The 57,671-nt window shown below is 43.1% G+C and carries 44 protein-coding genes and 1 pseudogene (2 of these 45 running past the window's edge); 4 read left to right on the top strand and 41 right to left on the bottom strand.

Features of this window, described 5'->3' with window-relative positions:
- Window positions 1-23, bottom strand: the 5' portion of a protein-coding gene (locus tag B1L02_RS08200) for an NAD-dependent succinate-semialdehyde dehydrogenase (RefSeq protein ID WP_088530636.1). The gene continues 1,360 nt to the left of window position 1, outside the view; 23 of the gene's 1,383 nt are visible here — the first part of the coding sequence; its start codon is at window positions 21-23; its stop codon lies off the left edge, out of view.
- Window positions 24-330: 307 nt separating this feature from the next.
- Window positions 331-1,314, bottom strand: a complete 984-nt coding sequence (locus B1L02_RS08195) for a rhodanese-related sulfurtransferase (RefSeq protein WP_088530635.1) — start codon at window positions 1,312-1,314, stop codon at window positions 331-333.
- Between the two features lie 208 nt (window positions 1,315-1,522).
- Between B1L02_RS08195 and B1L02_RS08190 the strand changes: the two genes are divergently transcribed.
- The gene (locus tag B1L02_RS08190) at window positions 1,523-2,854 is read left to right on the top strand and encodes a DEAD/DEAH box helicase (RefSeq protein ID WP_088530634.1); all 1,332 of its coding nucleotides are present in this window, start codon (window positions 1,523-1,525) and stop codon (window positions 2,852-2,854) included.
- A 2-nt stretch (window positions 2,855-2,856) separates the two neighbouring features.
- Window positions 2,857-3,687, top strand: coding sequence for a S1 RNA-binding domain-containing protein (locus tag B1L02_RS08185; RefSeq protein ID WP_010379092.1), 831 nt, complete (start codon window positions 2,857-2,859; stop codon window positions 3,685-3,687).
- A 42-nt stretch (window positions 3,688-3,729) separates the two neighbouring features.
- Here the strand turns inward: B1L02_RS08185 and B1L02_RS08180 are convergent, their stop codons facing one another.
- The 31 genes and pseudogenes from B1L02_RS08180 to tssJ form a co-directional block, all read right to left on the bottom strand.
- Window positions 3,730-4,611, bottom strand: coding sequence for a patatin-like phospholipase family protein (locus B1L02_RS08180; RefSeq protein ID WP_088530633.1), 882 nt, complete (start codon window positions 4,609-4,611; stop codon window positions 3,730-3,732).
- 160 nt (window positions 4,612-4,771) lie between these two features.
- Window positions 4,772-7,887 (bottom strand): annotated as a pseudogene (locus B1L02_RS08175) (efflux RND transporter permease subunit).
- A 9-nt stretch (window positions 7,888-7,896) separates the two neighbouring features.
- Entirely contained in the window at window positions 7,897-8,937 is a 1,041-nt protein-coding gene (locus B1L02_RS08170; RefSeq protein ID WP_088530632.1) for an efflux RND transporter periplasmic adaptor subunit, read from the bottom strand.
- Between the two features lie 278 nt (window positions 8,938-9,215).
- A complete protein-coding gene (locus B1L02_RS08165) occupies window positions 9,216-11,384 on the bottom strand; it encodes a DUF6359 domain-containing protein (protein ID WP_088530631.1) in 2,169 nt (722 codons plus the stop codon).
- Window positions 11,385-11,454: 70 nt separating this feature from the next.
- Window positions 11,455-13,494 carry a bifunctional 2',3'-cyclic-nucleotide 2'-phosphodiesterase/3'-nucleotidase gene (locus tag B1L02_RS08160; protein WP_088530630.1) on the bottom strand — a complete coding sequence of 680 codons (2,040 nt, stop codon included), beginning with the start codon at window positions 13,492-13,494 and terminating at the stop codon, window positions 11,455-11,457.
- A gap of 319 nt (window positions 13,495-13,813) precedes the next feature.
- A complete protein-coding gene (locus B1L02_RS08155; protein ID WP_088530629.1) occupies window positions 13,814-16,324 on the bottom strand; it encodes a DUF5666 domain-containing protein in 2,511 nt (836 codons plus the stop codon).
- Between the two features lie 223 nt (window positions 16,325-16,547).
- Window positions 16,548-17,504, bottom strand: coding sequence for a hypothetical protein (locus B1L02_RS08150; protein ID WP_088530628.1), 957 nt, complete (start codon window positions 17,502-17,504; stop codon window positions 16,548-16,550).
- A gap of 51 nt (window positions 17,505-17,555) precedes the next feature.
- On the bottom strand, window positions 17,556-18,512 hold the full coding sequence (locus B1L02_RS08145) for a hypothetical protein (protein ID WP_088530627.1): 957 nt from the start codon (window positions 18,510-18,512) through the stop codon (window positions 17,556-17,558).
- A 13-nt stretch (window positions 18,513-18,525) separates the two neighbouring features.
- Window positions 18,526-22,335 (bottom strand): toxin VasX, encoded by a 3,810-nt coding sequence (locus B1L02_RS08140; protein WP_088530626.1) that lies wholly within the window; start codon window positions 22,333-22,335, stop codon window positions 18,526-18,528.
- Window positions 22,332-23,354 (bottom strand): DUF4150 domain-containing protein, encoded by a 1,023-nt coding sequence (locus B1L02_RS08135; protein ID WP_088530625.1) that lies wholly within the window; start codon window positions 23,352-23,354, stop codon window positions 22,332-22,334. The genes B1L02_RS08140 and B1L02_RS08135 overlap by 4 nt, the downstream gene beginning before the upstream one ends.
- Window positions 23,351-24,253, bottom strand: a complete 903-nt coding sequence (locus B1L02_RS08130) for a hypothetical protein (protein ID WP_088530624.1) — start codon at window positions 24,251-24,253, stop codon at window positions 23,351-23,353. Before B1L02_RS08130 ends, B1L02_RS08135 begins: the two co-directional genes overlap by 4 nt.
- Window positions 24,243-25,283 carry a DUF2169 family type VI secretion system accessory protein gene (locus B1L02_RS08125; RefSeq protein ID WP_223191879.1) on the bottom strand — a complete coding sequence of 347 codons (1,041 nt, stop codon included), beginning with the start codon at window positions 25,281-25,283 and terminating at the stop codon, window positions 24,243-24,245. The genes B1L02_RS08130 and B1L02_RS08125 overlap by 11 nt, the downstream gene beginning before the upstream one ends.
- The gene (locus B1L02_RS08120) at window positions 25,270-26,421 is read right to left on the bottom strand and encodes a hypothetical protein (RefSeq protein WP_088530622.1); all 1,152 of its coding nucleotides are present in this window, start codon (window positions 26,419-26,421) and stop codon (window positions 25,270-25,272) included. The genes B1L02_RS08125 and B1L02_RS08120 overlap by 14 nt, the downstream gene beginning before the upstream one ends.
- Window positions 26,422-26,438: 17 nt before the next feature.
- Entirely contained in the window at window positions 26,439-26,861 is a 423-nt protein-coding gene (locus B1L02_RS08115; RefSeq protein WP_088530621.1) for a hypothetical protein, read from the bottom strand.
- A gap of 16 nt (window positions 26,862-26,877) precedes the next feature.
- A complete protein-coding gene (locus tag B1L02_RS08110) occupies window positions 26,878-28,917 on the bottom strand; it encodes a type VI secretion system Vgr family protein (protein ID WP_088530620.1) in 2,040 nt (679 codons plus the stop codon).
- Window positions 28,918-28,943: 26 nt separating this feature from the next.
- Window positions 28,944-31,631 (bottom strand): type VI secretion system ATPase TssH, encoded by a 2,688-nt coding sequence (gene tssH / locus B1L02_RS08105; RefSeq protein WP_088530619.1) that lies wholly within the window; start codon window positions 31,629-31,631, stop codon window positions 28,944-28,946.
- A gap of 28 nt (window positions 31,632-31,659) precedes the next feature.
- Complete coding sequence (gene tssG, locus B1L02_RS08100; protein ID WP_223191882.1) at window positions 31,660-32,625, bottom strand: type VI secretion system baseplate subunit TssG; 966 nt, start codon at window positions 32,623-32,625, stop codon at window positions 31,660-31,662.
- Window positions 32,626-34,350 (bottom strand): type VI secretion system baseplate subunit TssF, encoded by a 1,725-nt coding sequence (gene tssF / locus B1L02_RS08095; protein ID WP_088530617.1) that lies wholly within the window; start codon window positions 34,348-34,350, stop codon window positions 32,626-32,628.
- Window positions 34,350-34,751 carry a type VI secretion system baseplate subunit TssE gene (gene tssE / locus B1L02_RS08090; protein WP_039495807.1) on the bottom strand — a complete coding sequence of 134 codons (402 nt, stop codon included), beginning with the start codon at window positions 34,749-34,751 and terminating at the stop codon, window positions 34,350-34,352. Before tssE ends, tssF begins: the two co-directional genes overlap by 1 nt.
- Before the next feature lie 78 nt (window positions 34,752-34,829).
- Window positions 34,830-35,315, bottom strand: coding sequence for an Hcp family type VI secretion system effector (locus B1L02_RS08085; RefSeq protein WP_010377064.1), 486 nt, complete (start codon window positions 35,313-35,315; stop codon window positions 34,830-34,832).
- A gap of 165 nt (window positions 35,316-35,480) precedes the next feature.
- Window positions 35,481-35,969, bottom strand: a complete 489-nt coding sequence (locus B1L02_RS08080; RefSeq protein ID WP_223191883.1) for a hypothetical protein — start codon at window positions 35,967-35,969, stop codon at window positions 35,481-35,483.
- A gap of 46 nt (window positions 35,970-36,015) precedes the next feature.
- Window positions 36,016-36,378: a hypothetical protein gene (locus B1L02_RS08075; protein ID WP_223191884.1), complete on the bottom strand. Its 363-nt coding sequence runs from the start codon at window positions 36,376-36,378 to the stop codon at window positions 36,016-36,018.
- An 895-nt stretch (window positions 36,379-37,273) separates the two neighbouring features.
- Entirely contained in the window at window positions 37,274-38,800 is a 1,527-nt protein-coding gene (tssC, locus tag B1L02_RS08065; protein WP_010377056.1) for a type VI secretion system contractile sheath large subunit, read from the bottom strand.
- An 11-nt stretch (window positions 38,801-38,811) separates the two neighbouring features.
- The gene (tssB, locus tag B1L02_RS08060; RefSeq protein WP_088530616.1) at window positions 38,812-39,330 is read right to left on the bottom strand and encodes a type VI secretion system contractile sheath small subunit; all 519 of its coding nucleotides are present in this window, start codon (window positions 39,328-39,330) and stop codon (window positions 38,812-38,814) included.
- 58 nt (window positions 39,331-39,388) lie between these two features.
- On the bottom strand, window positions 39,389-40,159 hold the full coding sequence (locus B1L02_RS24355) for a type VI secretion system domain-containing protein (RefSeq protein WP_232003164.1): 771 nt from the start codon (window positions 40,157-40,159) through the stop codon (window positions 39,389-39,391).
- Window positions 40,120-40,971, bottom strand: a complete 852-nt coding sequence (locus B1L02_RS24350; protein ID WP_223191885.1) for a type VI secretion system ImpA family N-terminal domain-containing protein — start codon at window positions 40,969-40,971, stop codon at window positions 40,120-40,122. Before B1L02_RS24350 ends, B1L02_RS24355 begins: the two co-directional genes overlap by 40 nt.
- On the bottom strand, window positions 40,968-41,960 hold the full coding sequence (gene tagF / locus B1L02_RS08050) for a type VI secretion system-associated protein TagF (RefSeq protein WP_088530615.1): 993 nt from the start codon (window positions 41,958-41,960) through the stop codon (window positions 40,968-40,970). The genes B1L02_RS24350 and tagF overlap by 4 nt, the downstream gene beginning before the upstream one ends.
- Before the next feature lie 7 nt (window positions 41,961-41,967).
- On the bottom strand, window positions 41,968-45,678 hold the full coding sequence (gene tssM / locus B1L02_RS08045) for a type VI secretion system membrane subunit TssM (RefSeq protein ID WP_088530614.1): 3,711 nt from the start codon (window positions 45,676-45,678) through the stop codon (window positions 41,968-41,970).
- Between the two features lie 4 nt (window positions 45,679-45,682).
- Complete coding sequence (gene icmH, locus B1L02_RS08040; protein WP_088530613.1) at window positions 45,683-46,405, bottom strand: type IVB secretion system protein IcmH/DotU; 723 nt, start codon at window positions 46,403-46,405, stop codon at window positions 45,683-45,685.
- A 16-nt stretch (window positions 46,406-46,421) separates the two neighbouring features.
- Complete coding sequence (tssK, locus tag B1L02_RS08035; protein ID WP_088530612.1) at window positions 46,422-47,762, bottom strand: type VI secretion system baseplate subunit TssK; 1,341 nt, start codon at window positions 47,760-47,762, stop codon at window positions 46,422-46,424.
- Entirely contained in the window at window positions 47,762-48,193 is a 432-nt protein-coding gene (tssJ, locus tag B1L02_RS08030) for a type VI secretion system lipoprotein TssJ (protein WP_010377046.1), read from the bottom strand. Before tssJ ends, tssK begins: the two co-directional genes overlap by 1 nt.
- A 605-nt stretch (window positions 48,194-48,798) precedes the next feature.
- Between tssJ and B1L02_RS08025 the strand changes: the two genes are divergently transcribed.
- Both B1L02_RS08025 and B1L02_RS08015 read left to right on the top strand, forming a co-directional pair.
- Window positions 48,799-49,605 carry a contractile injection system protein, VgrG/Pvc8 family gene (locus B1L02_RS08025; RefSeq protein WP_088530611.1) on the top strand — a complete coding sequence of 269 codons (807 nt, stop codon included), beginning with the start codon at window positions 48,799-48,801 and terminating at the stop codon, window positions 49,603-49,605.
- A gap of 836 nt (window positions 49,606-50,441) precedes the next feature.
- Window positions 50,442-50,762 (top strand): hypothetical protein, encoded by a 321-nt coding sequence (locus B1L02_RS08015; protein ID WP_088530609.1) that lies wholly within the window; start codon window positions 50,442-50,444, stop codon window positions 50,760-50,762.
- A 75-nt stretch (window positions 50,763-50,837) separates the two neighbouring features.
- Here the strand turns inward: B1L02_RS08015 and pyrF are convergent, their stop codons facing one another.
- The 8 genes from pyrF to serC form a co-directional block, all read right to left on the bottom strand.
- Entirely contained in the window at window positions 50,838-51,548 is a 711-nt protein-coding gene (gene pyrF, locus B1L02_RS08010) for an orotidine-5'-phosphate decarboxylase (RefSeq protein ID WP_088530608.1), read from the bottom strand.
- Window positions 51,549-51,576: 28 nt separating this feature from the next.
- Complete coding sequence (locus B1L02_RS08005) at window positions 51,577-52,713, bottom strand: lipopolysaccharide assembly protein LapB (RefSeq protein ID WP_088530607.1); 1,137 nt, start codon at window positions 52,711-52,713, stop codon at window positions 51,577-51,579.
- 2 nt (window positions 52,714-52,715) lie between these two features.
- On the bottom strand, window positions 52,716-52,979 hold the full coding sequence (locus tag B1L02_RS08000) for a lipopolysaccharide assembly protein LapA domain-containing protein (protein WP_010377035.1): 264 nt from the start codon (window positions 52,977-52,979) through the stop codon (window positions 52,716-52,718).
- 17 nt (window positions 52,980-52,996) lie between these two features.
- Window positions 52,997-53,287 carry an integration host factor subunit beta gene (gene ihfB, locus B1L02_RS07995; RefSeq protein ID WP_010377033.1) on the bottom strand — a complete coding sequence of 97 codons (291 nt, stop codon included), beginning with the start codon at window positions 53,285-53,287 and terminating at the stop codon, window positions 52,997-52,999.
- A gap of 61 nt (window positions 53,288-53,348) precedes the next feature.
- Window positions 53,349-55,016 (bottom strand): 30S ribosomal protein S1, encoded by a 1,668-nt coding sequence (gene rpsA, locus B1L02_RS07990; protein ID WP_017217321.1) that lies wholly within the window; start codon window positions 55,014-55,016, stop codon window positions 53,349-53,351.
- Window positions 55,017-55,114: 98 nt separating this feature from the next.
- The gene (cmk, locus tag B1L02_RS07985) at window positions 55,115-55,831 is read right to left on the bottom strand and encodes a (d)CMP kinase (protein ID WP_017217320.1); all 717 of its coding nucleotides are present in this window, start codon (window positions 55,829-55,831) and stop codon (window positions 55,115-55,117) included.
- A gap of 252 nt (window positions 55,832-56,083) precedes the next feature.
- On the bottom strand, window positions 56,084-57,364 hold the full coding sequence (aroA, locus tag B1L02_RS07980) for a 3-phosphoshikimate 1-carboxyvinyltransferase (protein WP_088530606.1): 1,281 nt from the start codon (window positions 57,362-57,364) through the stop codon (window positions 56,084-56,086).
- On the bottom strand, window positions 57,364-57,671 hold the 3' end of the coding sequence (gene serC / locus B1L02_RS07975; protein WP_088530605.1) for a 3-phosphoserine/phosphohydroxythreonine transaminase. The gene runs 775 nt beyond the window's last position; the window shows 308 of its 1,083 coding nt (coding positions 776-1,083); its start codon lies off the right edge, out of view; its stop codon occupies window positions 57,364-57,366. The genes aroA and serC overlap by 1 nt, the downstream gene beginning before the upstream one ends.

The raw sequence follows: 57,671 nt of genomic DNA, 5'->3' as shown, positions 1-57,671 counted from the left end.
ATTGTAGTTACTGTGTTTGACATCATAAAGCTCCTTCAAGAAATTTAACGGCGTAAATCAAACTTTTAGATTTACAGCGATAACCTTTGAATAAGCAAGGAAGACACCAATCTGAAATCATTTCATATCTAATTGATTAATATGATTTAATTTTAATTTCGTACTAAAGAACAACTCATTTGAAGACGAGAATTAGAAAAGGCTACACACCCAATATGAAAAGTTTGCAAAGCGAAAGACGCGCGTGCATTAATATCTATTAGTAAAAGGTTTAGCAACAAAAAGGGACCATCTGGTCCCTTTGTCATGTATTTTTAGTTTAGTACGTCTTTAGCGCTTTTGACGTTGCGCTTCTTTTTGCGCTAACTTTTCTTCTTTACGCTTACGAATAGCATCCTGTGCTTCGTGACCGATATGACCTTCGCCGCGAAGCTTTGCCAGCTCAATTTGCTTTTGACGCTCAGCAAATCGTGCCACTTGCTCTGGTGTTAAGTCTTTATGGCAATGGTGACAAGACACCCCTTCCATATACTCTTCGAGTTGTTTTTCTTCTTCCGTGATAGGCATACGACAAGCATGACATTGGTCGTAGGACCCTTTATTTAAGTCGTGATCGACTGCAACACGGTTATCAAAGACAAAGCACTCGCCTTCCCACATGGTTTCTTCTTTTGGCACTTCTTCTAAATACTTTAGAATACCGCCTTCTAGGTGATACACCTCTTCGAAGCCTTGCTCTTTCATGTATGCGGTTGATTTTTCACAGCGGATCCCACCCGTACAGAACATAGCCACTTTTTTGTGCTGCTCTGGGTTAAGGTTATTTTGCGCCCATTCTGGAAATTCACGGAAAGTCTTTGTTTTAGGGTCGATGGCATTTTTAAACGTACCGATCTCAATTTCATAGTCGTTGCGAGTATCAACGAGCACAACATCAGGGTCTGAAATCAATGCATTCCAATCTTGCGGTTTTACATACGTACCAACCACTTCTTTAGGGTCGATACCTTGTACACCCATGGTCACGATTTCTTTCTTTAGCTTTACTTTAGTGCGGTAGAAAGGACAAGTTTCGTCGAACGACTCTTTAAAAACGATGTTATCAAGGCCCGGTTGTTTGTCTAACCAAGCAAGCAAAGCATCAATGCCTTCACGCTTACCAGCAACCGTACCGTTAATGCCCTCTTCGGCCAGTAATAGCGTGCCGCGAACTTCATTCGCTTCCATCACATCGTGAAGTGGCTGCCTGATCTCTTGATAGTTAGGTAAAGAGACAAATTTGTACATAGCACAAACAACGTATTGTTCTGACATTGTATTTTCCTAGATTTAAGCTTTGATTAGCTTACACATTAAGCATGACGATGTGTAAAGCACGAAAACCGAGTCGCAAACCCGGCGCTGAGGCGCGTATTTTACGGATTTTTGATTAAAATGCAAAAAACACAAATTCTATATCCGATAGCGTCTATGCTTTGGTATAATCTCGTGTTTTTAAAATTCAAGACTTGGAGAAATTGACTTGAGATTCACTGAACTTGGGATAGATACGCGCCTAGAACAACAACTGGCTCACCAAGGGATCACGGAACCTACCGAGATCCAAGCGCATGCCATCCCAACGGCTCTAGCTGGCCACGATGTTTTTGCGCAGTCTAAAACAGGCTCTGGCAAAACCCTTGCCTTCTTGCTGCCTGCCGTACAGCGTGTAATGAAACAAAAAGCGCTGAGCAAACGCGATCCGCGCGTGGTTATCGTTGCCCCAACTCGTGAACTCGCGACTCAAGTGTTCTCTGAGTGTCGTGCATTGTGTGCTGGCACTAATATTCAAGTCTGTAAGATTTTGGGTGGTGAAAACTACAATGATCAGGTAAAAGCGTTACGCCGCGACCCGCATTTTGTGGTGGGTACTCCTGGTCGTATTGCCGATCACGTTGAAAATCGTTCATTATTTTTAGGCGGTCTTGAACTGCTTATTTTTGATGAAGCAGATCGTATGTTTGACCTTGGCTTTGAAAAACAGTTAGACGTCATTAATGACTCTGCGGATCACCGCCAAAGACAAACGCTGCTATTTTCAGCCACGCTAGACCATACTCAAGTAGAAGCATCGTCACGTCAATTACTTAAATCGCCAAAGCGCATTATGTTAAGCAATGCCCACCAGCAGCATGAAGACATTAAGCAAGCACTCTACTTTGCCGATCATTTAGACCATAAAGAAGCGTTGCTTAAACATTTCATCACACAAGATGACGTAGGCCAGTGCATTATCTTTACCGCAACCCGTGGCGACACAGACCGATTAAGCAAACTACTAAATGAGATGTCGATTAAAGCGGTATCGCTGTCGGGCGATATGCCACAAAGTAAGCGCTTAGACATCATGGAAAGCTTCAGCCGTGGTATCTATAAAGTGCTCGTGACAACAGACGTTGCCTCTCGCGGCCTCGATTTGCTCTCTGTTACTCATGTTATGAATTTTGACTTGCCTAAGCAGGCAGAAGAATATGTCCACCGTATTGGTCGTACAGGACGTGCTGGGTTTAAAGGCACTGCGATTTCATTTGTTGGTCCTAAAGATTGGGATAGCTATGTGGCAATCAAAAACTATCTTGATGAACCACTACGTTTTGAAGAAGTCCCAGGTCTTGTTGGTAAATTCAAAGGACTTAAGCAAAAACCACAGCAGAGTAAAAATCGCCCTGCAGAGTCTACACCGAAGCAAACAAGTAAACCTAAGAAAAAGCCGGTTAAGAAATCACAACCGAGAAAAGTGGTCCCGCCACCGATTGATATTGACGGCTCTATGCCGATGCGTCGTAAACCAAAACCACAAACTGACGAGGAATAATCATGTTAGGTCAAATCAAAATGTTAACCATTGAAGAGCTTACCGCTGAAGGCGCTTATTTAAACGGTGGTGAGCTTGGTGATGTGTTTCTTCCTCGAGCAGAAGTGCCAAAACACACCGAAGAAGGTGACTCTGTTGAAGTGTTTATCTATTTGGATAACTTGGGACACGCAACGGCAACAACCAAAAAGCCACTTGCACAAGTCGGTGAATTTGCCCTGCTTCGCGTAAAAGAGATCAATAAAGTTGGTGCTTTTATGGATTTGGGTATCGAAAAAGACGTGTTAGCGCCTTTCAATGAACAAAAACCAAAAATGCGCGACGGCTATAGCTATTTGGTTAGGCTTTACCTAGACAACGCCAGTAAGCGTATTTGTGCGTCTAGTGCGTTGGGTAAGTTTTTAAGTAAATCAAAAGCCGAGTACGAAAAATTCGAAGAAGTAGACCTAATCGTCGCGGCAAAAACCGATCTTGGCTATAAAGTGATAGTCAATGAAAAACACTTTGGATTGGTCTTTTTCAATGATGTATTTAAGCGCATGTATATTGGTCAGCGCATGAAGGGCTTTGTAAAAGCAGTTCATGACGAAGATAAGATTGATATCGTGTTAGAAAAGCCGGGTATTGGTAAGGTTAAAGACCTTGCGGAAATCATTTATAGCAAGCTCGAAGAAAGTGGGGGCTATTTACCGCTAGGCGATAAGTCAGATCCTGACGCAATCAAGCGTACTTTCTCTACCTCTAAAGCTAACTTTAAAAAAGCCATCGGTGGTTTGTTTAAAGACGGCCGAATTGATATTGAAGCGACTTCTATTTCAATTCGTAAGTCTTAAACGCACACAATACTTAGCAAGTCTCAAACTGAGACTTGCTTGTCACATTACACTTACTTCAAGCATATCTCGCCATTTATCTACCGCTTTTAATCCAAGTTCAAATCCCAATTTATAATCTGACTTTAAGGTCTCTGGGCTTGAGCCTAAAATCATGGATTCCAGTGGTCTATTGGGCGCTATTTGAATGACGTTAACATCTTCGGGTGGTGAATTCATAAAGTTAACCGCATCGGCATAGCGACTTTGATAGTGATGATACATTTCAAACATTCGAGGAGATTGATTAACGCGTCGCATGATTGGCTTTAAGCGCTCAAGCACAGGCATTTTGCCATCGTCATGTGCCTCAATGGTTCTGATCACCCAAATAGTCTTTGCCCCTTGACTGTGTGCCCAGCGTACGGGTAAAGGATCGGCTACACCACCATCCATCATGCCGTGACCCGCAACTTTAACGCCTGGACGATATAAAAAAGGGATTGCACTAGAAGCCTTTAAATGGGTAAACATGTTATCGTGCCAGGTATGCAAATAATGTGGCTCAAGCGAGTCTAAGTGACTTGCAACCGCATAAAAGTTACTTTCCGGCGTGAGGTGATTAGGCTCAGTTGGAAACCGTACTTTGCCGCTGTGCTCTACTTGTTGAAAATACCAATCCAAGTCAATGACATTACCACCGGTAAAAAATCGCGCGGGACGGAAAAACTGCTGCTCCGTCGTCAGAGATTCGATAGCGGTTTGCGCATATTGACTTGCGCGAGCACAATAAGCCGCGAGGTTTTGTGCGCCCGCGGAGACACCCACTTTTAAATCAAAAGGCGTAAACTTTTTCTCAAGAAAAGCATCCAGCACGCCCGCTGTAAAAATACCTTTTTGGCCTCCGCCCTCGGCGATAATTGCAGAGCGTATGTTATCTGTCATGTTGTGCTCTTTTTTGTATAAGCCTATGCGCATGCTATTTTAGTGTGGGCAAAAACCTCGAAATTCAAGCTTCCATACCACTTAGCAATAAAAAATGCCCTGCTGAACAGAAATGTTCAAGCAAGGCATTCATAACATCCACTGTGTGATTAATATGTGTTTAGAGTTTGCTTACAGAACTCTCTGCAGGCCGTTTTAAAAAGCTGACTAATAGTGCGGGTAAAATGGTGAGTGTGACGATAGTTGCCATAGCAATACCACAAAGTACTATCATGCCAACGCCTCGATAAAGTTCAGATCCTTCTCCTGGAATAAACACCAATGGCGCAAGACCGCATAAGGTTGTCATCGTTGACATCACAATCGGTTTTAATCGCGTTTGTAGCGCTGAGATCACCGCCTCAAAAACACTCATTCTGGTACTCTCAAGATTTCTGCGGCTTTGATCCACAATCAGAATAGGGTTATTCACCACAGTCCCTAACAAGATTAGAAAGCCAAGCATAGTGATCATGTCAAAAGGCTGGTGGAAAGTGCCTGTTATGCTACCAATACCATTAATAGCAATTAGTCCAAGTAACCCCCTGCCATGCCAAGCGGCACTGTTGCCATAATGAATAGCGGATAGCCCCAATGCTTGAAGATTGCGACAAGTAATAAGTAACACAGCGCTAATGCAACGACAAAATTACTGCCCAGCGCTTCTTTGGTTTTGTCTAGTTGATCGGCAGCACCACCGATACTCACATTGACACCAGGAAGCAGATCGCCCTGCCTCTGAAGCTGCGGTAATAATTCAGCTCTTACTAATTCCTGTGCTTCCTCTAGCGCAACATTTCTTGGTGGAATAATATATACAGTCACGGTTCTACGTCCATCAACTCGACGCAAACTATCACTGTCTGCTTTTTCTCGTAGATCGGCCAAAGCGCTCAGCGGGATCAGTCCAGCTTTGGTCACAACCGGAGATTGCGCTAACTGCGAAAGACTTTGCTGATTACCCGACTCAGAAAATAAAAAGACGTCTACTTTGTCATCGTCTAATATCAACTCGTCAACATATGCGCCATCACTCAGGGCTGCGACCGTATAGCCGAGTTCGTCAGCACTCATGCCCACTTCAGCCAACCGTTGCCACCTTGGTTGAATTTCTATTAGCGGTTGGTCGAGTGTCAGAGAAGATGGCGCAGAATCCACTTGTGGATTATCAAAGACCTCCCCCGCTAACCGATACACTGCATCTGCCGCCCGGTAGAGCGCCGTTTGATCTGTACCGCTAATATCCAGAGCCACCGCTCTTGAACCGCCATCATTACTGGAGATAATCGAGCCTCTAGAAGAAAATGCGCGCATTCCTGGGTAGCTTCTAAACTTGGTCGTGATTGCCTCCATCATTTCATCGATGTATTCACGGTTGTATGGTTCACTCAATAGCCAAATGCTACCAACACCAACAGACATCGAATAATACTTTAAAGGTGGCAACGACGTGTTACCTGATACAAAATCGCTGTCATCGTTTTCCAAATGCTTATTTAAATAAGGAAGTAGTTCATCGCCAATCTTTTGCATATGGCTGAGGTTATAGCCCGGAGGCGCTATCATCATAGAGAACGCTTTTGGCTCCTCTCCCTCCGGCAAATATTCGGCTTTAGGCATAAATAACCACGCACCACCGACTAACAACACACTACCTAATACAATACACACTATGCGAGCACGCGTACTTGATAACATCGCCGGAATAAACGTTGGCAGTTTAGGTGTGGACAACATGCCACTGGAGATTTCCTTACAGGCAAAATTTGCATTAGCAGCAGGCACCACAAACAAGGCCACCAACATAGAAGCAATAATTGCAGCAGAAATCGCAATTGCGACATCGGAATACAGCTGTCCGGCTTCTTGCTGAATAAATAAAATAGGTGCGAATACCAACACTGTGGTCAGGGTTGAAGCGAGCACCGCAGGCCATACCTCTTGAACTCCGGTAACGGCAGCTTGAAGTTTGTCGAGACCCCGGCGTCTGGCTTGCTCTATGTTCTCAAGTACAACAATGGTGTTATCAACCGTCATGCCAATGGCGAAAGCAACGCCGGCGAGGGAAATCACGTTGATCGTTCTGTCAAATAGCAACAGACCCAAAAATGCCGCGATGGTACAAATTGGAACACCCATCACACCAATAAAGGTCGAGCGTGGGCTTTTTAAAAACCAAAACATCACCAGAGTCGCAAGCACCGCACCCAGCGCTAAATTAGTCCAAACATTTTCAACAGATCCTTTAACGTAACGAACATCATCGCTCAATAGCGTCAGTTGTAGTCCATTGCTTGCGAGCATATCACGGTTGATGCGAGCCACTACCTCCATCATTTCTTCTTTAATGGCCATCACATTAGAGCCGCTTTCTCGTCTCACCGAGAGCATTAAGGCTCGCTCACCATTGTTATAGGCAATATCGCGCACTTCATAATGATCAAGCTTTACCTGAGCGATGTCTTTGAGCTTAACTGTGGTGCCCGCACGGTGACTGACTACCAGCTCTTCTAGCGCTTTAGCTGACTCAAAGCGGCCGACCATACGCAGTAAATAACGCCGTTTACCACTGTCTATATCGCCAGCAGAGGCATCTTGGTTACGACTGCGTATTGCATTTCTAACGTCAACTAAACTAATTCCACGGCTCGCCAATTGTTCTTGATCTACTAAAATTTGTACTTGATAGAGTGCACCACCGCGCACACCAACCTGAGATACTCCGCTGACTCTTTCCATTTCTGGACGGATAAAGTCTTCGGCGTAATCGCGAAGCATATCGATATCAAGATTGAGTGGATTTCCCGGTTGCGGCTTTAGATTAAAAAACATAAAGGCATTGCTCGAAAACGCGCTGCTGTATAACACCGGCTGGTCGACGTTTTCAGGATAATTTGGCACTTGAGATAACGCATTACTCACGTTTATGAGCGCTTCGTTGACGTCGACACCAAATGGAAACTCAAGCTCTATCTCAGCCTCACCAGTATTGGCATAACTGGACATGCGAGTTAGATTCGCAAGTGAGCGAAGATACCTTTCCTGCTCAATAAGTATTTCTTTTTCAACATCTTGTGGCGTTGCTCCGGGCCAATTGGTCACTACAGTGATGGTTCTTACTTCAAGATCTGGGATCATTTGCACCGGAATTTTAAACGCCGCAACAATGCCCAATATCGAACAGATCAATACCGTGACAGCAACTAAAATGGCGTGATTTACACTGGCTCTTAACATCACCCGCACCTATAAACTCGGTACAATGTTTAATGCCTGGCCTTCTTGCAATAACTCATTGCCTTCAACCACCACTTGCTGTCCTATCTCTAAGCCAGATATAACTTCAATATGACCATTAATTCGCTCACCAATTTGAACGTTTAACCGCTTTGCTTGACCGTCAACGGCCACAAAGACACTAAACCCGCCGTCGGGATGACGCAAAATCGCATCGCTAGGAATAATCACGCTGTGGTCTTGTGCTCGAATGAGCGGCAGTTTTGCCGTAGCCGATGCGCCGACACGCAACTGCGCACCTTTTGGGATTGCCAATCTTAATAAAAACGAGCGACTAGTTTTGTCAACGACCGGAAGTTTTGCCAATACATGCGCTTGATGCTGCACGCTCGGCGCGCTTGCAACACTAAAACTAACGACACGGCCGAGATTAATAAGCTGAAAGTATTCTTGTGGCACTTGCAAATCGAGCCACAAAACATCGCTACTCACTAACTCAAACACCGTTTGTCCGCGCGTCACCCACTCACCTAAATTAACTGTGCGCTTTGCAATCACCCCCGTAAAAGGCGCTTTTAATTGGTGGCGGTTAACGAGCTCTCGCTGATAAGCTATCTTAGCTTGTGCTTCTAAAAGAGAGGCTTCTGATGCTTGTAACTTAGCCTGTCTGTCAGCAAGCTCTGTTTGCGCAAATAATTTTTGCTGCGACAGCGACTGTGCCTCTTTTACCAACCTTATCGCATTGTTGCGTTCGACCTTGGCACGCTCAAGTGCTGCTTCTGTACTTTTCAGCTCAGCTTTTACTAAGGCTACATCGAGACTCAGTAGTACAGCATTTGCCTTAACAATATCACCGGCTTCAGCTGAGATCTTAGTGATTACACCATCGGTTAAACTTGACACTTGTGCGTGTTGTGCTGCACTAATTGAGCCCGTTAAAGACAATGTTCGTTCGAGCTGTTGTTGCTTTACACCAGTGACCACAACGTTGACCGCTGCAGCATAAAGATTAAAGGATAAAAGAGAGAGTATTAAGCAAACGCATTTCATGTAGTTTGTTCCAAAGTTAAAAACATTATTCCTTTCAGTAAACACTTAGCAATAGCACCTACTGATCTCGACTAAGCATTGCAGCTGGCGAGTTTATATCACTATAACGCCGACACACTAACACAAATAAAAATCATTACCATCCAAACCAGATAAATGACCTCAAAAGTGTAGTTTGTGAAATAATGAATGAACAAAGAATATACGGGAATAACGCTTGGAATAAAGTAGACATAAACGTTGCTATGCCTACTTTAAGGAGGGTCAATTACAGTGATTTAATTTAACAATACAAGTGAGGTTACATTACGAACACCTGGATGACTCATATAGTCATTTTTAATCCCTGCAACTCTCAATGATTTACCAATCAAACTCGGGTTAAGCTTGGGACTAAATACATCGCGCTGAGCTGCTTCCAACTTAATATATAGTTTGTTGCCAGCAACAGTTGAGTCGCTTAATTCAAGCGCATAGATATCGTTTACAGCTGCTGTGATTTTGCCACTGACTACCACTGCCGAGCCATTATTCAGCGCTAATACGTCAGCAACACTCATATCACTTGATGGCTCTGTCGTTGTACCAACTGTTTGTATTTCACTGACTTCTCGTATCCCCGGTGCACTCATATACGATGAGCGAACACCTTTGATAACTAAAGTAGAATCAAGAATGGATGGATTAAGCTGCGGACTAAATGCAGCACGCTGGTGACTTTCAAGTTTAACATTTATCGTATGATTTGGATTTTGGCTGTCCTCAAGTACTAAAGCATAGATATCATTAAGTGCAGATTTAACACGCCCTACAAGCTCAATTTCATTGCCCTCGGCGGTTGCAAGTGCCTGCTCAACCGACAATGCCACTGGTGCCATCTGAATATCGCTTACATAACGAATACCAGCCTCACCCATATAGCTGTCTCGAGTACCAGTCACTATAACTGATTGACCAAGGATCTCTGGATTGAGTTGCGGGTTAAAGTCACTGCGCTGAGCAGATTCAAGCTTTACGTTGATACTTAGTGATGCGTTGGCAGTATCTGTGAGTAATAGGCCATAGATGCCGTTTACTTCGGCTGTCACTTTACCTAACACAGCAAATTTAGACCCAGTAGAAGCAGCAAGGGCCTGTGCTACAGAAATCGTGCCATCAGGAGTTGGCTCTGGATCGGGATTAGGATCTGGGTTGGTTTGCCCTGAACCATAAGGCGCATTGAAAGAGTTATTTTTATAGCTATCTGTATTCCACGCATCAAAACCCGATGCAGGCGTCCCCCATGGCTGGCCATTATTTGGATCAGACATTTCTTGCGCCGCCATTGGCACAGGCGTTACTTCACCGCTTGCATGACCATTAGTACCATCAAAGTATTGATACGACTCAGGAGTCGCTAGCCAGTTGATGATATTGACCGAAAGAACAGCCGCATTACCACTGTCTGTCCAGCCGGGGTACGTCTTTTTACTATTGCTATTATCCTGACGCTTGTATTTAGGTGTAGCGTCTTCAATTGGGGAAGAATCACCAATAAATGCGGCTTTGCCTAACCCAGCTTTTGAGATAGCAACATACGGGCCTTCATTTCTACCACCAAAGTAAAGTCCATCATCTTTAGCATGACGCCACTTAGCTGGTGTATCTGAAGGTGAAAAATAAACCAAGCCTTTCGCTTTTTGTTCATCTACAATCGCAAGCGTCGCGCCGGCGGCCATCAATACAGGAGTAACTCCGAGTGTGATCCCTTCTGTTTTGCTCGCAGACTCAATACCACTTACGCCTTGCTTGTAGTCAGCGGCATTAAAGCGAAAGCGGATCCCAAAATTTTCTGCAAGCCATCCCATGTCTGCTGATTTTGGATTACGCCAGTCACCGTACTCACCACCTAGATTATACTTAGCCAGATCTGAGCGGTTGTAGCCGTTAAAGACTTCAGTGGCATCCCACGTATTTAGATTACGATCCGCGTCATAATGATCTGCAATAAAAAATATCCCTTTTCCATCCGCTACAAACTGCAATAACGCCGCTTGCTCTGATTGAGTGAAAGGACGGTTAGTTTCTGCCAATACAAAGACATCGGCATCTTTAATCGCATCATAGCTGATAACCGCTTCATTTTGATTGCTTTGAGAGGTACGGTCGTCAAAGAATCTAATCTTGCCGTCATTGTTTAAATCAACACCACGATATTCTTTTACGGTATATCCTTCATTAACTAATGCATCCGCAAAGTCTGAAAACGCACCGTCAATAACCCAATCAGCGTTTCCTTCAACGCCACCGTGTGACACATCAAATAATACTGTCTTACCATTGTTGTTTGTGCTTGGTGTTTTGACTGGAATGTGGTTATTCCAGTCATACGGCTGCGCTGCAAATACAGAGGTGGATATAGCTGCAGCCAAAACTACGCTGCAAAGCTTGAAGTTTACTTGTTTCATTCGTCAAATCCCGTTGAAAATTATAAAAAGAAGCAATAAAAAAGCCGCCAGAGTATGGCGGCGTAGTGTATTAGTTCAGCGGTTGTGTTAAATCCAGCTGATAAAGTGCAAAACCTCTTTCGTCGGTTTTGCCGGTAGGTAGAATATGATTAAATTGCTGACTGTAAGTTTCAGCATCTGCACTGGTTGAGCTAAAGAATTCAATATTGGCGCCAACCACAGGTGCAAATGACCAGTTCATATCGGCGGACGGATCAAGTCCTTCAGCACCATTTTGGTCGCTAACAAAAGTTATATAGTCAGCAACGACCTGACGGTTCTCATTTGGCGAGTCAACGACGATTTTATCTCCCTTAATATTTGGGAAATTACCGCCACCAGATGCACGATAGTTATTCGTTGCTACCAAGAATACTTGGTCATCCTTCACCAATTCACCTTGATACTTCAATGCCTTAATGCGATTACCGTTTGACACCTTTTCACCATTTGCCGCGTAGCGTGCAGGCTCAGTGACATCAATTTGATACGTCACACCATCTAGTACATCATAGTTATAAGAAGGAAAGTCTGGATTGATCAGCGCTTGAACGCCTTCAGTATTCGGTGTGATTTGATTGAACTGTCCTGCAGACATTTCAAGCCATTCGCGCACTTCGCTGCCCTTGAGCTTCAACACCTTAAGTACGTTCGGATAAATGTACATATCTGCAACGTTACGATAGGCGATATCACCTGCTGGTATTGCGGTGAAGTCATCTGGCCCGCCACGCCCTGCTCTAAAAGGCGCACCCGCAGACAAAATGGGTAATCCATCAAGCTCAGTACCTTGCACGATTTTTGCTGTATACCATGCTTGTGCGTCGGTCACGATTTGGATTGAGGGATCGTCATTCACTAGCGCAAAATAGCTGTTCACTGTGTTGGTGATTTTAGCAAAAGGTTCATTCACCCATGCGCGAGTTTCAGCATGCTCACGATGTACCGCCGCTTCAATTGCCGCATCGCTTTCAACTAATGATACCGTGTTACGATTTTCATCCGTTTCATAGATTGGTTTCAATGTCGACTGTGAGTCAACCACCACCCATTTACCTGATTTAAATTGGATATCTAGGTCAATTACACCAAGATGATTGCCCCAAAAACCTGGCATTACAGCCGCAACGCCATTGATTGTGCCTTTATCGTTATCAACACCATGTGCCGCTAAGTCTGCGTAGCCCGAACCAGGGAAGTTTGCATGCGCGTGACCAAACATAATGGCGTCTATATCATCCACCTTGGACAAAGCATAAGATGCATTTTCAGCCATTGGCTTATCGGCTGACACGTCTAGACCTGAGTGCGGAATAGCAACGACAATATCCGCGCCTTCAGCTTTCATTTTAGGCACGTAGTGTTTTGCCATTTTTACGATGTCTTTGGCTATCACTTTGCCTTCAAGGTTGGCCTTATCCCATTGCATGATTTGCGGTGGAACAAACCCGATAAAGCCGACTTTAATCACCTGAAGTTTGTCATTCTCGTCAAAGAATTGCTTTTCTTGAATTAGGTAAGGCTTAAATAACGGCACATCATTTGTTTCATCTTCGTCGCCATCAACCTTAAATACGTTTGCACTAATATAGGGAAAATTCGCATCGTCGATTGCTTCGTCTAAAAACGCTAAGCCAAAGTTAAACTCATGATTACCAATATTTGCGACATCGTACTCTAGTGTGTTCATGGCCTTATAAACAGGGTGAACTTCTCCCTCTTTGAGGTTTTTTATCTTCGCCATATAGTCGCCAAGCGGACTACCTTGGATCAAGTCGCCATTATCTACCAGCATGGAGTTTTTAACTTGGCTTCTCGCTTGATGGATTAACGCCGCGGTTTTCACTAGACCCACTTTGTCATCTTGCTTGTCTGAGAAGTAGTTGTAGTTCAATACATTTGCATGCAAATCTGTGGTTTCTAGTAAACGCAAAGACACCGCAGTGCCCTCTTTTGGAATATCAGGTCCTTTCGGCACGTTTATATCAACATCGTTATCTGAATCTGAGCAACCAGTAATAATGCTTGTGGCACCGCACAGTAGTGCGATTGGAAGTAGTTTTGTTTTCATAAGTCCTTTCTTTACTTTGTTTGCATACCCGTGCGCATGCTTTTAGTTATTTCAGTAATACCAATTCTCGTCTCTTCTTATTCCACTTCATAGAAGCTGAACCAAGAAGCACAGCGAGTTAGTATAAACCGTTGCGTTTTGCGTGGCGGGTGTCACTATACGAGGGAAAAAAGTCAAGAAAGCTAAGCTTTTATGGCAGTTAAGTGCTAGAAATATGACGATACTAAGTCAGGAGAAGTGAATTAACTTTAAAGTGATAAATATACAAAAAAGCCTCCACATTGGAGGCTTTAATTGCTTGCTTAACATTTAGTAATACTTAGTCTTCGAACTCTACTTTTTCTGCTTGAATATAAGTTTCACCATCCACGGTTACTAAATAGCCCTCCACTTCAACGTTTTTACCCGTTGCAATATCAGACTGTTCACCATCTTCAAACTGAGTTTGCTCAGACACTTTAATTTTTTGGCCAAGTACATAAAACATGGTTGCTGAATCAACCTGCGTGATTGCCCCCTCAACTTCTACGTACTTTATTGCTTGAAACTTTAGCTCTTTAGCAACCACTGTCACGCCATCTGTGCTGTATCCTTCGACTTCCACTTCTAAACCATTGTCTAGCTTTTCAAAATTACCATGCTTAAACTCTGTGTTTGCGTTAACTTGAACACGCTGCGCGCCGAGATTGAACTGATAATCAAACGGAGAGTCCTTAACTAAGTCTTCGATAACCCCCGCAATCTCTACTTCTTCGGCAGCGTCATCATCAAATTCAACTTCCTTAGCCAATAGTACGTTATCTTGGGTTAACACCCCTTCGACTTCAACAGAGACGCCATCAGCTAAGTTTTCACGGCTGCCATCTTTAAACTCAGTATTGTTATCCGTGGTAATTGAAATGCCATTCACCATAAACTCAGACGCTGAGACAAAGTTGGTGACATTACCTTCAACTTCAAGCTCAATGCCGTCTTCAGATTCGATTTCAATTTTAAGCGCAAAAACTGAGCCGTCGGCACGCTGAATCGCTTTGACTTCAACAAAGTCGTCATTGACAAATATGCCGTTTTTAAACTCAGTGTTTTCATTAAAAAACACAGTTTTACCATTGAGGCTAAAAGTTGCATCGACAGGGTTAAAGTCCGAAACCTTACCTGTTAATTCAAAAGTTCGGTCATCAAAGTCGTCTTCCTTGTCGTCAACCTCAACTTTAGTTGCGATAAGTGCATCGCCTTGGATCACATAGTCAACTTCCGCGATATCACCTGCCGCCACTTTTTCAAAAAATACAGTTAGATCAACATCACTCTCAAGCTCAAGTTCGGTTGCTCCATTGATGGCAAAGACCAGTTTACCAACAGTGATAGTCTGCTCAGCTGCATTCACAGCAGTAACTTTTCCTTCAACTTCATGCTCTTGCTGATCATTAAAATCACTCGCAGAGATGCGCTCTAAGTCTCTTACAACATAAGCATCTTCAAAGCCAAAAGCTTCAATTTCAACGACATCGCCAATATTAAGCTTCTCGAGTTTTAACTCTTTGTCCTCAGCATCTGACTCATCTTCAAATTGGGTATAGTTATCTACAAAATAACTGCTACCAAATACCGTTAGTGTTTGTGCTTCAAGATCAATTGCGTCAATTACACCAGTTAGTTCTATTTCTGACTGTTTATCAAAGCGTACTTTTTTGGCGATTAAACCTTCTTCAGTTGCAACTGCAAGTACAAATACACGCATACCGACTTGTAAGTCGTCATCGTCGCCTTTCTTAAAGTCAGTCTCATCGCTCAATGTAAAAGTATGGCCGCCAATTGCAAAAGCATCGTCACTGACTTGCGTTACTATTCCTTCGAATTTTGCCACCGCTCCCGAAGGCGCTGAATTGGCGCTTTCAACTTCGACGCTATCCGCAAGTAAAACGCCTTCTACAGGTAAGTTTGATGCCTCTACTTCTACTATTGCATCATTTTCTATTGTGCCTTCAACCGCTGTTGCTTGACTGTAGTCAACAATAAGCGCCCCTAATTTAAATGTCTTGGCATCGAGGTTTAGTTCAGAAACCTTGCCTTCAACCTCAAACTCGCCATTTTGTTCTTCAACATCAATACGGGTAGCGATGTATTGACCCTGCCCTTGATGCAGCGCACTGATCTCAACAAAGTCTCCCGTATTTAACTCAGTAAATGCGATAGTGAGCTTTGTGCGCTTATCGACACCAAATTCTTGACCTAAAACAGTAATTGTTTGATTTGCATAGTCTACTGCGGTCACTACACCTTTAGCGGTTGCATCGTAGGTAATAGAGTCTGCCACCGCAAAGCCACCATCTGCTCCTTGTTTACCTTGTAAGTCAACCTGCATACCAACTTTAAGGTTTGCTTGTTGCTCTGGTGTCGTTTCATAGCGCACACCGTTCACATACACACTGCCAAATCCCGTTACTGTTCCCTCTGCATTGACTGATGTCCGGTAGGTGATGGTGATTGTTTCTTCTTCATTGCTGCTTAAATCAACGGTGATTGATTCTTCATTGGGTTGATAAAGTGCCTGATTTACAGAGCGAGAGGTAGCGGTTAGCTTATATTCACCCGTTGCAAGCGCACTGAGTGTAGTGGTAGTAGAAATATCTTCGCTATAGCTTGATGGACCTGTTAGCGTTAGGTCTGCCTCAGCATCAGAGGGTAAGCCCTGTACAATGACTTTTATTGAACCTTTGGCTCCGGTGTTATCGCCAGGTTGTTGCGGATCGTCATCACTTCCGCCCCCACATGCGACCAGAAGGCTACTTGATGCCAATAATGATGGTAATAACCATTTTCTATCCATTACATAATCTCCTAAATTTTTGGCTCATTTAGTACATGCAGCTGCTTTGCCACAAAAACTTAACATGCACTCTAGACGGCCAAAAATGAATACCCGCTTTATTACTGGTACCTTGGTATCCACCTAATTGGAGACTGATATTAAATTGGTTTGCTTGTTGAAATAACTATCTTAATGAGACCCGCGCAGCTGCAGATGAAAGTTTTTTAGAATTCGTATTGTATCACCACACTTCCATGCGATTTACTTGGCAGTCATCTGCATCAAAGTACTTTTTCATCACCTCTGGAAATGGGCCATTGCCGTGAGCATTCCTGTTATTCTTAAACTGGATCTCCATAGATTTGTGATAGTACTCGTCAATCGGTTGAGTAATATCCATAAACCTATTCATTTGTGACCAATCGTGAACATCACCTCCCCCTGCAATACCTATACGATTTCCAAACCAATAATGTTCTGGGTATTTTCTACAACTTAAGTAACCCGTTTGCATCGATGCGCTGCCTCGCATATTTTTTACTTCTGGACCAACAACATACTCAAGATCTTCAATGGGGATATAAAATGGCTTTCTGAATAAGGTGTACGGCGTTTTTACCAGACCGGTATGGCGATTAAACTCTATTGCATCAATAAAACGAATTGCATTCCCTATCTTGAATATTATTAAAGGGAATGCAGTCAGTAAAAACAGCCCTAACCATGAATGCCAAGCTGGCATACTGCCGTCTGTCATACTAACTACTAATAAACTTATTCCAGCCAAAGGACCCCATACCAATGAAAGCAATCTAAGTGACCATAGCCCTGGAGAGCGCGGTACAGAAACAATCTGGCCATCACATTTACTCGAGTAACTTACGCCACTAAAGTCGTCTCTCGGCGCAAATCTGTCTTTACAGGGTTTTGCTTCTTTAAACTTACAACCGTTTAGTTCTTCAGCCTTGGCTAAGCGTTCCTCATAGCTTAAGTTATGAAGATGGTCTTTTGGTAGTTCTTCATAAAAAATACCGCTAAGACGGTAACCTGTTTCTCTATCTATATATGCGTCAGTTTTTGCAAAGTCTTCTTTTTCTTCTTCGGTAGCTTCTTCGCGGTATTTTCTGTTTCTTTCTTTAGCCCTCTCAATTAAATAAATATTCCGCTCTTCCTGAGTCATCTCTTCAATCTTTTTCATCAACAACTCCTTTTAGTTGACTACCATAAAGCACTTGTAATGATTAACGCCCTACCACACTTCCATGCGATTTACTTGGCAGTCATCTGCATCAAAGTACTTTTTCATCACCTCGGGAAATGGGCCATTGCCGTGAGCATTCCTATTCTTTTTAAACGTATACTCCATAGCACTGTGATAGTACTCGTCAATTGGTTGAGTAATATCCATAAATCTATTCATTTGTGACCAATCGTGAGTATCGCCACCTCCCGCAATACCAATACGATTTCCAAACCAATAGTGCTCGGGGTATTTTCTACAACTTAAGTAACCCGTTTGCATCGATGCGCTGCCTCGCATATTTTTTACTTCTGGACCAACAACATACTCAAGATCTTCTATGGGGATATAAAATGGCTTTCTGAATAAGGTGTACGGCGTTCTTACCAATCCGGTATGGCGATTAAACTCGATTGCATCCACAATACGAATTGCATTCCCTAATTTGTACATTATTAAAGGGAATGCAGTCAGTAAAAACAGCCCCAACCACGAATGCCAAGCTGGCATACTGTCGTCTGTCATACTTACCCCTAACAGACAAATCCCAATGATAGGGCCTAATACCAACCCATGTAGCCTAATAGACCATAATCCAGGTGAGCGCGGTACCGAAACAACCCGACCATCGCATTGGCTAGGGTAACTTACACCACTAAAGTCGTCTCTCGGCGCAAATCTGTCTTTACAGGGTTTTGCTTCTTTAAACTTACAGCCGTTTAATTCTTCAGCCTTGGCTAAGCGTTCCTTATAGCTTTGATTATGGAGATGATCTTTTGATAGTTCCTCAAAATAGATACCACTAATAAGGTATTTGCTCTCTCTATCAACATATTCACGTATTTCTTCTCTTACTTTTTTCTCTTCTTCTGTGGCTTCTTCTCGATAATACCGTTCTCTTTCCTTAGCTCTTTCCTTTAGATATTTATCTAACTCCTCTTGAGTCATATCTTCAATCTTTTTCACTCTCCGTTTCCTTCTATCTTATTGGCGGCCTTTCAGGAAATCTGAACTTTTGATTTAATCTGGATAATTCTTTGATATATCTAACCCCTTTATTGATCAAATAACCATCGCCTTTTTTGGTCACCACCGTTGGTAAAGAGTACAACTCAGTTGCGCTCTCGATCACTTTTTTACCTTTACCATTGGGGTAGCTTTCTACTTCTATGATTAACTCAATAGAGCTACCAACTTCTAGGTTTAATAGTTCACAGAGCCTTCCTTCAGTGAACTCAAAGTAATAACCAGTTCGATTAGGATATATTTTCCAACCACTGCCAAGCTTGGCCAACTGATGATGATTTATCTCGTGTATTTTGTCATCACCATCTTTTGACCAATAAAAACGAGCAGAAAAGCCTTCTAATTCATTGGTTAGTGGCGCGCTTACCTGCACCTTAAACACACTTAAAAATCTTTGAATATTTATCGCAGGCGAGTACAACATACTATAAAAATCGGTTAACGCATTTTCCATTTTTTGCTGCCATGTTGACGCCCTTACAGCAGAAGATTTATTGCTATCGTCTTTATATTTTTGTTGTTGCTTTTTACTCCAAGGACAAGCATTTAGCCAAGCCTCAATTTCAGACTCATGAAAAATAAGCAGCAAACCAGCGCCAATTAAGATAATCAATAAACCCAATAGCCCTAGCGCACTTGCAATAGCGCCAAATGTTGCGACTGCGCCAACACTTAAAGCGGAAATTAAATGTGTTGCAGCGACTAAACTTGCTGAAGCGGTTAGTGACAAAAAACCCACCATCATCGTCATATTGGCATAATATAATGCAGTATCTCCGCTTTCCTTTTCTAACATCGCATCCTTAAACGCAACATAAGCGCTAACGACAGCGGCAAGTAGCGAAACCGCGTTTGCTGTAAAAACCAATACCCCTCTTAATACGACCATACCTGAAACATGCGATGCTGAGTTTTTCAATATGGCGTTGACTTGTTTGGGAGTTGGTAACCCAGCCTTTTTTTCTACCACATTCGCACCGATGTTGATCATAATATCGGTAAAATCAAGAATTGCTGAGGCTTTTGTAAGCCCACTTGCACTGGCATTTTTCATTGTATCGAATAAATTAACTGCCTCTAATGCAGCAACAAAAGACAGTATCCCGTTTAATGCTATATTGTAAGTATCAGGTCTTACGCCAAATTTTGAGAGTCTCTCCAAAGCATCCACGTCTTTTTTGAGACCATCCAGCTCCCAGGTATTTTCATTGATCTTTCTTAATTTGTCTTTAAAGTCGGTCCGCATTTCATTACGCTCAAATATGGCCTCCTCAACCTTACTCGCATCCAACACCAGTACTTTTTGCTGTAAGCGTTTTTGTGCAAATTCGGCTTTTATTTTTTGCCGCTCCAGTGTTTTTTCAATTTCACCCAACGTACCGTCTAGAGACAAAATATGATCTAGCTGTTGCTGAACAATCTGTCCTCCACCCAACTCAGTTCTGACATAAGGGTGTGCTACAGGATTCTTCTGATGACTATCAGCAAACGCCTCTACCGCTTTTTCCAGCTCACTCAGTCGCTTAGATGCTCGTTCAGCTTTTGACTGAAAATCCAGAGGTAAAAATCCATCAGGTAAATTGCCATCTAAATAGTCTGCAATTGATAGGTTGATCTCTTTTATCAAACCATTTGTCGAAACATCTACTAGTTGCTTAAATCGACCAAAGAGATCCCCTCTGACACTGTTTTCAAATCTAGCTGATTTTGCATACTCTATAGAGCTTGACAATGCACTAAGCTCTCTCTTTGCATTCGTTAGTTGGTATTGCACATTGGAGGCAGTTTTTTTGATATCACGTAATGCTTGCTCTTGGCGTTTTATTTGTAAGTCTAGCTGTGCCACTACTGAGTCAGGATTCATCCCTCCTGCAACAGCCGCATTTAAAATTTGGTTACGCGCTTTAATGTAAGCATTAATTTCCGCTTGTTTAGCTTCAATAGAGCGCTCTAGTGCCACCTTTTCATCTTTTAGTGCATTTGTATCAAGCGCTAGCGTTTCTGCTTTGGCTTTACGGTCTCCGTATACCGATTTGATATCCTGCCCTTGGGCTGCATTTAATCCAGTTGGCACCTCGAGACCAATCACCAAGAATCCCCACATCGCCTGTGATGCTCTTCGGAGTACTTGTATTACCGCATCTGTAAATGATGAGTCTTGGTCATGCATGGGCTGCAAGTTATCTTGCATAAGCGTAAGATCAAAGCGCGTGTCAAATTCGTCGTTTGAACCTTTAAGACGGCACTCATACGCAGTCATCTCATCCTTTATCTTTTTAGGATAGAGCAGCTCAATTAATCTTAGCCTTTCAGTCGGATGCGTCCCCATCACTTTTAGACAACACTCTTGCCCTACGTCATTCGCATCCAATTCATCTAACTTTTTGAAATCATCGTCTGACACCGCAAAATGACTGATCAGGGTAATGGTTAAGTCCTTTATTGGGCCGAGTACATCGGAGCATACTGCGTATAGTAAGCACCGGCGTATATCATCGTAGTAGGCATAGTCTTCAATGGAGTAATAAAAAGAATTGTTTTTTTGCTCGTCGCTCATAATCTCAAAGAGCTTCGCTTTTGATTGGTTAATTAATAGACCGAGTTCAAAGGCGCTGTCAGTGTGTAGATATTCTCTAAATTCAGTGGTGCTGAAGCTATCTTCTATATACTCCCGATACTGCTGTGCAAGATCCTCAGCGTCTTCATCAACTTCCACTCCGAGCGCCTTCTTCTTTTCTATTCCTTTTGGATAGTGAAAGAAAGTGCTCTGAATTGCAGTTGCTAACGAATGCTTTGCCAATTGGTTTGGACTAGGTTCGAAACGTTCAGTCTTAGACTCTGCTTTAAATTCAGGATCTTGTTGTATTGACGTTACGGGAAGGCTTAACAACTCCTTGCGATATATCGCAACCCTGGCGCTGGTGTCACGGGCTAACCCTAAACTGTCAGCTAGTACCGGTACATACACACCTGACATATCTGGAACAGGTAAAACTAGGTGATCGGGTAATGTCGAATTATCGTAACCCTGCTTAAAACTTGCCAGTTTATCGAGTTTTTGCATTCTGTTGGCACGTCTGTTGGTCGCTTGGTCTCCGTTAAGACCGGGCTTTACACTTGGTCCATAATTTAAACGCGGATCCGTTTCAGCCATACCGCCAAATGCTTCAATTTGCTTCCAGCTCCATTGAGTTTCTGAATAAGCAATTTCTACACTACACTGTTGACCATACAACTTGTTTGGGACGATGATGGTACTGAGCTCTTCTGTAGTGGCTTTTCGCTCACCTTTGTCAACCATCTCAAGTGCTAATTCTGTATTGTCTACACTACACTCTTTGCCATAGTTATCTTTTTTATAAGAATATTCAGCAACACGAATAACTCTATGACCCTTTTGAAAGGCTAAATTGACATCTTTAAACGCGACACCTTCACCATTTTCCCTTGGAAGTACTTCCAGCTCTCGCCATAAGTGTCCGTCAACGTAAATATAGATAAATCCTTCTCTTAGCTGATCTTCTCCGTCTATCCCCATTCTCAACGGATAAATATGGACCAACTCCACTTCTGCATCTTGTGCAGTGTCATTCGCCGAAGAAGTACCAAGTGGTATTTTGTAGTATCCCGTGGTGCCAAGGTCTGGGTTAGTATCAGCAACCATCAAAGACACTTTCTCTTGGTCGTTTGCTAGCCCTTCAAAAACCAGCTCTCTGTGAGCGGTTTCAAGATTCGTTAAGTCTGGTACTGTAAAATCACTCATCCTAGTTTCACTCCATCCTTGTAATACTCTTTACCTGATACGCTTACTTTTAACTTTTTACTTCCTGATTTATCGGGGCTTGCATCTCTTTTTGCCACTGACAGTGAGCTAGGGGTAGCACCGCCCGGTTGGTTAAGGGGAGAAGGCGACGTGTTTTTACTGTTAGAGATCATAAGATCTCCTTGGCGAACTGCAGGTTTTCCTTCGATATACACATCAAAAGAGCTGGTAATAAACTCTGCTTTGCCTTTGATTGTGCCACTGGCAATGCCTTTCTTTTTACCGGGTTGGTCACCTGTGCTTTTTGAAAAGTTACTTTTGATATTTGCTGCGGGATTGCCATTGATTTTTACCGAGCTTGCCGTGCTCGCTGCATCACCGGACTTAGCAAGATTGCTATAAGGAATTGGCACAACAACTTTGCCAATTTTAGTCCAGCACACATCTATGGTATTTAGCATGCCACCACTGTCTTTATGGACTGCGGTGCGACCATTAATTAATACGTTTTGGCCGCTTACGATGCCTACCTGCTGTGCTTCGCTATCTACATCTTTTTCAATTTGTTCCTCAGTGCCAGCTTGCCATCCTATTTTGCGCTCAACCAAATCCAAAAATGCTCGAGCATTGTCAACCGGTTTGTGCATGTCCATGCCAGTATCTGGCTCTTGATGAGGTAAAATTGGCTCGTTTTTTTCGTCGTTCCAGTTGGGCGGTGGAACAATATAGTCACTGGCAAACTCGGTTATCATTTCACCCAGCATCATATCGCCATATTTAGCGCGTGCAATCTCATCTATAAATGCGTTTTCACCGCTTGCTTTATCAGGAAATACGGCTATCCCATTTACACAACCAATGGCACCATTATTTTTCGCTGCGATAGTAAGCTTCAATAACGCAGGATTATTATGTCGCCACGACACACTCCCACCTACTCTCAGCGTAGCAGACATGGCATCTTGATCGTACTGAATCGAATCTGGCTCTTTTCCCTTTACTGCTGCGATAAAGCTCATAACACACTCCTTGTTACTGAGATTAATTGTGGTTTTTCTTGCTCTGTGATCAGCCACACTCTTTCAATATGGCTATTTAACGGGTTGTGTAAATAACTGCTGGCAACCGCAAGTCCAATTGCATTATGGCCAGCGCCAATATAACCAATGGTATTTGCTGTGTTGTTGAGTTCAATTAACTCATCATGCTCTTGGTACAGGGCCCGGCTGGCATTAAGCCACTCTCTTTGCCACTGCTCACTAAGTAAGCGGGTCGAAATATAAGGCTCGTTTATCTCTGCGTGCAGCTCTTTTAATAGCTCACCTAAGTCGCCCTGGTATGCTTTGGTTTGGCATGCATTTTTATTAACACTCGTACCAAGCAGTGCGCAACCGCCTTCACTTAATACAACACCTTCAGGACCGCCAACAACCTGTAGCTTGCCTACCCAGTTTGGCTTTGACGCTTCATCATAACCAACGCAACTATCTACAATTACATAGAGACTATTTGGCGAGAGCGAATCAATATCAAGCATTTTATGCAACTGAATATCGTCAACGTTCAGCTCAATATGGTCACAAAGCGTCCTAACATCAGACACTTCTATATATGGCTCTTCTGCTTTTGTGTTGCCAGTAACTAGATTAATGGTGCCATCCCACGTGTTGGCACTGCCATCAAGCCGTTGCTTTGTCTGACTTAACAAAGATTCAAGAATAGCTAAACAGCGGTCTTTACGTCGTGTGACCGAGATTTCTTCAATTTGCGCGCGCAAGTATGGGGCATCGAGGCTTATATCATATCTAACAATGGCTTTGCTTGGCGTGCAAAAGCGCATGTTATTTGCGACTGCGGTATATAAAGCACTGGGATGGTTACCGGCGGGGGTTTCTAGCGCGATTAATTCAAACTGCATGTGCCACTCCTTGCGCTTGCGCCTCTTCTACTAAGAACACACTGTTACTGCCTGTTTGGCTCTTTTTTACCCTTCCTCGCCATATTAATGAAAACTGTTGTGTTTGCGAGTCAATTACCAGCGTATCACACTGCATATCAATAGGCGTGGCGTTTGGGCCATTAACCAAACGACAGCTAGGCACGATTCTGGGCAACGTTAGCTTTAGGCTTTGTCCATAAGGTAAATCTGGCGTCAAGCCCATCATATCAATCCACCAGCCATCACTAAACGGGTTTGGAGTTTGTTGGTCTAGCGGCGCGACTTGATAATGCGCAGCAGGGACTGCTGCTTTAAATGGAAACTTACCCGCGAGGGCTCGGGCTTCGTCAACCTCTGGGAGTTTGTCACTCCTTGGCGACCAAAATGGTGGGATCGCTGCAAAACTTGCAACCGCAGTGTCGTGGCTCGGCTTTTTTAATACCTGATTGGCATATTCCACTTGCGGCAATGGCTGGCCTTTCGCTTCTTTATTTTTGAGCTTATAGCCACGACCAAGGGGATTTTGGGTTGAAACTTGTTCTTCGTCCGACAGACTTGTGCCGCCATAGGCAAGTTGGTAATTTAATACACAGGACGATAATACTTGTGGATCGCTCGCCACGGGCCCGAATAGAGAGCGCTTCCACACACGCTCACCAGTAACTCGCAGTAATTTATCAACAAAGACCCTGTCGTTACAGCCGAGTTTGAGCCCAACTTCAATCACTCGCGCTTGCTTGTCGGTTGGTGGAAAACAGGTCAATTCACCATATACTTCAAAACCGGTTTTATAGGGCTGAACTTCGCTAACAGCGGTTAGGCTGGCTTCAAGCCCTTCACCGTCAAAGTCATCAGCAAGTACAACCGGCGCTCCAGTTGGATCGGGATACACGTTACCCTTTACGTCGTATTCAAAGTTCTGCTTCACAGCGATGACTACGATGGGATCTTTTTCCTCATCCCAAGCCTCAACCGTGCTACTTTGCCACTCGGATTCATTCACTAGCATGGTTCAACTCCTGCTTTACTGATTGCCATTGAAGATAAGCCATCGGCATGTAAAAAAGCGCAGCGCCAAGTGCATGCGAGGAGATTTTTGAAAGCTTGCGCTGTATAGCAAGGCCTGCCAATCCTTGTTGTAACCAAGCCGCTGGCTCAGAGACTTTACGCCCTGCGAGTTGATGTTGGATATTTGCTGTTATTAAAGCCTGGCGTTCGTATTCTGCTTGCTTAAAACTGGGTAGTTTTTGCGATTTTTGAGATTTAACGCCAGTTTTAGCATCACTTATTGCGAATTCTTCAGGCAAGTCGATAGCGGTGATTTGTTTCCACGCCTCGTAAGCCGGACGAGCGGTACTGGGAACTTCGAGTAACTTAACGAGATTTTGTAACGAACGGGTATGAGAAAAGTACGGAAATACTTCTGCAATGTAGCTTGGATTATGCTGACAATAAAGTAAGCATGGTTCATCCCATTTTGGCTCATCGAGTAAACCTGCCAGCTGCAATAGTTTTGCTTTTAGCGCGGCATCATCGGTCATCGCAAACCGCTTTACTAAGTGCTCTGAAAGTTGCTCTGTATTACACAGCCACATATTTACCAATGCCGTGTAGGCAATTTCAGGGTTGCTATGATCAAGCGCGGCCATGAGTTGGTGGCGCGACAAGTTAGCCGTACTAAATGCTAAATAGATAAGGCTCGTAGGCCAATTTTCATCTGTTGATAAAATTCGCTGCCTGAGTGCATCACCAAAATCAATGCGCCATGCTGACAAGTTATGAATGAGCAGCTCTGCAAGCGCAGGCTCACTGTTAATCGCCGTGATGATTTCACTAGCTTGATCTTCAAGTGCTCTTGTGCCAAAGAGATGGTTAATGAGTAACAACAGCTGAGGTGAGCCAATCTCTTGGGTTAACGTAAATACATCGTCAATCGACCCGTGCGCGATACAATCTAGTTGTGAGCGATTTATCCAGTGCTCGTCGTCCGTCTCAGCTAAGGTATACACATGATTTACTAGTTGTTTTTCAAGGGCATGTAAACGCCCAGTCTCAACTACTTGACGTGCATTAAACTTTTGATAATGACGCCAAAGCGACTTGAGTTGTTGACGGTGAACGGCCAATTTGGTTGCAGCTAAAAACATAGTCACACCGTATCAGCTTAATTTAATCGAATTGGCCAGCCTTGGAGGCTGAGATCTTGCTCAATATCGGCGTTTAGCAGTTTACCTTCAAGCTGTATCTCACCATTGCCGTTAATTGCAATGCTGCCATTTTTCGTTTTGACACAGACTTTTTGCTCGCCATTTAACACCACGGTGCCGTTGTTATTTGTCACGGACGCTGCCGGAAATTCCTGCGGTGCAGCTAAACGACCAATAACGATAGGCATTGCCACACTATGTAGCAACACTTCATCGTCAATACTTACGCGTGTCACACTGTCTAATTGACCTTTCACCTTCATTTCTACATTAGATTCGTCACACTTCACTCGTAACACTTTGCCTAATTTATCAATGGCAGATACACGCCATACGATATTACTCAACGATGGTGGAAATTGTACGACATTAGTTTTCATAGACTTTGCTCCCTGCTTAGTTATGGCTAATTGCAGAGCCAGACACTGAAATATTACTGGCGCTTAAGTTCAAGTTGTTGGCATCAATGGTAATATTACCTGCCGCATCAATTTCTATTTTACCGCCGCCTTGGGAGAGCTGAATTGAGCCGCTACCTTGGCCAACGATAGAAATGTTTCTATCGGCATTGATAGTGAAGTTACCATTTTGCGCCGCAAGCTCAACGTTACCGTCAACACTGAAGTAACTGATGTCTTGCGCGGCCTCAAGATTGATAGATTGTTGTGCTTCAAATTGAATATTGCTGTCAGCAGACTGGATTTTAATATCGGTGTCTGCGGTGAGTTGAATTGCCTCTTTGGCATTGACCTCAATATTGGACTCAATACTTTGGATATACACCGCATCTTCTGCGCGAATGCTTATTTCTTTGTCGGCTTGTGCCACAATATTCGCTTGTGATTGCAGCGTCATCGCTTCTTTCGATTTAATATCGATGTAACCTTTTTTGGTTTCAAGCTTGATAAATTCGCTGCCTTCTGTGGCATTAAATTCGAGCATATTTTCTTGCGCTTTGGTGAACAGTTGGATTTTCTCTTCGCCTTGTTTGTCATCCATCAACAAGGTGTTTTCTGCCTTTGTTACCAATTTATTTTCAGTAGCATTCTCGGCAGTCACCGGGCTTAGTGCTTCATCGTTAAATAGCGCACCGAGAATAACCGGTCTGTCTAAGTCACCATTTTCGCCCGCCACCATAACCTCAGTTCCTTTGTTTAAAGGAAAGTGCATGCCGTGCCCGCCAGGCCCACCATAGTGCTGCATAAGCCGAGTCGGTTTACTCTCTTCTCCTTCACCATCTTGGTTAAATGGCAGCTTGACTTTATAGCGCCCTTTGTCATCCACTTCTTGCTCAATCGTGGCGTTAAACGATGCAAAAACCTTTTTGCGCTTAATAACAGGCGCTTTAAACTGCACATCAATTGGGATAATCGTCGCTTGGTTTTTATAGGTTAAGCCTTTTATCTTGGAACCGTATTCAACACTACCGCCTTGGCAGCCTTTGTGGGCAACAGACACCACCAAGTATCGACCGCTGTAATTAAGGTGATCGGTTATGGTTAAAGCTACGCCCGGACGAAGCGCTCGACAGTCGGTATCGATTACAAAAAGATTACGCTGACAATCAATGCTTTGCTGGTGTACTTTGGTAAGTGCATCGCCATCTCCTTCAGTCATGAAGTTTTCAGCAAATATACAGTCCTCACCAAAGCCGCCAACCTCTGTTTGCTTATTACTATTTACAGACAGTGCGCAGGCTTTTTCATAGTCTTCGTCATACAGCCTAAAGCCGCTATTTAGTAGGCTCGCTTTTTTAGAAAAGGCAAAGACAGACTCACTCGGTCTAACTTGTCCGGTAGGTGACGCATAAGGCAAGGTGATCTCTTCCATCTCTGAAGAAAAATCACTGCTGCTGCCAAACACCGACAGGTTGGCTTGGCTACCCGTTGACTCTGTGCTGCCGTAAACAAAACCGTAGCGGCGCATTAAACGCGTTACAAAGTCAAAATCACTCTCGTCGTATTGCACTGTCATGGCAAGGGATGGTGATGATCCCTTCAGTTGCAATTTTCCTGACGGGAACCCAGCCTTGTCTAACACACTTTTAATAATTGCATCCGCAGGCATGTCGGTAAAAACGCGATTAGATCGCTGATGTTTGAGCAACACCAAAAGTGATTGAAAAGATAAGGTATAGACGTAGCCTTGATGACTGCGACCATGGCAAACATATTCGGTAATAATTCCCGAAACCGTTCTGTCAGACATGGCCCACGTAATGGAAAATGTAACATCCTTACCAATCACCAGATCAGGCTCAATTAGTTCCTCACTTAACACCTCAATATCAAAGCGATAGTCACTACATAAGCTGTCATTCTGTGATTCAAAACTCAATACTTTAAATAAACTCCCAGACAACCCCGCAATTTCGATTGCAAAGTGACTCTCGTTTGCCTTAGGCAGTTTATCGGCAAGTGATGCGAACATTTCCATTTTTGTCTCCTTACTCGTATCTACCGTTAGCTTAAGTCGGCGAATACGGCTTCAATTTCACCATTTTCATCCAGTGTCAGCGTCAGCAGATCTGGCATATCTTCTTCGCTCATAAAGCCCAAAATTGAGCGAGCGATCCCAGGTAAAATTTGTTGTTCAATTGTTGCGTTAACCAATCGTGCGCCGCTATCAGACATAGCGCATTTATCGGCTAGATAATCTAGCGCCGTTTGATCTACGCGAAGTTGTATTGCGTGATTGTCACGAAGTCGCGCCGCGACCTTCTCAAGCTTTAGTGCCACGATATGTTTTAACACATCAGTATCAAGCGGGAAGAAAGGCACAACCTGCATACGCGCTAAAAGCGCAGGTGCAAAATGCGCGAGCAAGTTTGGCTTAATTAAGCTGACTAGCTGCTGAAAGCTCGGTCTCTCAAACGGTGTTTCTTCTTCGTTGCTGTCTTGTGCTTCTTCGTCTTCAGGTACGCCTTGCTGAATGATCCCATCCACCATTTGCTGTATGGCTTGCTGCTCGGTTTCTGGTGTACAAGCATTGATGATTTGCTCAGCCCCTAAATTAGAAGTCATGATGATAACCGTGTTTCTAAAATCGATTTCACGCCCTTCACCATCACGCATTACACCCATTTCAAACACTTGGTAGAACATATTCATGACATCTGCGTGGGCTTTTTCCACTTCGTCAAGTAACACCACAGAATATGGACGTTGACGCACAGCTTCGGTTAACACCCCGCCTTCACCATAACCCACATAGCCCGGTGGTGAGCCTTTGAGTTGTGATACCGTGTGTGCTTCTTGATATTCACTCATGTTTATCGTGGTTAAGAACTTCTCGCCACCAAATAGTAGTTCGGCTATGTGTTTTGCAGTTTCGGTTTTACCAACTCCTGAAGGACCTGCTAATAAGAATACGCCCAATGGGCCAGATGAGGCCGATACACCCGCTTTTGCTACCCGTAAGGTTTGTGCAATCGCAGTCAATCCTGCATTTTGCCCCACAACACTTTGCGCTAGTGATTGCTCAAGCTTAAGTAAGTTCTCCAGCTCGTCTTTCACCATGTTACCAACAGGGATCCCAGTCCAACTTGCGATCACTTGCGCTACTGTATCACTGGTCACTTCGGAGAAAATCGCATTGTCATCTTGATTTAACGCAGCGAGCGCTTGTCTAATCGCAGGTTTCTCTTCGTCACTCGCACCGTGCAAGGCGTTATAAGCATCAATTTGCAGTTCTCGGCTTTGCTCAAGCTCAGCAAGCTGCTCTTGGGCTTGTGTAAGCGCATCGGTGAGACTTTGAATACAGGTTTGATCTGCAATCCCAAGCTTTGACTCAATTGCCAAGCGTTCAATTCTGCTTTGATAGTAACGGATCTGCTCTTTGGCTTTATCAATCACAACAGGCGACGTTGCAGGTCCCATTCTGACCATAGCAGCTGCGGTATCTAGTACATCAATGGCTTTGTCAGGTAATTGTCTACCTGTGATATATCGTGCAGACAAAGTAACCGCGGCTTCAATTGCACTGTCTGTGATTTGAATTTGGTGGTGCTTTTCGTATTTATCTTTAAGACCCGTGAGCATGAGCTTTGCGGCTTGCTCGGTTGGCTCATCGACTTTAATTAATTGAAAACGGCGTTCAAGCGCAGCATCGCGCTCAAAATATTTTTTATATTCGCTCCATGTCGTCGCAGCAAGTGTTCTTACTTCTCCACGTGCAAGCGCTGGTTTTAGTAGGTTCGCGGCATCCCCCATGCCAGCGTCGCCACCAGCACCAATCAAGGTATGCGCTTCGTCAATAAATAAGATAACGGGCGTCGCTGAACTCTTTACTTCATCAATGACTTGTTTAAGACGACGCTCAAATTCACCTTTTACGCCGGCTCCGGCTTGTAGCAGACCCATATCCAGTACGCAGATCTTAACTTCTTTTAGTTCTGGCGGAACTTGCCCTTCAACAACGCGCTGAGCAAGTCCTTCTACCACTGCCGTTTTACCAACACCGGGTTCACCGACAAAAATTGGATTATTTTTGCGGCGACGACACAACACATCAATTGCGAGACGGATCTCCTCGTTGCGCCCAAGGACTGGGTCAATTGCACCAGAACGTGCTTTTTCAGTGAGGTCTTCACAAAATGCTTCTAGCGCGCTTTCACCTTGTGAGCGACTATTCGACACCGTGTTGTCAGTACTTGGTTTACTGAATACTTGGCGCTCAGTCGAGCCCTTACAGATCTTATTTAAATTCTGCTTTAAAAAGTGCGTATCAATCTTGTCGAACTCGCGCGCCAATCCAAATGCAGGGCTGTATATCGCCATGTCTTTGAACGAGTCAATCAACGCGGCTCCTGTGATCCAATCATTTTGATGGCGCATGTTTGCACTGAGCCATGCTTTTTCTAACCACTCATAGAGGCGACGGGAGAAAACCGGCTTGCTCGGGTTACCAGCATCTTGTTGATTGATAAATTCGAGTGCACTATTCCACAATGCGTCTTGATCAACTTCGAAGAAAGGTAAGATCTTCGCAACATCGCCGTCATTGTGCTCTTCCATTAACTTTAATAGGTAATGCTCTGGTAGCACTTCAAAATGCTTTCGACTCGCTGCGAATCCAGCCGCGGCTTCTAACGCTGTCGCGCTGTGATGATTGAGTTTGTCTATGAGATTCTTTATGCCTGTTGCGTCCATCTTTTAATCCTTGCTATTCCCGTTCGCATTAAAACTGTGATTGTGAATATATTTTCTTCTCTACGCGTGCGTTAACTTTACCTATCGCACAACTTATCCCAAGCTTGCCAGCCCCTAACCGAGTTCCCTCGCGCGCTTGGCGATTGATCTGTACTAACAGCTGCCAATTCATTTTGGTGGAGGTGTGCCAATTTAATAATTGTGATAAACGTTTGGCCTTTACACCACCTGGCTCATATAGCTGCGCCTCAGCCTCGTCCATTGGACCAAGCTCTATGCAAATACGATTGCCGGTGACCAACACGCGTTTACCCAATACGCCATTACCACCCAATGAAAAACCGCTTTGTTTTGAGCCTAACTTACCCGCTTCGGTAATATCTTCCCACTCAACGATATTGTCTTTTAGCGTTAAGCTTTCGTCTTGCAGCGCTTGCTTTAATACTTGCTCAAGCCCAGCTGCACTGGTTTGTTTGGCACTAATGAGGTTTAGTTTGCTCTTATCTGACTGGTTATTTTCAAATACCGCTGCAACTATTTGATCAAATTGCTGCGCACCAATGCCTGCGAGATTAATCTGAGACTTCTTCCAACTTTGAAATAGCTGGCAATACAGTACATGATTAAAAAGGTCTAAAAATGCGCGTGTTCTTGCACCTGTCTCTTCATCTCCTGCGGCTTGCTCTAATAAGTAGTGCGGCATCGCAGCGTCAACACCATATAAACCGAGAAATGACGTTTCAAGCCTCAGCTTACCTCGTTGCCTTACTTGTAATTCGCAGCGTCTAACGTCTGACGCTGGAAACCCAAGTTCTTTATACGGTGCAATTTCAACGCGATGACTGTGGCCACTTTGTAACTCGTTATTGCTGGCCCAGTGCTGTTCAATAAGCGTTAGCGCCTTGTACAAGCTAAAACGCCATGGTGTGGCCATCAATTTAGCTATCGGCTCTGGCAATTTTGCCCAAATGGGTTGGTTTTGCTGCTCCATCATTTACACCTGATAACTGTCGCCTGCCGTCACGTCCCATTCCCACTCGTGGTAACTTGGCAGCAGCGTAACTCGGGTTTTTAAGCACTCGTTAATTGGCGCATATAATTTAAAGAACTGATGCAACACATCACAAAAATGATATGCATCAGCCGTACAAACAAAGCCCTTTTCGTTTAGGGTTAAATGGATCTCTATCCCTTTAACAAACACGCCCTTTTGTAGCAATGAGATAGGTTTAGATTCAGCGCCTTGAATACTCTCAATACGGTTTCGATTTTCAGAGCGCTCCGACCAATCAAACAACGCCAATAGCTTTTTCAACTGGGTTGGCTCAGCAAGCTGAGAAAAACGCATATTTAACAAGCTAATGAGCTGCCAATGTAAAGCCTGATCAGGAGAATTAAGCAACTTGCTCGGTCTTACGACATTCTTAACGCTAAGCACCGACGGCACATCAGCGCTTTGTGCATTAATATCACCCTCTTGCAGTGTTTGCCTTGGCCACGCCGCGTTATGCGCTAATAGATCAGTCGATAAGGTAGTAATATCACCCACTTCTTGCATTGAAAGCTGAATGTAAGTCTGTGGCGATACCCCGCCAATATCACGGCTTATCAGTGAATACAAATGGGCGTTATCTTCATATACCGTGCTATACCGAGAAACAAAGTCGATGGCTTCTCCAGTGCTACTGCTTGCGCCTTGTGCCGACTTAACGCTATAACAAAAACTTTCTCCAAGCTTATTTTGCACCGGATGCAGTTGGTATTCGGTTTGGTTTTCGCTGACTCGGATAGGCTCGGCATCTACAGAATAGATATTTACCGCAGGTACGCAATTAAGCAGGATATTATCCGCGTTTACTTTGTTACCGGGCGGTAATTTAATATCACTGGCTATTTTGATGCTGATGGTATTAGTGTCTGGATCAATATTTAGTGTATCCAGTCCCGTTAGTTCAACAAAATAGAACTTTTCACGAGAGTTAAAGTAATCAAGCAGCAACGCATAAGCGGGATGACTCTGTTCGCTGTTCGGAAGCATTCCGGTGCTGTCTTTATGAAAAGCGGCATCTATTTTTGACTTGCTCAAGGTATATTGCGTCGTACTACCAAGTTTTCCTGTCTCAACCTCTATCGCTGAGTTTGGATTCTTCATCATTTGATAAAGACTGGCACAAAGCGGCGTGTCACCACGTAAATACACCCGCAATTTAGAGAGATCGTAATCATCTAAACTGCCTTGGCCTAACCGCTTGAGGTGCAGGTTTAATGTCGCACCGGTATGGATCTCATGATAGTCCACAGAGTAGATCTCAAACGGCAGCACTTTCGTTTCTGCGGTGGTCGTAAAGTGGCAAGCCACAGGCGCGTTGTCACTTTTATGAGAAGAGATTTTCGCGCCTTTTGGCACACTCACTAGCCCTTGCATGGTGAGTTTTGGCGCAAACTCTAGCACCGTCGTGGACGGATAGTAGTTTAGTAATATTGGGCAAATCTGTCTGAGAACCTGCTCTGACACTTCAGGTAGCGTCTCATCTAATCGCTTTTGCGTAAATGCCGTTAAGTAAGCGACTCCTTCGAGCAAGCGCTCAACATGAGGATCTCTATCCTTTAATGCGTCAATATTTAAAAAGCCAGCGTGTTCAGGATACTGCTGAGCAAATTGTTTACCTGCTTGTGTTAACAGCCTCATTTGCGCATCAAAATATTGCTGCATATCCATTAGTCTGCTCCTCCTGCATTGACGTTTGCTTTACCACCTGATGCAAACTTAGTATTCAATCTGATTATCTCGCCGGTTTTTAATTGCGCTCTTATCTCAAATCGAATCACACAGTTTTCCTCTTTTATGTCGATGGGTCGAACGATGAGGTTGGTAATTCTTGGTTCGTACTTTTCTATGGTTCTTTTTACTTCATTGGCAAGTGTTTGCTGCGAATAAGGAAGTCCTTCATATAAATCTTCCACATCCGGTAAACCGTAATCACCTAAGTGCTCAAGCACTCCCCTACGCGCATTCAACAGTTGCGTTAGGTGTTTACATACGCTGTCGCTTAGATGCGATAAATTGTTATCGCTATAGGCTTGGCGTGATGGCTGAGCTAGCAAATCAAATAAGGCCATAGAAAAATACGCTCTCTATTCATTGCGCGAACTAGTGTAGGCTTGAAAAGGAGGCCAATAGGCCTCCAACACTCGAAATTAACGACCTTCAGTCCATGAGTCAGAGAACTCAATGTTACCGTCTAGGTACGTCCAAGTGATGCGCTTGTAACGCATGTGCACTGTTTCAAGGTGAGGATAACGCTCTTTATCCAAATCTTTAACGTTGTGCATTGTTGGCGTGATTGAAGTGATTTTCACGTCTTCAAGCGTATGGCGGAAGTACTCACGCTCAGTACCGGTGTCATCAATACGGTACCATTTAAGCTCAAGTTGCTTTAATGTTTGACCGTTTGAACACGCTTTGTACATGTACGGAGTAGCAGCATCCACAGCTTTTGTGATAACAAAAGGCTCGTGCTTACGAGTACCTGTTAGCTCGCCCGTGTCGTTATCAGTTGGGATACGCAATTCGTGATCGAAATGCAAAATCTCAATTGAACCTTCACGCTCAGCTACAGTTACTGAACCTTTAACGTCGTTACCTTGGTCGTCCTTTAACCACATATACGCTGGAATTGCCATTTTTAATTTCTCCTTTTAAGATAAGATGTTTCCTAATTATTAAAGGCATTGATCAAACGCGTGTTTTTCACGTTTGATCCCCAAACAAAGCGCCACGCTTTATGCCAATTTGGGAACATGTCCCAAGTTGGTGGCAGCCAACTTGGGGCAATCTTTCACTACAGTTTATAAGTCACCACGTAATTCCATCACTAACGTCGCCGCATCAAATGGCGTTTTTAGTATATCCAGCTGCAAAAAGTGCTGCTGAACCGCTTCGGGTAACTGTTTAAATTCGAATTCTCCACGTACTTCTTCCTCCAAAGCGGAAATAACAAAGCTATCAACCTCTAACCATTCATCACGATTAACCAAAGAGTTGTAGTAGTTAACTGCACTTAAGAAACGAATATATTCGTCTTTCATACAATGATTAAGTGCGACGTAATGCAGGTAATATACCGCATCTACAACTAATTCTGTTTCAAGTTTGTCTATTTCTAACTGACTTGGCGTAACTCGTGGAGTATGTTCAAAACACGTTTCCATCGCCGCGGTGTAAGAGATAGTTGCTTCTTGTAATTTCTTTTTTGCAAAAAAGAGCTCCGAAGTTGCCGTTTTAGCAAAAACAATAACCGGAAATAACAAGATCAATAAGTAATAAAATTTCTTCATTCTCATATCCATTAGCTAACGCTTGTGGTAAACCTTTGGTTTCGCTTTATAGTTCACCCAACAGCTCCATCACTAATTTTGCGGCATTGAATGGCTTTTGTAATACTTCAAGTTGTAAAAAATGCGCTTGCATATCCGTTGGTAACTTTTGAAATTCAATCTCAGATCTAAGCTCTTCATTCCATCTATGCGTCATAAAGCTGTCTACCGTGATCACTTCATCCTTTGGTGCCGTCTGATTGTAGTGCTCAACTGCTTTTAAAAATTTGACATCTTGGTCTCGCATACAATCATTAAGCGTCACGTAATGCAGGTAATTTACTGCCTCTACAGCTAACTCGGTTTCCAGTTTGCCTATCTCTAACTCGCTTGGGCGAACGCGTGGAGTAAACTCAAAACACGTTTCCATCGCCGCGGTATGAGAGATAGCAGCTTCTTGTAATTTCTTTTTTGCAAAAAAGAGCTCCGGTGACAGCCCTTGGCTAATGACAAGTTAGTCACCAAGACTGTACTTAGTACCATTAACCAGCTACATACTTTTCGCTTAAACATGACAATCCTTTGCCTCATCATTTCTTTCTCTGAGATATTTCAGTCTTCTATCGCACAACACTTGTTTTGGAGTACAACGAGTAAGCATTTATTATTTTACGTTTATTCATGGCTTAATTGGTTCTCCTATAAAGCTTCCGTACTTAATTACAGGCAAGGAAAATAAAATTAAAATCCAGATTATATTTCAAAAAAACAACATTTCAGATGAGGTATAACCGCCCAAGTAAAACTCGTTTAACAACGAGTATATATTTGCAAACCACCACACCAAAACTACCAAACCCCATGTTCTTCGACTTAACACACGAACTTGTAATATGAGCAATAAATTTGCTACCAAAACCAAGCTATCTAAGACAAAGATAACAATGTCTACAAACGCAATGCTAATCTCAGACGAGGTAAAAAGCTGATTATCGTATATTAAAAACACAGTTAAAGAACACTGCACTAAAAAGATAACTTTCCAAATAATATGGTCTGCTTTTATGTTCATAAATATACCATTTAATACCAGCAACCATATTAAAATTGGTCTTTTTATTAGTAACTATTTTCCATTATTGCGCTTATCAACCTAACCCGGTTTAACAACTTCTTCTTTTTGCACTTTTAGATGCAAACTCAATTAACATCTTATAAGCCCTAGCCGCTACTTCCGAACCTCTACAATTAAAGTTCAATGTCATCCTTAATAATGGGCAGTATTCACTGCCCTATATACGCTTCATCGGTTCTTCAGGTGGCCTTCACTTTTCGCCAGGCATTTGCCCAACGAGTGCGAGGCGTACGTCGATACCTTCCACTTGGAAATGCGGAACCACATACGTATTCACACGGTAATAACCTGGGTTACCCGGGATCTCCGAAACCGTCACGTTGGCATCTTTTAACGGGTGCGTAGCAATTAGAGACTCGTCTGGATTATTCATCTTAGTAACTAATGCACCTAACCAATCATTAAGTTGCTGCTCTAGCTCATGACGAGGTTTGCTTGAACCGATATTTTCACGTTGGATCACCTTCATATAGTGCGCAATACGCGATACTAAGTAGATGTAAGGTAATCTTGCATTGATCCGCGAGTTAGAGGTGGCTTCCGGCGTCTCAAAAATTTGCGGCTTTTGCGCACTGTTTGCAGAGAAGAAACACGCAAAGTCACTGTTTTTGTAGTAGCTCAGTGGGATAAACCCTTGGTTTGCAAACTCAAGCTCTTTAGTCTCAGAGATCAGCACTTCCGTTGGGATCTTAGTTTCTTGACCACGACCTGCCTCAAAAGAATGCAGAGGTAGATTTTCAACGCGACCGCCAGATTGCGGACCACGAATATTTACCGCCCAACCATTTTGGTGGAAGCTACGGACGATATTTGCGGCGAACGCAAAAGTCGCGTTACCCCATAGATAACGTTCGTGATGCTCACTGCTAACGTCTTCTTGATAGTTAAAGTGACGAATTGGGTTTAAGTCACCGTATGGTAAGCGCAGTAAGAAGCGGGGAAACGCTAAGCCAATGTAACGTGCATCTTCTGATTCACGGAAGTTCTTCCAACGTAAAAACTCGGCACGCTCCATGTAAGAGCCCAAATCCTGAATTTTTGACACTTCTTCAAGCGAATCTTTTAAGAAGAACTTGGCACCAACACTGCCTAAGAAAGGACAATGTGCTGCTGCAGACACCCTTGAAATTTCTTGCAATAACGACACATCCGGCGCTGAACAATCAAATTCGAAGTTTGACACCATAGTCGAAATTGGCTCGCCCCCTGGTGTGTCATACTCAGCCGTATACACTTGCTTATAGAGCGCAGACTGCGTGGTATCTGGTGCTTCTTCGAAGTCGTCACGTAGCGTTTCTTTATCAACATCAAGTAGCTCAAGCTTTACGTTTGAGTTATTCGGACAACGATTCACCAAATAACGCAGTGAACGCCATGCTGACTCTACTTTTTGAAACTGCGGATGATGTAAAATTTCGTCCAGCTGTTCAGAAATAATTTTGTCGACTTTAGCGATGTAGTCATCAAGTAATAACTTGTCGATACGTGACACTTCTTTGCTGTCATTAGTGGCCATGTCTAAAAAGACATTGATAGCAGCCGTTAAGCGTTCATTGGTGTCAGTCTCCGCAAGGTTATTAGCATCACGGAAGTTATCAATGCTGATTTCACTTGAAACCGGCTCAATAGACACAAGATTACAGATTGTTTCGTAAGCTGAAGCAGTCAAAGTCTCTTCTTTACGCGCTTCAACGTTTAACGTTTCTTGCATATTCATCGGTCGTGTCCTTACTCTTGCGGTTGTTTTTCTTGCTCAGATAAAAGCGGCGCTAACTCGTTTAGGCGTGCTTTTAACTCATCAAGCTCTGGTTTGTTTTGCAAAATGCGCTCAAGCTCTTTTCTCAGCGTTGAGTTATCAAGCAAATTAGATTTTAGATCACGTAATAAGTTACGCATCGACATCATCTTGTTAAGCTCTGGCACTTGCGCTGCAACCTGCTCAGGATCGAATGACTTAAAATCATCAAACGTCAGGTTAATACCGATTTCACCATCACCCGCAATTTTGTTCGATACTTGAAAATTTGCCTTTGGTGACATGTCTTTAAGCACTTGCTCTAAGTTATTTTTGTTAATAGCAATGCGCTCACGCTCAGCGAGGTCACTGTCGTTTTGGCCGTTGGAATAATCTCCCACAACCAAAACTTTCATCGGTAGTTCACTCTTTTGCGTTGCACCATCGGTTTCCAGCTCAAGCGCTATATTAATCCGCGCTCTTGGGATCTCTTTTTGAAACGTATCAGACATAGTCTTTCCTTATTTAATCAGTCGTTGCGCCTGCCGTTACAAGCCCAGCGGTTAACAATCAAACCCAGTCAATCGCTGAGCTTACTTTGGTTACGAGCATCTGCTGCTTTATCGCGGTTGCTCGTAGGTCAAATTCATCCCCTTGCTCCAAGGATACTGCTTCATTGCATTGCTTGGCATAACGCCAAACCTCTAGAGCAAACGACTCGTGCCATAGGTCCAGTCGGTACTGTTCAATGTCTTTAAGCAGCTGCTCAAACATTGGATAGGCAAGATCAGCGCGTTCACTACGCATCAACAAACGTGCTTGATATAATTTTTGCTTTGCAAAATCGAACTTGTCTTGTGCAAACCCTTCCATTAGCAGCAGTGCTTGCGAAAGCTTATTTTGATCAACAAGCGCCTGCGCTTCTTTAAATTTATCTAACCAAACCTTCTGATTGCCATCAGTGCTTGCACCTTCACCTTGGCGTAGTAATTTATGTTCGCCAATTCGCTCGCGATTTGCTGCCGAGCAAAACTCACTTCCGTCTTCATATTTAAGACTTAAGAGTGTTGGGTATTGTTCAGCGATTGCCGCAAGCTCTAACTCTATCCACTGGGCTTCTTTAAATAGCTTTAATCCCTCAAGGGCAGAGATGGTTAGCCTTTGCAAATTAAGGTTAAAATGCATCGCCCCTTCCATGAATAAGGCTTCTGCTTTTTCTAACGCCTGTACAAAGTTTTGCGCAGCTAAAGCGTTTTCAATAGGTACAAATGCAGCCTGCCTTGGAGCTGGTAGGCGCGTTTTCAACTCATTATCGTGTGGTGGTAATGCAAGCGCCCCCACCTCACTGCACGTGCCAAGCGAATAGCTCGCATCCAGTTTTGGCTTTCTTTGTCATACGCCAATAGTTTGCGAACTTGTTCTGTATAAGCCGAGTCTGACTGCGGCGCTTCCACTGCAATAGCAAGTGTGGAAACGGGCTTTGAAGCAACAACTGTAGGCTGTGAATTCGCCGCTACAGATTGCTTTAATTGAGGCTGCTCTGCTGTGACCACCTCATGCTTTTGGACAGGCTCTTGTAACGTCGCAGCGGGTTGTACAGGAACTGGTTGCGAAACCATACCTTGCTCGCACCAATGTTTTAAATCAGCAAGCGGACCTGAGTCTGCATCAAGTATCGCCACGGATTCTGTTGCATACTGTTCAAGTACACGCTTTAATTCTGGCCACTGCTCCGGCATTGTCGAGCTGTGCGCTGTAGCAACACCAAGTAAGCGCTGTTGTTGTTGTAAGAACCAAGTATGAACCGATGCTCTCGCACGTTCTTTAACAGGGTGGATCTGCGCCTGATACTGTTGCAAAAGCTGATTAAACAAATCTAACGAGTGGGTCAAACCTTCGAGCCCAAACTCATTGGTAGCGGCCAACGCTAGATACGACGCAATGCGAATATCTTTGGTTTGTTTTTCTAACAGCTCTGATGCCAAAATAAAGTTGGCTTTGAAGTCTGGCTCAGCAACACCTGACGAAGAGGCTTTTAGTAATTTAAATGACTCTTCGTATTTTAAATCGTCACCGCATGGCATGCCGTCTAGAGGCGCTAATAAGTTTTCACGCCACTGCTGCCAGCTCTGATACTTATGTGGTTGACTCATAACTTACTCCAACTTCTTAGCGCATCGAAAACACTCATATTTGATGCTTTTGCCAATTCATACATATGCGGTGTCATCGGGTGTTGTGGCAAAGTCCCTGTTAGATTAATGGTCGTCGACAAGCTATTGTGCTCAAGCCAAACTGACGCAAAATACGAGGCAGGCATAGGTCTGCAATACACCACCAAGGAGGCTTTCTGGCTCAATTGACCATAGTTATAAAAACACCAAGGCTGCCAGTGATGATCGGCCACCATATTGGTGATTAAATGCAGCCAAAATGCACCTAGCAGCTGGGTATCTTCACCCACTTGTGGCATCGGTAACTTCAATCCGAACTGACAACGTAAACAACCTTGGGTTTTGATCATTTTGAGCGCCGACATCACTTGGCTGATTAATTGTGCTCGCTGGTCAAGATCTTCTAGTTCAAGCGCATCCCATACACGCTGTATCGGTGAAGCTCGTAGTGAAGACATTGCCTTATCGAAATCAATCGGTTGCGAAACCAGCTCACTTACCTGCTTAAGCTCCTGCGCGCTATGGCGCATTTGCTCAACACTACTGCAATTTCTGATCAGCTCATGGTTTAAACTTAATGATTTAAACGCACTACCACATTCGCTAAATAAAAATGCAGGGTTTTGTTTGTAGTCCGCATTACTCGATAATACAAAGGAGCAAAATGGGTATTGTCTTCCGCTTTTATCTTCGCTTGGCTGTAATGTGCCTAATAAACAGTTTTCGTCTTGACCTGAGGCGATAAAAAATAGCGTTGATTGCTCTTTTTGAGCAGCGCCATCGCTTACCAAAGCTTGGCGACTCATGTCTGCATACCCTTCTTGAAGCCAGCGCTCAAGCGCTATCGCTTCTCTTGAATCAACGTTAAACTTAATGAAGTCCGCTTGAATTGGGTTTTTACCCATAAATCCAAATGGCTGAGTCGTTGGTACCTTGGCGACTTTCTTATTATTAAAAAAACCGAACATGCCTGTGTTACCTCAACGCCAAGTTTTCATTGGAAGCCACACTCACTTTGGTATCAAACAAAGACTCAGGCAGCGCAAATGACGTCATAAAATATTTGCTGAATATGCCACTGTTTCTACTCGACTTAAGTGCAACTTGAACTTGGATTGGTTCAACACTAGCCTCGGCTTCTCTTTGTAATTGCCACGTTGCCATAAATTCAGTACCACGAACCCACTGTACATTCGCTTCATTCAATACTTTTAGGAATGCCCAAGGCCCTGACTTTTCGATTTCAATTCTGCGACCTTCACTGTCTAAACCATATACCACGGCTTTTTCAGTGCCCGCTCTTGCAGGCCAGTTAAAACGACGCCACTCTTCAGGCTCATTTCTATAACGGTAATTTTGGTCACTAAAGCCGATATAAGTCTCTTTTAATCCTTTTTGTGCCACTGGCATCATCTGGAAGCTAATCCCCACCTCAGAACCGTCTCGAGGAAATAGCGAACGTGTTACCTTTCTCGCCTTAGTTAGCTTGTCGAGTACCCCAGACTTGAAACCAATGCCAATACCATTCCACGTTTTCTCTACCCACTCACCACGCTTTAAGCGAAGGTACGGAGAAAGGTTTTCTGCCATAAATTGCCAAAACACACCCGACTCTTGGTTCAGCAGCTCACTAATATCTTCAACTGCTGCATCCGGGCCGTCGATATTAAACGGATATTTACCACGGATATTTTCTTTGTATGTTAAGAATACTTGATTAGACCAACGCTCATTGAGCTGTACTTTTGCTTCGTTCATTACTGTCTGCACACTCGCTAAAAGTGGTGCTTTTAGTAGTTTTTCCAGTGCTTGTTTAGTATCCGGGTCAAGCGCTCTTACTTGGCTTTCCACCACCACCCACGCACTTTGTAGCGCATGGTTTTTGCTATCACCATTTAACAGCGTTTGAGTAAAAGACATCGCCATATAGTCGTCATTGTTACTCGCCGCAATCGTTTTGATATCTGAATGGAATGCACTCAAGGCACCGAGATATTGTTCTAGGTAATCAGAGCGTGCGTTCTCTTCTCCTTTTGCGGTATAGCGACGAAGATCTGCAAAGCGGCTCGACAGTTCAGGCACACGCTTTCTCGCAGCAGATTCTATCTTTGCACCTTTAACCTTGTTGTTTTTAGACTTTGCAAGTAACGCATTTGCTTGCTCCGTTAACTTTTCTGTTTCTACTGTTTTATTCGGCGAATCTATTAGATTCACGTTGTCGTCAATCGACGCCATTAAATCGACCAATGGACCTTCTGGTGATGACAACTGAGCCAGCGTTAAACTTGCTGCGTTGCTCGTATTAAATGGACTTATTTCTACTGAGTTCAAGAACTCAAACCACACATTGGCATAGTCTCTGAAGTACAGCGCGCGGATAGATTTAACCAAAGCACTTGCTTTTGCTTCATCTACAGAGCCTTGGCTTTCAGCATTGTCTGTGCCCATCACCCAGTCGCCAGAGAATGCTTTACTCGCAATGACCTTGATGGCGTCGTACACTTCGTTTTCCCATGCTTCTTTGGTATAAACGTATGGAATGCTGATCTTCGACTGCAAAAAGGTTTTGTTGTTTTGCTGCATCATCTGGTCAAGCGTTAACGCGGCTTTCGATACCGTTACTTTCGCTTTGATCTGTTCATATAGCGCAGTTGGTTCTGGCGCACTCATTAAGTCTGAACGTGCTTGACTCACTAAGAAATCATTACTCTGCCAAATCGCAAGCTGCTGCGGCGTAGGCTCAACCGCTAACTGGGCTAAGTAAAAGTCAATCAGTCCTGACAATTGCTCAGTTAATGCTTGCGTGTCTTCGTTTAGCGTCAGCGCTAACCGATCAGCCGTGTAGTCTAGTAACTCAGATTTAGCATAGTCTTTGTTTAAACGTTCAAACTCATTACTCATCATAAGCTGCAGCTTTAATGCCTGATAGTACTTATCACGTAGTTTTGGCTCGATACGTTTAGCGACCTGTTCTTCTGTACTTAGTAGTGCAATCCAGTTTTGGTGGCTTTCAAAAAGCGCTTGTTGCACAAGCTCCGAACTCGGTTCACCAATGAGCGCTTGTACACGTTGACGTAATACCTGTTCTATTGGCTTTATGGTGTTGTCAGCACTGTAAACACCAAGTAAGAAATACCAAGGCAGCTTTTTCTCATAACCGATTAGCTCTTGATAGTGTGCAAAAAGAGACAAAGTTGAGTTAAATTGCTCGGCCAACGGCTGGTTTTCAACTCGTGTATTAACCACAGCAGTCGTTAATTTATCACTGGTTGTTAAAAGCTGCTGATTGTGGGTATAAGAGTTAACCAACAAGCCTGCAAGTGCAAATACCGACGTCACACACAAGCATACTGCAAAGCCTTTGAGCCATTTTTGTACGCGGCGCTTTTTACGGTTACCCCGAGTGAGATCTTGCAATTTAAACAACACATCTTTGAATACTTGGTTGATAAAAAATGCAGAGGTAATGCTTTCTTGGCGATACTCAAACAATACCGATCTAAACGTAGATAGTTTGCTCGTTGCGCTGCGCTCGATAGGCGTACCTTCTTGCGTACCAGAGGTAAAATACACACCAGCAAACCACGGAACTTCCTGATACGGGTTTTCTTTAAATAATGTGTCAATAAACTCTTCGACTTTAGCTGACGCCGCTTTGAACTGATTGGGAAAATCATAAATCAGTTGTTTACGTTGAGCGTTACGCTCACGCGTCATTTTAACTAGGCGCTGATCACATAGTCGCTCATACAAGCCAGTAAGATGTTTTGAAAAGTTCTCGCTCGCCACTTCACCGGTATTGGTGCCATCTTCCTCAAGTAAATACGCGCCCCAAGGTTGCTTACGCTCATCTTCACTTAATTCATTAAAGAAAGGCTCAAAGCCGCTGATCAAATCACATTTGGTAAACACCACGTATACCGGAAAGATGAGTCCAAGTTGGTTAATTAACTCATCAATACGAGCGCGGATCTGTTTAACGTGATCACGGATCTGCTCGCTGTCTGAGGTCAAGATGTCGGCAACACTAATGGCAACCATCACGCCATTGATAGGCTGTTTAGAGCGGTATTTACGTAACAGCTTTAAGAATGACAACCATTGATCATTATCTGACTCTTCAGTGGTGTAACGACCTGCGGTATCAATTAAAACGGCTTGATCTGAAAACCACCAGTCACAATTACGCGTGCCACCAAACCCTTGGATATGCAGTTGATTAGATTTTGAATAAGGGAAATGCAGCCCAGAGTTTGCAAATAACGTACTTTTACCCGCAGCCGACGGACCAATGATCATATACCAAGGCAATGCATACAACGCAGCATTACCACGATAGCCAGCACCTAAATGAGAAGCTTTTAATGCAGACAGCGCTTCTTCCATTTTGGCTTTAATTTCTTCGACCTCGGCTTCTGTCCCCGCATGATTGCTGGCAATTTCTTTCGCTAACTTGTCACCAGAGCGCTTCACCCACAACCATCGAACTAATAAAGTAAGACAAAACAGACCAAATACCGCGCCCATCACCATTAAACGATGATTTTGATCCTCAAGGCCAATAAACCGACCTGCAAACCAAATTAGCGTTAAAATTGCGAATATGCCGACCCAGTGAGCCGTCGCACGAGATGACAAAAACCCTAAGACTAGGTGAACTAGCCCACTACGATTCACTCCTGACATGATGTTACCTCGCTTTCCCTGTTTTCTCTAACTGCGTTAGTACTTCAATATGCTTATCAATTTGCACAACTTGCTGGTTCGCGCGACTCTCAATGAAATACGTTGAACCAACATACATACTGGCAAGTAAAGCAAGCGTTACCGATAAAATAACCCAATAAGGTAAGTTTCTTCCTACTTTAGTGACCATACTTTCTTGTGGTTTTGCATTATCAGAAAGTTGTAATTTTGCCGGCCCAGCAAGCTCTTCTAATTGCGCTCTAACATCCAACATCAGCGCTTTGAGCTGTTCTATCCCTTTGATCTTATAGATCCCTTCGAAACCCAATTGTAGACAAACAAAGTAGACTTCTAATACCGTGCGGTGCTGTGCCGCTGCACGGCGGATATTTTCAAGCTTTTCAAAAAATGCTTCACCCGCGCGCATATTGCCAAATAATTCTAATTGTAAAGGTCGCGCCATCCATTCCATACTGTACGGCTTCTGCGCCGTCATGATTTGCTCGTCGACCAAAGCGGTTAATGCAAATTTGGCTTCTTGCATTTCTGATGCACTTATTCGTGCGTCGTAGCAGCTCTTCTCGTATTCATCAAAAGCATCCATGACTTTACTGCGTAGACCATCAATTCCTTGATGATCTGCCCCACCCTGGCGAATTGAAGTAAGTACTTCAAGTACCGGAGAAATGCAGGCGACTAGTTCAGATTTATTTTTCGACGCTTCCATGACTTTTACCTACTAACTATTTACTTGCCACCGAAACCACTTCAAGTTTCACGCCTTGAAGGCTAAATGGCACAAAGATTCTTAACGCTAATTCTTGTACAACTTGTTCCCAAGCTGCACCATGTGGTTCAACTTTAAAATATTCAAAACCACCTTTAACCGACACTCTATTCGGTGGACGCTGACAGTGTGTTAACTTCACACCACCAAGCGCTGAAGCAATTAAGATCTCCAACTGACTTGGTGCTGCCAGCTTAACCTGTTCTGCGAACAACTCGATCCACTGCGTGGATTCGTTTTCATAGAAAGCCGCAATGTACAACTCGCCCCGAGTCAAGGCACTGCTATCTATGTCTTTGACCTCGAAAATAGACTGAGAGATTGTGCTGAGTATTAAATCAGACGAGCGTGCTGCGCTTATCGAACCAATAAGGGTTTGAATATGAGATTCAATCAAACCAAAACTACGTGTTAAGTCTTGATGATCGTATACGGGTAACTCAAACTTACTCGCTTCAGGTTCAAAATTGATCAGTTGGCAGATTAGTTTATTTAGCGCCATAAACAGTGCATCTGGACTAGTTTTGGCTGTACCACTTAACTGCTTGATCTCTGGAAAAACAGAGCTAAATGTTTGTAATAACAAAAAGTGTTTGAGTTCTGTTGGACCAAAATCTTCCACAATCCCCATACTTGTGCGGTTTGTAAACAATGCGGTGTACTTAGCTTCAACCATGTTGACGAGTTTATTTACACGCTCGGCTAAATAGCCATGGGCTTTGATGTTTAGCAGTGGAGGAATATAGCTTGAGTCAATTTCGAACTGCCCATGCTCACCACGTATTACTTTTATACAAGGCAATTGCTCGATAAAACTGTTACTTGCGCTGAACTCAACCAGCATCAGTTTAGGCTTAGCTACCATCACTTCTGCTTTTCGATTTGGATCATGTGCATCTTGAAGCTCAACAAAATCGCAGTCATAAGCACTAAGTTGCCCAGTTTGCGGGTAACCTTGGATATTACTTACTGAATGATTGTTCGCAAGCGCCACACTAATGATGTATTCGCTTTTGTTATCTTCAAGCTCAAACATAGGTGCTTCGTTGTCAGCAAAAACATGATGTATATGACGACCACTTTTGAAGATTGCCGCAATACTTTGCAGTTTGACTACACCTTTGGCTAATGCCGATTCGTCAAATACAATGCGATCTAAACCATATGCATTGTCTCTAAGACTTTGCTGTACACCAGCTAGTTGAGATTGTTGGTATTGATCGAACAGTTGTAAGTGCTGCTGACTTAGCATTAAACCTTCAGCCCAAACAGGTTTGTATACGTTGTTGTGCTGCATTACTTGTCCTCCTCTACTTCAGGTAAACGAAGCGAGTTACTTGTAATTTCAATATCTAGAGAAGTAGATAAAGGCACAGGCCAATCATTTAAGTCATAAAATGCGCGCCAGTTACCACCAGTTCTGTCTCTAAATAGCGCAACAAAAGCCACGTACTTTGCAGATTCAGCTTGTTCAAACTCGATTTTTATACGATCTGAGGGATTTACGGTGCGTTCTTCCACGGTAACTAAGGTGTTAGCCAGAATTGATTTATCTGACTTCCAAAGCTGTTCAAATGTAGAATTTTTAAAGGCTTGAATATCAGTAAGTTGATATACTTTTAATACCACAGGTAGCGGTTCGTTAAACTGGTTTAAATTTATGTTATCGGTAGCAGTTACGTCTAACTTAACGTAAGTAGACATACAACCCGTTAAAAACAAAACCATTATAAATAAAGCATTCCTAGCCATATCCGCCTCAATTATAAGACATCCAAATTAGATTATTGGAGACAATTAATCTTTTTAATTTCCAGTACAATAGTGAAAGTACATTTGATTTAACTATTTAACAAGAAATTACAGAACACAAGTATGCAGTTTGTAACTGAATACTAAGTTAACATTCAAAAATCTTTTTGAAAATATTTAACCAACTGTTATTTATGGGTTTTCTATTTAAATTTGGTATTCAGAGAGGAAGTCTATAAGCTTAACGAGCAATTCAGTTTGCATTAAGCTTTCTTACGACTTGTTGAGATAGACACTTCCCTGAAAACAAAAACCATACTAAACATCTGGACTTTTGATGTACATTCTCGAACGGCGCATACGATACACAAACGCATTTTTTAGATCAACCTTAATATCAAATTAATATTATTAATCTATAAATAGCACACTTGCATTCAAGTCAAACCATGCAATAATCTCCATTATTATATGAATTAATTTAATAACAGATAATTACATTGAAAATCACCATTCACATAAAATTAACCAAAGTTTATGGACTATTGTGAGAGATTGTAAATAAACCAAGGCTAAATATCATGCACATAAGGATGACCATTTACGGCACAGACCAAAGTACTAAGGTCGTCAATATTGAACTAAACACTTGTATTATTTACGGTTTTGTTTTCCATAGTACTTTAGAATCAGGTTTGGATCTTTCTGGCGAACTTTTGGTTTGGAATGATGTAGCTTTTAAAACAATCAGCCCAGATCAAATGAGCACTTTTTTCACGGACACCCTCTTTGAAATTGGTACAAGGACGACTTCTGAGCGCACCTATTTTTATCAATTAACCTTAAAGCCAAGGGTAGAGCCACTTAAGCAAACAGGAAAAAGCCAAATTTTTGTAAAAATCAATGTACAATCTTTGGTCAACTCCCTTATTTTAATCATTAAAGACTTACCCACGTTACCACAGTGCGTACAAGCGCAAGAAAACGACTGCACCTTTTTCATCCGACTCTTGGCTAAATATGGCTTAATTTATTGGTTTGAATGCCATGACTTTAATAAATCGATAGTGATTTCTGAGGGGAATCTTGCAAGTCCGTATATTGAGCAAGGATTGTTGTCGGTGACGGGTAAAGATGGCCTTGTTCGCGAATACGGAACCAGCTTTGTTGGGTTTACGCAGTGCCAAAGTCGCCTTCGCTTTAGTATGGATGGCTCGCAAGTGCATGTGAATGCCCATCCGCCAACCTCGGTTCGTTCGGCGCAGTGCCGACACTTTGAGCCCGCAACACAAAGTCCCTCAGAGCAATTTGAGCATACAGGCAATCTAGAGCTTGCTTGCCTACCAACCAACAAAGCAAAAACGAAGTCACGCTGGTGGGGAACGTAGCCGACGCCAATACCGTTTATTCGTTTTCGTTAAGTGGTAAATTAGGCACAGCGAAAGGCGACGATTATACCTGCATTCACAGTAAGCAGGTTTATAAGCAAAACAGCGCCAATAACCCTTACCGAGCAGCTTATCATAGCGAGTCGGTTGTGTGCCCCGGAGTGAGGTAATACTCGACTAAGCGCTTCTTTAAAGCGACAAGTGATTACAATAATTTACTTATCAATTAATATGGAAATACCATGATCACGACGCAACAATATTTATTGGCCTTTTGGTTTCTTTTATCAGTTTTGTCGTTGCCGTATTGATTGGTAAACAGAGACGTAAGCTAATTCAACCTTGGATAAAAGCCATTGTGTTACTAGGGCCTGTTGACCTTTGCTGTTTGATTTTTGTTCTTCTGAGTGGGTTTTGCTCGCGACGCTCGACTTGCCGCCTAGTAATCTAGGCAAAAGGTGAGCAACAATGAACAAAGCGCACTCAGGTGAACCCAAAGGGCAGCGCTTGACTGGCATTTCTACTGTGTTATCACCTGACTTACATAGAATAACTATGCTACGCAGGCTCTGCCTTGTATAAATACCAGTCAAGCTGCTGCAAAAACAAACTTGAAAGATCAACAGGCCCTAATATCAGTGCTTTCGTTTTTTATCTGTATGTCTATACTTTCAGGGCTATTTTCCAATGCGGTTATCATAAGTAAAGCCGCGGGTCAGTCGATCATATTTATACAGGTCGGTTTTGGGAACTACAAATTTGTAGCACATACTAAAGCCAAAAGTCGCCAGTAAAATCAGATCAACATTTATCGCTGAACATAACAAGGAGTTGGAATGCGAGAAGAAAACCGACAAGTCCCACAACAATTGGGCCAGTATCTATATCAACAAATTAAAGAACCGTGGAGTGAAGCACGACTCGTGTTGGACTACCATGACGACAATATGCCTAGGTGTTCCGCTTTTTACTATGATACCAGCACACCAAAACAAGCACACGTTATACCAGTAAGTGATGAAATCTCCGTGCTTTTCCTAAGCTTGTTCGAAAATGCGACGTCAAATCAAGACGAAAATTGGCAAAAGGCCATTTTCTCAGTACAGCGTAGTGGGCAGTTTAGTTTAAACTTTGAAACCGCTGATAATGAAGAGTGAGATAAAAATCAAGCCCTTCAATTAAACGGACATCATTAATTGAAAACGGCCAACAGTAATGTTGGCCTTTCACTTTTAAAGTGTAGCAATACTTTGGTTTATCGCTTTTAATGCGGCGGCGGGGTTTTCAGCTTTAGTGATCGGACGCCCTATCACTAGATAATCACTCCCCGCTTTCACTGCTTTTTCAGGTGTCATAATACGTTTTTGATCGCCAGCATCAGCACCTGCTGGTCGGATACCCGGTGTCACAAGCTTAAACTCTTTACCGAGTTGAGCTTTTAAAAGTTCGGCTTCTTGCGCAGAACAGACCACGCCATCTAGGCCTGATTCTTTCGCTAATTTTGCTAGATATAGTACTTGCTCTTGAGGTGTTTTTTCAATTCCGAGCTTTAATAGCTGACCTTGATCCATACTCGTTAGCACGGTGACAGCAATAAGTAGTGGCGCTTTATCACCGTAAGCTGCCAATGCTTCTTTTGCTTTTGACATCATTTCATGACCGCCGCTGGCATGAACATTTACCATCCACACGCCAAGTTCAGCTGCAGCAGTTACCGCTTTTGCAACTGTGTTTGGAATATCATGAAATTTTAGGTCTAAGAACACATCGAAATTCATATCTACCAGTTTTTTTACAAACTGAGGGCCAAAATAGGTAAACATCTCTTTACCTACTTTCAATCGGCATTCGTCGGGTGAAAGCTGAGAAACAAATGATAATGCAGCTTCTTCATTATCATAATCAAGCGCAATCAAAACCTTTTTTAAATCTTGTGTCGACATAGTTACCCTATTTGGCCAAATTAAAAACTTAAAAACCGTCTAACCCACGGCTTGGAGCAAGTGACTCCCAATGTTTACAGGAGGGACATAACCAGTACATTGTGTGACTTGTAAACCCACAATGACCACATTGATAGTTTGGCTTAGTTGCAATATAAGACTTCACCAATTTATCTATTTCTTGTAGTACGTGATCTATTTTAGCATCTTTGCCGCTAATGAGTTGCAGCAAATAACTAAAGCCCCTAATTGATGGTTCACGCTTTAAACTATCAGTTAGAAACTCTATCGCCTCGGAAATATGACCTTTTTGAACTAATCCTTGGCAAAACTTAATTCTGATCAGCACGCCTCCTTTTTCTAATAGCTCAGAAACCAACTCGAAAAATTGTTCATGAATATTTAATTTAACATAACAGGATTCTAGGTCCTCAATTACTAGAGGTGCCATAAATACAAATTGGCTCACAAGCTTTCGCCAATAATATATACATTTAACGTAATCATCATGTTTGTATGCGTCTTTCCCCATTTCATACAAGGGTCTTACAGTTTCATGCGCGAGCGACGTCGCTTTTTCGAATAGGCTTGGATTCTTTTCTTGATTTGCAGCTTCACAATAGAAATTTGCAATAGTGGCGCAATGAGACGACTTTTTGAAAAGCTCAGGATGCGCTTCATACATATGAACGCCTTTTCGCCAATCTCTAGTTTGAGAGTATAGGTTTAGAATTGGGTCGAGTGCATCTTTAAACCCAAGTTTTACAAGAATGACTAAATGTTCTTCAGCGCTATCCAATAGGCCAGCTAAGATGTAATCTTGAGCAAGCTCTAGACGACAGGACTTCACCACTTCTTCATCTAGATTAGGTTGTTTAAGTAATAGCTCATGAATTTTTATCGCTCTATCTAACTCTCCCCGCTTTCTAAAGAGCGATGCGAGCGTTAAATAATGGTCGACGGAGTCTGCTGAGACTTCTAGTAATTTGGTGAGGTGTTCAAGACCCTGATCTTCTTCCCTATCTAGTAGGAATTTTAGGCCTTTACTGTATTCAGAAGTAATTTGTCTACTTTGCTCTAGGGCTTGATTCTTTGCACTATTTTTACCCATAACATAACCGTAAGCGGCGGCTACAGGTAGTAATAAAAACAGCAGCTCGATCATAACTAGCGTTCGGCTGCTTGACTAAGCTTACTATTACTTTTTTTTAGGCGATGATTTTGCCATTTAAGCTTAGATAAAACCGACGCAGTTACAAGTAAACCAATAATTATCCCAAGAGCTAAGCAAATACTCATTAAGGTTGCGAGTGGTAACTCTGCACTTGCAATTACAAAATTGACATTAACAACTTGTGGATTTTGTGTTCCAACTAAAAATGCAATCAGTATGGCAACAACAGCTAATCCCTTTTTCAATACTGCAACCAAGTTTAGCTCCGTTAGACTTAATTATTTAAGCTTTCGTTTACTCTATCGCGCAGCTCTTTGCCTGGCTTAAAGTGTGGTACGTATTTACCATCCAATTCTACTGTCTCGCCCGTTTTAGGATTACGACCAGTGCGAGGAGAACGGAAGTGAAGCGAGAAACTACCAAAGCCACGGATTTCGATACGCTCCGAGTCTGATAATGAGCCAGCCATTTGTTCAAGGATTTCTTTTACCGCATTCTCTACATCTTTAACAGGAACGTGAGCGTGCTGCAGTGCAAGTTGTTCTATCAATTCAGACTTTGTCATAATGTTTCCTTTAGTGTAAAAGGAAGGGCTAAGCGCCCTTCCTAGTTTAAAGACTGATTAATTAGTCTTTTTGAGCATTTTTGAAAGCTGCAGCCATTGCGTTTTCGAACGCAGGCTCATCTTTCTTAAGCTTCTCTAGTACTTCTTTTTCTTCAGCTTCGTAGATAGCTTTAACTGATAGGCTGATAGTACGGTTCTTACGATCAACACCTACAAATTTAGCTTCGATTTCGTCGCCTTCAGAAACAGCAGCAGTCGCGTCTTCAACACGCTCTTGCGCGATGTCAGCTACACGGATGTAACCTTCAACGCCTTCGATTAGCTCAACAGTTGCGCCTTTAGCATCAACTTCAGTCACTTTACCTTTAACAATAGCACCTTTTTTGTTGGCGTCTAGGTAGTTAGTGAATGGATCTGCGTCGATTTGCTTAACGCCTAGAGAGATACGCTCACGCTCTGGGTCAACTTGTAGAACGATAGCTGTGATTTCGTCACCTTTCTTGTACTCACGTACAGCTTCTTCGCCTGGAGTGTTCCAAGAGATGTCAGATAGGTGTACAAGACCGTCGATACCGCCGTCAAGACCGATGAAGATACCAAAGTCAGTGATAGACTTGATCTTACCAGAAACTTGGTCGCCTTTGTTGTTAAGACGAGCAAATTCTTGCCAAGGGTTAGCTTTACACTGCTTAAGACCTAGAGAAATACGACGACGCTCTTCGTCGATTTCAAGAACCATAACTTCAACAGTATCACCTAGTGAAACTACTTTTGAAGGGTGGATGTTCTTGTTAGTCCAATCCATTTCTGAAACGTGTACTAGACCTTCAACGCCTTCTTCGATTTCAACGAAACAGCCGTAGTCAGTTAGGTTAGTTACACGACCAGTAAGCTTAGCACCTTCTGGGTAACGACCAGCGATAGCAGCCCATGGATCTTCGCCAAGTTGCTTAAGACCTAGAGAAACACGAGTCTTCTCTTTGTCGAACTTAAGTACTTTAACGTTGATTTCGTCACCTACGTTCACGATCTCTGAAGGGTGCTTAACACGCTTCCAAGCCATGTCAGTGATATGTAGAAGACCGTCAACACCACCTAAGTCTACGAATGCACCGTAGTCTGTAAGGTTCTTAACGATACCCTTAACTTCTTGACCTTCAACAAGGTTTTGAAGAAGCTCTTCACGCTCTTGTGAGTTCTCAGATTCGATAACAGCACGACGTGAAACAACAACGTTGTTGCGCTTCTGGTCTAGCTTGATAACTTTGAACTCTAGCTCTTTACCTTCAAGGTGAGCTGTGTCGCGAACTGGACGTACATCAACAAGTGAACCAGGTAGGAATGCACGGATTGAATCAACTTCAACAGTGAAACCGCCTTTAACTTTACCGTTGATCATACCAACAACAGTTTCGTGCTCTTCACATGCTTTCTCTAGACGGATCCAAGCTTCGTGACGCTTCGCTTTCTCACGAGAAAGGATAGTCTCACCGAAACCGTCTTCGATAGCGTCAAGTGCTACATCTACTTCGTCGCCAACAGCAACTTCTAGTTCACCAGCAGCATTTTTGAATTGCTCTGCAGGGATTGCACTTTCAGATTTAAGGCCAGCATCAACAAGAACAACATTGTTCTCGATAGCGATTACTGTACCTTTAACGATTGAGCCTTGCTCAACTTCAAAACCCTGTAGGCTTTCTTCAAATAACTGCGCAAAATTTTCTGACATACTAAATACGTCTCTATAAAGTTAAATTACCAATTAGCAACCATGCTGCATGGGGTTGTTAAATAAACACTAGCTTCCTGCCTGTGTCATTAAAAAATTTACTTAGGTAAACAACTTTTTGGAAGTTTACCTGCCACAATGGCGTCTTGAATAAAAGACATAACCTGTTTGAACACTTGCTCAGCATTATGCTCAGTTGTATCAACAACTATCGCATCGCTAGCAGGAACTAATGGGGCAACCTTGCGATTCATATCGCGATCATCGCGAGCTTTAATGTCTTCTAACAGACCACTTAGTGTAACATCATGGCCCTTCTCATTCAACTCAACAAATCGCCTGCGAGCACGTTCTTCTGCACTTGCAGTCAAATAAATTTTAAGTTCAGCATCAGGGAATACCACCGTTCCCATATCACGTCCATCTGCAATTAAGCCAACTTCTGTTCTAAAAGCGCGCTGACGTCGTAATAATGCCTCTCTCACTCTTGGTAATGCTGCAATTTTTGACGCTGCTGCACCGACTTCTTCATTGCGAATGGTATTAGTGACATCTTCACCTTCGAGTACAATTTTGCTTTTTTTAGTTTCTTTATCGATAGAAAATTGTACATCCAAATTAGCTGCGAGTGGAACCAAGCCCTCTTCGTTATCAGTTGCAATTTGGTGGTGTAATGCTGCTAACGAAAGCACGCGATAAATCGCACCGCTATCCAACACTTCCCAGTTTAATGTTTCAGCTAACAAGCGACAAACAGTTCCTTTGCCTGAACCACTTGGGCCGTCTACGGTGATAACTGGCATAGCTGCCTGCATTTAGACCTCCTAAAAATGCTCACCTGAATTTGACGGCGCATAGTATACGTCAATTTGCTGAATATATCCTTATTTACCTGTCATTTTTTGTTATATCTCAAATTATTAGTGCAGCGAGATACGATAAATGTTGGAAGTAGACTGGCTTTTACTGAATAAAATTCAAACAAAAATACGCATATCTAAAGTAGTTTTAGGCGGTTTCTAGAGAAGATTTTAAGGTGTCGAACCTGTTCAACACCTTTGATGAGACTAATACTGACTAATGCTTTCTAACACTGAAAAGTAGGTTGGGAAGGTTTTTGCCGTGCATTTAGGGTCGTTGATAGTGATCGCTTGACCACCCACTGCAACCATCGAAAAACACATTGCAATACGATGGTCATTGTATGTATCCACATCCGTGAAATTAAAATTAGCCGGTGGCGTTACTTCGATAAAGTCGTGCCCTTCTACCACTTCTGCGCCTACTTTTTTAAGCTCAGTCGCCATGGCAGCTAACCTGTCGGTTTCTTTCACACGCCAATTGTAGATATTACGAATAGCAGTTTTTCCTTTAGCAAATAGTGCTACGGTTGCAAGTGTCATCGCAGCATCAGGGATAGCATTGGCATCAATATCCACACCATTTAGCTCACCTTTACGAACAACAATACGCTCATCATACCAATCGATGTTTGCACCGACTTGTTCCATCACTTTGGCAAAGCCGATATCACCCTGCACACTTTGCTTACCCACCCCTTTGATCTCAATTTCACCGCCGGCAATTGCAGCAGCAGCGATGAAATAAGAGGCTGACGACGCATCCCCTTCGACCATAAGTGTTCCTGGAGAACGATACTGTTGTCCAGCTTTTACCACAAAATGTTGATAATTGTGGTTTTCGACGTGAACACCAAAGTGCGCCATCACGCCAATAGTAATATCAATATAAGGTTTTGAAACAAGATCACCTTTAATCGCAATATTCGTATCGCCACTAAAAAGTGGTGCAGCCATCAATAATGCGGTTAAAAACTGGCTTGAGATACTACCGTCAATCTCAACTTCACCACCAGCAAGTTGCTTACCTGCAATTTTTAACGGTGGGTAGTCTTTGTTTTTTAGATATTGAATATCCGCGCCAAGCACTTGCATCGCGTCAACAAGATGACCAATCGGACGCTCTTCCATCCGCGGCTCACCAATCAGTTTATAATCACCGGGCATAGCTGCAAGCACAGCGGTTAATGGACGATATGCGGTCCCCGCGTTACCTAAAAATAGTGGTTCAACGGGTGTAGTAAACTTACCACCATTTCCTTTGACCAGTGCCACCGTATTATTGTCTTCTAGCGTCACTTCAACGCCCAACTGAGACAACGCGCCTAACATATGGCGGATGTCATCGCTATCTAGTAAGTTCGTCACCTTTGTTGTGCCTTCGCACAACGCCGCAAGCAACAAAATACGATTTGATAAGCTTTTTGAGCCTGGTAGCGTCACACTGCCGCTGACTTTGGTTATGGGCTTGAGAGTTAATTGCTCCATCAACTGTTCTCCCGTGCGAATTTATCCATAAATGCAACTAGTGCTTTGATCCCTTCGATTGGCATGGCGTTGTATATGCTAGCCCGCATACCGCCAACAAAACGGTGGCCTTCAAGTGCGATTAAACCGTTTTGTTCTGCCTCAGCCAAGAATTTTGCATTTAGGCTGTCATCATTTAACCAAAATGGTACGTTCATCAACGAGCGACAATGTTTTGCAACTTTATTTGAGTAGAAGTCAGAGCTATCGATGTAATCATACAAAATGCCTGCTTTTTCTTGGTTGTGTGCTTCCATTGCTTTAACAC

It is taken from the genome of Pseudoalteromonas piscicida (genome assembly GCF_002208135.1).
Taxonomy (GTDB): Bacteria; Pseudomonadota; Gammaproteobacteria; order Enterobacterales; family Alteromonadaceae; genus Pseudoalteromonas; species Pseudoalteromonas piscicida_A.
Note: the sequence above shows the minus strand (reverse complement) of the source record. Positions and strands in the feature narration are given on the sequence as shown.

What these genes read in the sequence shown, in the direction of transcription:
- B1L02_RS08195 (WP_088530635.1), bottom strand. Translation starts at nt 1,314, where the DNA reads ATGTCAGAACAATACGTTGTTTGTGCTATGTACAAATTTGTCTCTTTA.
- B1L02_RS08185 (WP_010379092.1), top strand. Translation starts at nt 2,857, where the DNA reads ATGTTAGGTCAAATCAAAATGTTAACCATTGAAGAGCTTACCGCTGAA.
- B1L02_RS08180 (WP_088530633.1), bottom strand. Translation starts at nt 4,611, where the DNA reads ATGACAGATAACATACGCTCTGCAATTATCGCCGAGGGCGGAGGCCAA.
- B1L02_RS08170 (WP_088530632.1), bottom strand. Translation starts at nt 8,937, where the DNA reads ATGAAATGCGTTTGCTTAATACTCTCTCTTTTATCCTTTAATCTTTAT.
- B1L02_RS08165 (WP_088530631.1), bottom strand. Translation starts at nt 11,384, where the DNA reads ATGAAACAAGTAAACTTCAAGCTTTGCAGCGTAGTTTTGGCTGCAGCT.
- B1L02_RS08160 (WP_088530630.1), bottom strand. Translation starts at nt 13,494, where the DNA reads ATGAAAACAAAACTACTTCCAATCGCACTACTGTGCGGTGCCACAAGC.
- B1L02_RS08155 (WP_088530629.1), bottom strand. Translation starts at nt 16,324, where the DNA reads ATGGATAGAAAATGGTTATTACCATCATTATTGGCATCAAGTAGCCTT.
- B1L02_RS08150 (WP_088530628.1), bottom strand. Translation starts at nt 17,504, where the DNA reads ATGAAAAAGATTGAAGAGATGACTCAGGAAGAGCGGAATATTTATTTA.
- B1L02_RS08140 (WP_088530626.1), bottom strand. Translation starts at nt 22,335, where the DNA reads ATGAGTGATTTTACAGTACCAGACTTAACGAATCTTGAAACCGCTCAC.
- B1L02_RS08135 (WP_088530625.1), bottom strand. Translation starts at nt 23,354, where the DNA reads ATGAGCTTTATCGCAGCAGTAAAGGGAAAAGAGCCAGATTCGATTCAG.
- B1L02_RS08130 (WP_088530624.1), bottom strand. Translation starts at nt 24,253, where the DNA reads ATGCAGTTTGAATTAATCGCGCTAGAAACCCCCGCCGGTAACCATCCC.
- B1L02_RS08125 (WP_223191879.1), bottom strand. Translation starts at nt 25,283, where the DNA reads ATGCTAGTGAATGAATCCGAGTGGCAAAGTAGCACGGTTGAGGCTTGG.
- B1L02_RS08120 (WP_088530622.1), bottom strand. Translation starts at nt 26,421, where the DNA reads ATGTTTTTAGCTGCAACCAAATTGGCCGTTCACCGTCAACAACTCAAG.
- B1L02_RS08115 (WP_088530621.1), bottom strand. Translation starts at nt 26,861, where the DNA reads ATGAAAACTAATGTCGTACAATTTCCACCATCGTTGAGTAATATCGTA.
- B1L02_RS08110 (WP_088530620.1), bottom strand. Translation starts at nt 28,917, where the DNA reads ATGGAAATGTTCGCATCACTTGCCGATAAACTGCCTAAGGCAAACGAG.
- tssH (WP_088530619.1), bottom strand. Translation starts at nt 31,631, where the DNA reads ATGGACGCAACAGGCATAAAGAATCTCATAGACAAACTCAATCATCAC.
- tssG (WP_223191882.1), bottom strand. Translation starts at nt 32,625, where the DNA reads ATGATGGAGCAGCAAAACCAACCCATTTGGGCAAAATTGCCAGAGCCG.
- tssF (WP_088530617.1), bottom strand. Translation starts at nt 34,350, where the DNA reads ATGGATATGCAGCAATATTTTGATGCGCAAATGAGGCTGTTAACACAA.
- tssE (WP_039495807.1), bottom strand. Translation starts at nt 34,751, where the DNA reads ATGGCCTTATTTGATTTGCTAGCTCAGCCATCACGCCAAGCCTATAGC.
- B1L02_RS08085 (WP_010377064.1), bottom strand. Translation starts at nt 35,315, where the DNA reads ATGGCAATTCCAGCGTATATGTGGTTAAAGGACGACCAAGGTAACGAC.
- B1L02_RS08080 (WP_223191883.1), bottom strand. Translation starts at nt 35,969, where the DNA reads ATGAAGAAATTTTATTACTTATTGATCTTGTTATTTCCGGTTATTGTT.
- B1L02_RS08075 (WP_223191884.1), bottom strand. Translation starts at nt 36,378, where the DNA reads ATGGAAACGTGTTTTGAGTTTACTCCACGCGTTCGCCCAAGCGAGTTA.
- tssC (WP_010377056.1), bottom strand. Translation starts at nt 38,800, where the DNA reads ATGAATATGCAAGAAACGTTAAACGTTGAAGCGCGTAAAGAAGAGACT.
- tssB (WP_088530616.1), bottom strand. Translation starts at nt 39,330, where the DNA reads ATGTCTGATACGTTTCAAAAAGAGATCCCAAGAGCGCGGATTAATATA.
- B1L02_RS24350 (WP_223191885.1), bottom strand. Translation starts at nt 40,971, where the DNA reads ATGAGTCAACCACATAAGTATCAGAGCTGGCAGCAGTGGCGTGAAAAC.
- tagF (WP_088530615.1), bottom strand. Translation starts at nt 41,960, where the DNA reads ATGTTCGGTTTTTTTAATAATAAGAAAGTCGCCAAGGTACCAACGACT.
- tssM (WP_088530614.1), bottom strand. Translation starts at nt 45,678, where the DNA reads ATGTCAGGAGTGAATCGTAGTGGGCTAGTTCACCTAGTCTTAGGGTTT.
- icmH (WP_088530613.1), bottom strand. Translation starts at nt 46,405, where the DNA reads ATGGAAGCGTCGAAAAATAAATCTGAACTAGTCGCCTGCATTTCTCCG.
- tssK (WP_088530612.1), bottom strand. Translation starts at nt 47,762, where the DNA reads ATGCAGCACAACAACGTATACAAACCTGTTTGGGCTGAAGGTTTAATG.
- tssJ (WP_010377046.1), bottom strand. Translation starts at nt 48,193, where the DNA reads ATGGTTTTGTTTTTAACGGGTTGTATGTCTACTTACGTTAAGTTAGAC.
- B1L02_RS08025 (WP_088530611.1), top strand. Translation starts at nt 48,799, where the DNA reads ATGCACATAAGGATGACCATTTACGGCACAGACCAAAGTACTAAGGTC.
- B1L02_RS08015 (WP_088530609.1), top strand. Translation starts at nt 50,442, where the DNA reads ATGCGAGAAGAAAACCGACAAGTCCCACAACAATTGGGCCAGTATCTA.
- pyrF (WP_088530608.1), bottom strand. Translation starts at nt 51,548, where the DNA reads ATGTCGACACAAGATTTAAAAAAGGTTTTGATTGCGCTTGATTATGAT.
- B1L02_RS08005 (WP_088530607.1), bottom strand. Translation starts at nt 52,713, where the DNA reads ATGATCGAGCTGCTGTTTTTATTACTACCTGTAGCCGCCGCTTACGGT.
- ihfB (WP_010377033.1), bottom strand. Translation starts at nt 53,287, where the DNA reads ATGACAAAGTCTGAATTGATAGAACAACTTGCACTGCAGCACGCTCAC.
- rpsA (WP_017217321.1), bottom strand. Translation starts at nt 55,016, where the DNA reads ATGTCAGAAAATTTTGCGCAGTTATTTGAAGAAAGCCTACAGGGTTTT.
- cmk (WP_017217320.1), bottom strand. Translation starts at nt 55,831, where the DNA reads ATGCAGGCAGCTATGCCAGTTATCACCGTAGACGGCCCAAGTGGTTCA.
- aroA (WP_088530606.1), bottom strand. Translation starts at nt 57,364, where the DNA reads ATGGAGCAATTAACTCTCAAGCCCATAACCAAAGTCAGCGGCAGTGTG.